The sequence below is a fragment of the Burkholderia pseudomultivorans genome (genome assembly GCF_902499075.1).
GTDB classification, from domain to species: Bacteria; Pseudomonadota; Gammaproteobacteria; order Burkholderiales; family Burkholderiaceae; genus Burkholderia; species Burkholderia pseudomultivorans.
Genome location: NZ_CABVPP010000015.1, coordinates 1 through 55,981 on the forward strand (window position 1 = coordinate 1; position 55,981 = coordinate 55,981).

Annotated in this window: 51 protein-coding genes and 1 pseudogene; 32 read left to right on the top strand and 20 right to left on the bottom strand. The window is 68.5% G+C overall.

What is annotated here, in order from left to right:
- On the bottom strand, positions 1–727 hold a 727-nt coding region (locus BST28156_RS12775), incomplete at its 3' end, for a response regulator transcription factor (protein ID WP_174902348.1).
- Between the two features lie 190 nt (positions 728–917).
- Here BST28156_RS12775 and recA point away from each other — a divergent pair.
- The 9 genes from recA to BST28156_RS12820 all read left to right on the top strand — a co-directional run bounded on the left by recA (position 918) and on the right by BST28156_RS12820 (position 10,060).
- Positions 918–1,991 (top strand): recombinase RecA, encoded by a 1,074-nt coding sequence (gene recA / locus BST28156_RS12780; RefSeq protein ID WP_006398386.1) that lies wholly within the window; start codon positions 918–920, stop codon positions 1,989–1,991.
- Positions 1,991–2,866, top strand: coding sequence for a recombination regulator RecX (gene recX / locus BST28156_RS12785; RefSeq protein ID WP_174902349.1), 876 nt, complete (start codon positions 1,991–1,993; stop codon positions 2,864–2,866). The genes recA and recX overlap by 1 nt, the downstream gene beginning before the upstream one ends.
- A 146-nt stretch (positions 2,867–3,012) precedes the next feature.
- Positions 3,013–3,621: a DUF2889 domain-containing protein gene (locus BST28156_RS12790; RefSeq protein ID WP_060247017.1), complete on the top strand. Its 609-nt coding sequence runs from the start codon at positions 3,013–3,015 to the stop codon at positions 3,619–3,621.
- 69 nt (positions 3,622–3,690) lie between these two features.
- Positions 3,691–4,857, top strand: coding sequence for an ADP-forming succinate--CoA ligase subunit beta (gene sucC / locus BST28156_RS12795; protein WP_060247015.1), 1,167 nt, complete (start codon positions 3,691–3,693; stop codon positions 4,855–4,857).
- 67 nt (positions 4,858–4,924) lie between these two features.
- Positions 4,925–5,806, top strand: a complete 882-nt coding sequence (gene sucD / locus BST28156_RS12800; protein WP_060247014.1) for a succinate--CoA ligase subunit alpha — start codon at positions 4,925–4,927, stop codon at positions 5,804–5,806.
- Between the two features lie 157 nt (positions 5,807–5,963).
- Complete coding sequence (locus BST28156_RS12805; RefSeq protein WP_060247012.1) at positions 5,964–6,668, top strand: TerC family protein; 705 nt, start codon at positions 5,964–5,966, stop codon at positions 6,666–6,668.
- A gap of 100 nt (positions 6,669–6,768) precedes the next feature.
- Positions 6,769–7,365, top strand: coding sequence for a pilin (locus tag BST28156_RS12810; protein WP_174902350.1), 597 nt, complete (start codon positions 6,769–6,771; stop codon positions 7,363–7,365).
- Between the two features lie 144 nt (positions 7,366–7,509).
- Positions 7,510–9,291: a PglL family O-oligosaccharyltransferase gene (locus BST28156_RS12815; RefSeq protein ID WP_174902351.1), complete on the top strand. Its 1,782-nt coding sequence runs from the start codon at positions 7,510–7,512 to the stop codon at positions 9,289–9,291.
- Positions 9,292–9,709: 418 nt separating this feature from the next.
- Complete coding sequence (locus BST28156_RS12820; protein ID WP_060247006.1) at positions 9,710–10,060, top strand: TonB family protein; 351 nt, start codon at positions 9,710–9,712, stop codon at positions 10,058–10,060.
- A 172-nt stretch (positions 10,061–10,232) separates the two neighbouring features.
- On the opposite strand, the pseudogene BST28156_RS34740 reads toward BST28156_RS12820, so the two are convergent.
- Positions 10,233–11,184: pseudogene (locus tag BST28156_RS34740) on the bottom strand (WD40/YVTN/BNR-like repeat-containing protein).
- 141 nt (positions 11,185–11,325) lie between these two features.
- Here BST28156_RS34740 and BST28156_RS12830 point away from each other — a divergent pair.
- Positions 11,326–11,781: a cupin domain-containing protein gene (locus tag BST28156_RS12830; RefSeq protein WP_174902352.1), complete on the top strand. Its 456-nt coding sequence runs from the start codon at positions 11,326–11,328 to the stop codon at positions 11,779–11,781.
- Positions 11,782–11,854: 73 nt separating this feature from the next.
- Here BST28156_RS12830 and moaC read toward each other — a convergent pair whose 3' ends face one another.
- Positions 11,855–12,334, bottom strand: a complete 480-nt coding sequence (gene moaC / locus BST28156_RS12835) for a cyclic pyranopterin monophosphate synthase MoaC (RefSeq protein ID WP_060247087.1) — start codon at positions 12,332–12,334, stop codon at positions 11,855–11,857.
- A 253-nt stretch (positions 12,335–12,587) separates the two neighbouring features.
- Here moaC and BST28156_RS12840 point away from each other — a divergent pair, with 253 nt between their 5' ends.
- A complete protein-coding gene (locus tag BST28156_RS12840) occupies positions 12,588–14,273 on the top strand; it encodes a M48 family metalloprotease (RefSeq protein ID WP_174902353.1) in 1,686 nt (561 codons plus the stop codon).
- A gap of 133 nt (positions 14,274–14,406) precedes the next feature.
- On the opposite strand, the gene BST28156_RS12845 is transcribed toward BST28156_RS12840, so the two are convergent.
- The 6 genes from BST28156_RS12845 to BST28156_RS12870 form a co-directional block, all read right to left on the bottom strand.
- The gene (locus BST28156_RS12845; RefSeq protein ID WP_174902354.1) at positions 14,407–14,994 is read right to left on the bottom strand and encodes a DUF2946 family protein; all 588 of its coding nucleotides are present in this window, start codon (positions 14,992–14,994) and stop codon (positions 14,407–14,409) included.
- On the bottom strand, positions 14,987–16,024 hold the full coding sequence (locus BST28156_RS12850; protein ID WP_060246995.1) for a hydrolase: 1,038 nt from the start codon (positions 16,022–16,024) through the stop codon (positions 14,987–14,989). Before BST28156_RS12850 ends, BST28156_RS12845 begins: the two co-directional genes overlap by 8 nt.
- 26 nt (positions 16,025–16,050) lie before the next feature.
- Positions 16,051–16,497, bottom strand: a complete 447-nt coding sequence (locus tag BST28156_RS12855) for a nuclear transport factor 2 family protein (RefSeq protein ID WP_009694967.1) — start codon at positions 16,495–16,497, stop codon at positions 16,051–16,053.
- Between the two features lie 115 nt (positions 16,498–16,612).
- Positions 16,613–17,650, bottom strand: coding sequence for a lipopolysaccharide heptosyltransferase II (waaF, locus tag BST28156_RS12860; protein ID WP_174902355.1), 1,038 nt, complete (start codon positions 17,648–17,650; stop codon positions 16,613–16,615).
- 141 nt (positions 17,651–17,791) lie between these two features.
- Positions 17,792–17,986, bottom strand: coding sequence for a zinc-finger domain-containing protein (locus tag BST28156_RS12865; protein ID WP_006749970.1), 195 nt, complete (start codon positions 17,984–17,986; stop codon positions 17,792–17,794).
- Between the two features lie 50 nt (positions 17,987–18,036).
- Positions 18,037–18,960 carry a branched-chain amino acid transaminase gene (locus BST28156_RS12870; protein WP_174902356.1) on the bottom strand — a complete coding sequence of 308 codons (924 nt, stop codon included), beginning with the start codon at positions 18,958–18,960 and terminating at the stop codon, positions 18,037–18,039.
- Positions 18,961–19,155: 195 nt separating this feature from the next.
- On the opposite strand from BST28156_RS12870, the gene BST28156_RS12875 reads away from it, so the two are divergent.
- The 3 genes from BST28156_RS12875 (at position 19,156) to BST28156_RS12885 (ending at position 21,708) form a co-directional block, all read left to right on the top strand.
- Positions 19,156–19,911: an AzlC family ABC transporter permease gene (locus BST28156_RS12875; protein WP_060246988.1), complete on the top strand. Its 756-nt coding sequence runs from the start codon at positions 19,156–19,158 to the stop codon at positions 19,909–19,911.
- Positions 19,908–20,231, top strand: a complete 324-nt coding sequence (locus tag BST28156_RS12880) for an AzlD domain-containing protein (protein WP_174902357.1) — start codon at positions 19,908–19,910, stop codon at positions 20,229–20,231. The genes BST28156_RS12875 and BST28156_RS12880 overlap by 4 nt, the downstream gene beginning before the upstream one ends.
- A gap of 280 nt (positions 20,232–20,511) precedes the next feature.
- On the top strand, positions 20,512–21,708 hold the full coding sequence (locus BST28156_RS12885) for a phosphoglycerate kinase (RefSeq protein WP_174902358.1): 1,197 nt from the start codon (positions 20,512–20,514) through the stop codon (positions 21,706–21,708).
- Positions 21,709–21,865: 157 nt separating this feature from the next.
- Here the strand turns inward: BST28156_RS12885 and BST28156_RS34990 are convergent, their stop codons facing one another.
- Complete coding sequence (locus tag BST28156_RS34990; RefSeq protein ID WP_257786278.1) at positions 21,866–21,994, bottom strand: hypothetical protein; 129 nt, start codon at positions 21,992–21,994, stop codon at positions 21,866–21,868.
- Here BST28156_RS34990 and pyk point away from each other — a divergent pair.
- From pyk to BST28156_RS12915, 6 genes are all read left to right on the top strand, one after another.
- Positions 21,993–23,429, top strand: coding sequence for a pyruvate kinase (gene pyk / locus BST28156_RS12890; RefSeq protein ID WP_009687785.1), 1,437 nt, complete (start codon positions 21,993–21,995; stop codon positions 23,427–23,429). The two genes, BST28156_RS34990 and pyk, sit on opposite strands and share 2 nt — an antisense overlap.
- A gap of 296 nt (positions 23,430–23,725) precedes the next feature.
- Positions 23,726–24,790 carry a class II fructose-bisphosphate aldolase gene (gene fba, locus BST28156_RS12895; protein WP_060246980.1) on the top strand — a complete coding sequence of 355 codons (1,065 nt, stop codon included), beginning with the start codon at positions 23,726–23,728 and terminating at the stop codon, positions 24,788–24,790.
- 224 nt (positions 24,791–25,014) lie between these two features.
- Positions 25,015–25,905, top strand: coding sequence for a phosphoribosylaminoimidazolesuccinocarboxamide synthase (locus BST28156_RS12900; protein ID WP_040128084.1), 891 nt, complete (start codon positions 25,015–25,017; stop codon positions 25,903–25,905).
- A 15-nt stretch (positions 25,906–25,920) separates the two neighbouring features.
- Complete coding sequence (gene purE / locus BST28156_RS12905; protein ID WP_009687789.1) at positions 25,921–26,442, top strand: 5-(carboxyamino)imidazole ribonucleotide mutase; 522 nt, start codon at positions 25,921–25,923, stop codon at positions 26,440–26,442.
- Between the two features lie 90 nt (positions 26,443–26,532).
- Positions 26,533–27,729, top strand: a complete 1,197-nt coding sequence (locus BST28156_RS12910; protein ID WP_174902359.1) for a 5-(carboxyamino)imidazole ribonucleotide synthase — start codon at positions 26,533–26,535, stop codon at positions 27,727–27,729.
- Positions 27,730–27,743: 14 nt separating this feature from the next.
- The gene (locus tag BST28156_RS12915; RefSeq protein WP_060246976.1) at positions 27,744–28,772 is read left to right on the top strand and encodes an L-threonylcarbamoyladenylate synthase; all 1,029 of its coding nucleotides are present in this window, start codon (positions 27,744–27,746) and stop codon (positions 28,770–28,772) included.
- Positions 28,773–28,880: 108 nt separating this feature from the next.
- Here BST28156_RS12915 and BST28156_RS12920 read toward each other — a convergent pair whose 3' ends face one another.
- From BST28156_RS12920 to dacB, 3 genes are all read right to left on the bottom strand, one after another.
- Positions 28,881–30,017 (bottom strand): SGNH/GDSL hydrolase family protein, encoded by a 1,137-nt coding sequence (locus BST28156_RS12920; protein WP_174902360.1) that lies wholly within the window; start codon positions 30,015–30,017, stop codon positions 28,881–28,883.
- Between the two features lie 93 nt (positions 30,018–30,110).
- The gene (locus BST28156_RS12925; protein ID WP_174902361.1) at positions 30,111–31,025 is read right to left on the bottom strand and encodes a sterol desaturase family protein; all 915 of its coding nucleotides are present in this window, start codon (positions 31,023–31,025) and stop codon (positions 30,111–30,113) included.
- A 333-nt stretch (positions 31,026–31,358) separates the two neighbouring features.
- The gene (dacB, locus tag BST28156_RS12930; protein ID WP_174902362.1) at positions 31,359–32,900 is read right to left on the bottom strand and encodes a D-alanyl-D-alanine carboxypeptidase/D-alanyl-D-alanine endopeptidase; all 1,542 of its coding nucleotides are present in this window, start codon (positions 32,898–32,900) and stop codon (positions 31,359–31,361) included.
- 197 nt (positions 32,901–33,097) lie between these two features.
- Between dacB and BST28156_RS12935 the strand changes: the two genes are divergently transcribed.
- The 6 genes from BST28156_RS12935 to BST28156_RS12960 all read left to right on the top strand — a co-directional run bounded on the left by BST28156_RS12935 (position 33,098) and on the right by BST28156_RS12960 (position 38,471).
- A complete protein-coding gene (locus BST28156_RS12935) occupies positions 33,098–33,760 on the top strand; it encodes a response regulator (protein WP_009691805.1) in 663 nt (220 codons plus the stop codon).
- Positions 33,761–33,763: 3 nt separating this feature from the next.
- Positions 33,764–35,110, top strand: coding sequence for an ATP-binding protein (locus tag BST28156_RS12940; RefSeq protein WP_174902363.1), 1,347 nt, complete (start codon positions 33,764–33,766; stop codon positions 35,108–35,110).
- 110 nt (positions 35,111–35,220) lie between these two features.
- On the top strand, positions 35,221–36,705 hold the full coding sequence (locus BST28156_RS12945) for a DegQ family serine endoprotease (protein WP_060246965.1): 1,485 nt from the start codon (positions 35,221–35,223) through the stop codon (positions 36,703–36,705).
- Between the two features lie 107 nt (positions 36,706–36,812).
- Positions 36,813–37,250, top strand: a complete 438-nt coding sequence (locus tag BST28156_RS12950) for a carboxypeptidase regulatory-like domain-containing protein (protein WP_009687940.1) — start codon at positions 36,813–36,815, stop codon at positions 37,248–37,250.
- Positions 37,251–37,384: 134 nt separating this feature from the next.
- Complete coding sequence (locus BST28156_RS12955) at positions 37,385–37,744, top strand: DUF427 domain-containing protein (RefSeq protein ID WP_009688207.1); 360 nt, start codon at positions 37,385–37,387, stop codon at positions 37,742–37,744.
- 19 nt (positions 37,745–37,763) lie between these two features.
- The gene (locus BST28156_RS12960; protein ID WP_059513431.1) at positions 37,764–38,471 is read left to right on the top strand and encodes an SRPBCC family protein; all 708 of its coding nucleotides are present in this window, start codon (positions 37,764–37,766) and stop codon (positions 38,469–38,471) included.
- A 48-nt stretch (positions 38,472–38,519) separates the two neighbouring features.
- Here the strand turns inward: BST28156_RS12960 and BST28156_RS12965 are convergent, their stop codons facing one another.
- Complete coding sequence (locus BST28156_RS12965; protein ID WP_174902364.1) at positions 38,520–39,521, bottom strand: helix-turn-helix domain-containing protein; 1,002 nt, start codon at positions 39,519–39,521, stop codon at positions 38,520–38,522.
- Positions 39,522–39,679: 158 nt separating this feature from the next.
- Positions 39,680–40,321, bottom strand: a complete 642-nt coding sequence (locus BST28156_RS12970; protein ID WP_059478898.1) for a TetR family transcriptional regulator — start codon at positions 40,319–40,321, stop codon at positions 39,680–39,682.
- 397 nt (positions 40,322–40,718) lie between these two features.
- On the opposite strand from BST28156_RS12970, the gene BST28156_RS12975 reads away from it, so the two are divergent.
- From BST28156_RS12975 to BST28156_RS12985, 3 genes are read left to right on the top strand one after another with little or no spacing between them, the layout of a single operon-like run.
- Entirely contained in the window at positions 40,719–41,990 is a 1,272-nt protein-coding gene (locus BST28156_RS12975) for an efflux RND transporter periplasmic adaptor subunit (protein WP_060244310.1), read from the top strand.
- A 15-nt stretch (positions 41,991–42,005) separates the two neighbouring features.
- Positions 42,006–45,206, top strand: coding sequence for an efflux RND transporter permease BpeB (bpeB, locus tag BST28156_RS12980; protein ID WP_174902365.1), 3,201 nt, complete (start codon positions 42,006–42,008; stop codon positions 45,204–45,206).
- Positions 45,206–46,729 carry an efflux transporter outer membrane subunit gene (locus BST28156_RS12985; protein WP_174902366.1) on the top strand — a complete coding sequence of 508 codons (1,524 nt, stop codon included), beginning with the start codon at positions 45,206–45,208 and terminating at the stop codon, positions 46,727–46,729. Before bpeB ends, BST28156_RS12985 begins: the two co-directional genes overlap by 1 nt.
- Positions 46,730–46,963: 234 nt before the next feature.
- On the opposite strand, the gene BST28156_RS12990 is transcribed toward BST28156_RS12985, so the two are convergent.
- Positions 46,964–48,340, bottom strand: coding sequence for a nucleobase:cation symporter-2 family protein (locus BST28156_RS12990; protein ID WP_060239875.1), 1,377 nt, complete (start codon positions 48,338–48,340; stop codon positions 46,964–46,966).
- Between the two features lie 425 nt (positions 48,341–48,765).
- On the opposite strand from BST28156_RS12990, the gene BST28156_RS12995 reads away from it, so the two are divergent.
- From BST28156_RS12995 to fghA, 3 genes are all read left to right on the top strand, one after another.
- The gene (locus BST28156_RS12995; RefSeq protein ID WP_174902367.1) at positions 48,766–50,214 is read left to right on the top strand and encodes a xylulokinase; all 1,449 of its coding nucleotides are present in this window, start codon (positions 48,766–48,768) and stop codon (positions 50,212–50,214) included.
- A gap of 367 nt (positions 50,215–50,581) precedes the next feature.
- A complete protein-coding gene (locus tag BST28156_RS13000) occupies positions 50,582–51,688 on the top strand; it encodes an S-(hydroxymethyl)glutathione dehydrogenase/class III alcohol dehydrogenase (protein WP_034208263.1) in 1,107 nt (368 codons plus the stop codon).
- Between the two features lie 16 nt (positions 51,689–51,704).
- The gene (fghA, locus tag BST28156_RS13005) at positions 51,705–52,553 is read left to right on the top strand and encodes an S-formylglutathione hydrolase (protein WP_174902368.1); all 849 of its coding nucleotides are present in this window, start codon (positions 51,705–51,707) and stop codon (positions 52,551–52,553) included.
- Positions 52,554–52,664: 111 nt separating this feature from the next.
- Here the strand turns inward: fghA and BST28156_RS13010 are convergent, their stop codons facing one another.
- From BST28156_RS13010 to BST28156_RS13025, 4 genes are read right to left on the bottom strand one after another with little or no spacing between them, the layout of a single operon-like run.
- Positions 52,665–53,447, bottom strand: coding sequence for a metal ABC transporter permease (locus tag BST28156_RS13010; protein ID WP_060245231.1), 783 nt, complete (start codon positions 53,445–53,447; stop codon positions 52,665–52,667).
- A complete protein-coding gene (locus tag BST28156_RS13015; RefSeq protein ID WP_174902369.1) occupies positions 53,440–54,327 on the bottom strand; it encodes an ABC transporter ATP-binding protein in 888 nt (295 codons plus the stop codon). The genes BST28156_RS13010 and BST28156_RS13015 overlap by 8 nt, the downstream gene beginning before the upstream one ends.
- Positions 54,324–55,265: a metal ABC transporter solute-binding protein gene (locus tag BST28156_RS13020; RefSeq protein ID WP_174902370.1), complete on the bottom strand. Its 942-nt coding sequence runs from the start codon at positions 55,263–55,265 to the stop codon at positions 54,324–54,326. Before BST28156_RS13020 ends, BST28156_RS13015 begins: the two co-directional genes overlap by 4 nt.
- 46 nt (positions 55,266–55,311) lie before the next feature.
- Positions 55,312–55,773 carry a Fur family transcriptional regulator gene (locus BST28156_RS13025; protein ID WP_060245213.1) on the bottom strand — a complete coding sequence of 154 codons (462 nt, stop codon included), beginning with the start codon at positions 55,771–55,773 and terminating at the stop codon, positions 55,312–55,314.
- Positions 55,774–55,981: the final 208 nt, after the last annotated feature.

The following is a 55,981-nucleotide window of genomic DNA, read 5'->3' on the forward strand; positions in this document are numbered from 1 at the left end:
GGGGCGTGGCCGGGTCGGCCGCGGCGGGCTGCGGCGCGAGCGGGTCGGCCGGCGCGGCGGGCGCGACCTTCTCGAGGCAGTAGCCGAGGCCGCGCACGGTCGCGATCCGCACGCCGCTCGGCTCGATCTTCTTGCGCAGCCGGTGCACGTAGACTTCGATCGCGTTGTTGCTGACTTCCTCGCCCCATTCGCACAGGTGGTCGACGAGCTGCTCCTTCGACACGAGCCGGCCGATCCGCTGCAGCAGCACCTCGAGCAGGCCGAGCTCGCGCGCGGACAGGTCGAGCACGCGGTCGTTCGCGTACGCGATGCGGCCGACCTGGTCGAACGCGAGCGAGCCGTGGCGCACGACGGTCGGGCCGCCGCCCGCGCCGCGCCGGGTCAGCGCGCGCACGCGCGCCTCCAGCTCGTTGAGCGCGAACGGCTTGGCCATGTAGTCGTCGGCGCCGAGGTCGAGCCCCTTCACGCGCTCGTCGACGCTGTCGGCGGCGGTCAGGATCAGCACGGGGAGATTGGAGTTGCGCGCGCGCAGGCGCCTGAGCACGTCGAGCCCGGACAGCTTCGGCAGGCCGAGGTCGAGGATCAGCAGGTCGAACGCCTGCATCGACAGGGCCGTATCGGCCTCGATGCCGCTCTTCACGTGGTCGACCGCATAGCCCGATTGGCGGAGTGACCGGGTGAGGCCGTCCGCGAGTATGCTGTCGTCTTCGGCGATGAGAATTCGCATGTGCGTGACCGGTGGCCGGCAGGGCGTTCGCGCCGGCGCGGTTGTCTCCGAAGTGATTCGTGTACGACGCAGCCCGCATTGCGGGCTTGCATAAAACACTGTTTTTTTATACAGTGTCTGCATTCGTGGGCAGCGCCTGATCGCGGGCGCGCCTCTGACAGACGCTGCTCATCATAGCAAAGGACGATTCATGGAAGAAAGCAAGAAAGGCTCCGGGATGACCGCCGAGAAGAGCAAGGCGCTGGCCGCCGCCCTCGCGCAGATCGAGAAGCAGTTCGGCAAAGGGTCGATCATGCGCATGGGCGACGGCGAAGCGGCCGAGGACATCCAGGTCGTGTCCACGGGCTCGCTCGGCCTCGATATCGCGCTCGGCGTCGGCGGCCTGCCGCGCGGCCGGGTGGTCGAGATCTACGGCCCGGAATCGTCCGGTAAAACCACGCTGACGCTGCAGGTCATCGCCGAGTTGCAGAAGCTGGGCGGCACGGCAGCCTTCATCGACGCCGAGCACGCGCTCGACGTTCAATATGCGGCGAAGCTCGGCGTGAACGTGCCGGATCTGCTGATCTCGCAGCCGGACACCGGCGAGCAGGCGCTCGAAATCACCGACGCGCTGGTGCGCTCGGGCTCGATCGACATGATCGTCATCGACTCGGTCGCGGCGCTCGTGCCGAAGGCCGAAATCGAAGGCGAGATGGGCGATTCGCTGCCGGGCCTGCAGGCCCGCCTGATGTCGCAGGCGCTGCGCAAGCTGACGGGCACGATCAAGCGCACGAACTGCCTCGTGATCTTCATCAACCAGATCCGGATGAAGATCGGCGTGATGTTCGGCAACCCGGAAACCACGACGGGCGGCAACGCGCTCAAGTTCTACTCGTCGGTGCGTCTCGACATCCGCCGGATCGGCTCGATCAAGAAGAACGACGAGGTGATCGGCAACGAAACGCGCGTGAAGGTCGTCAAGAACAAGGTGTCGCCGCCGTTCCGCGAAGCGATCTTCGACATCCTGTATGGCGAAGGCATTTCGCGCCAGGGCGAGATCATCGATCTCGGCGTGCAGGCGAAGATCGTCGACAAGGCGGGCGCCTGGTACAGCTACAACGGCGAGAAGATCGGTCAGGGCAAGGACAACGCGCGTGAATTCCTGCGCGAGAATCCGGAAATCGCACGCGAGATCGAGAACCGCATTCGCGAATCGCTCGGCGTTGCCGCCATGCCGGATGGCGCCGGCCACGACGAAGCCGAGGCGATGGACGAAGAAGAGTGATGGTAGGGCGCCGAGGTCGGGCTGGCGAACCGGAGCAGAGCGATACGCCCGAATCGGCGCATCGCTCCGGCCGGCAGGCCGAACCCTCGGGCGCCAACCGGCGGCTTGCAGGCAGCGATGCCGCAGGCCGCACCGCAGCGAGGGCATCCGACGATGCCCTCGTTTCGTTTGAGATCGCCGCGCCCGACGATCCGTTCGACGACGACGAATCGTTCGATGCGCATGATCGTTCCCGCCGGCGAGTGTCCGGCGTCAGCTTCCCGCGCGGTCGCGCGTCGGATGCCCCCGATGCATCGGCGCCGGTACGGGAAGACGTCTATACGCGCAGCAGCCAGCATCCGCGCCGCACACGCCGCGCGGCCGGCACATCCTCGTCTTCCGGCGACGCGGCCGATACGCCCGAACGCAAGCCCTCGTCGAAACCGCCGCGCTCGCTGAAGGGGCGCGCGCTCGGCTATCTGTCCCGCCGCGAATACAGCCGGGCCGAACTCGCGCGCAAGCTCGCGCCGTACGTCAGCGACGACGAATCGGTCGAACCCGTGCTCGATGCGCTGGAGAAGGAAGGCTGGCTGTCCGATGCGCGCTTCGCGGAGAGTCTCGTGCATCGCCGCGCGTCGCGTGTCGGCGTCGCGCGGATCGTCAGCGAGCTGAAGCGTCATGCGGTCGGCGACGCACTCGTCGAAGAGGTGAATGCGCAGCTTCGCGAGACCGAATGGGCGCGCGCGCAGGCCGTCTGGCGCAAGAAATTCGGTGCACTGCCGCAAACGCCGGCCGAACGGGCGAAGCAGGCACGCTTTCTTGCCGCGCGCGGCTTCTCGAGCGCGACCATCGTGAAGTTGCTGAAAGTCGGCGACGATTTTCCGATCGACGACTGACGCGGCCGGTCGCGCGCGTGGCGCGCGATTTTGCTGCAATGCAACCGTTTCCCGACAGAGGGGAATACCCGCCTTCGCGGCCGGCTATCACAAATACCCAATATGCTAAAATCCACGGGTTTTCCTCTTCGGCCTCAACCTCCAGCATGCCGCTATCCGAGCCCGTGCCCCGTCAGTTGCGACATCGACGCGCAATCCGAGCGGAAGCTTACGAGCGCGATGACGGCCTGTGGGACATCGAAGCCTGCCTGACCGACCACAAGCCGCGCGATGTCGCGCTTGCGTCGGGCATCCGGCCCCAGGGCCTGCCGATTCATGAACTCTGGCTGCGCGTGACCATCGATCGTGACCTCAATGTCGTCGACGCCGAAGCGTCTTCGGAATGGGTGCCATATCCCGGTCAGTGTCAATCTGCCTCTCCTGCCTATCGGGCCCTCATCGGGCTCAATCTCTTCCGCAATTTCCGTCGCGATGCGAACCGGCTGCTGTCGGGCGTCGCCGGCTGTTCCCACCTCACCGAACTGTGCGCCGTGCTGCCGACGGCAGCGATCCAGGCGTTCGCCGGCGAGGTATGGAACGTGCGCGAGGAGGGCGGCGAAGGGCCGGATCACGACGGCGCGCACGACGAACCGCCTTTCCAGCTCGGCCGCTGCCGTGCGCTGCGGTTCGACGGCGAGGTCGTGCGGCAGTTCTACCCGCGCTGGTATGGCGCGAGCCGGCCGGACGTGCCCGGTGAAGGCAGCACGAAGGAATGAACGGAAATCATTCGAAGAAGCGTCCTTAAGCGACTTTTCATCCAACTCTCAGACTGAAGGGAATCACGCATGAAGATTCACGAGTACCAGGGTAAGGAAATCCTGCGGAAATTCGGAGTCGCGGTACCGCGCGGCAAGCCGGCGTTCTCGGTTGACGAAGCCGTCAAGGTGGCAGAAGAGCTGGGCGGCCCGGTGTGGGTCGTCAAGGCTCAGATCCACGCGGGTGGCCGTGGCAAGGGCGGCGGCGTGAAGGTTGCGAAGTCGATCGAGCAGGTGCGCGAGTACGCGAACCAGATCCTCGGCATGCAGCTGGTCACGCACCAGACGGGCCCGGAAGGCCAGAAGGTGAACCGCCTGCTGATCGAAGAAGGCGCGGACATCAAGCAGGAACTGTATGTCAGCCTCGTCGTCGATCGCGTGTCGCAGAAGATCGTCCTGATGGGTTCGAGCGAAGGCGGCATGGACATCGAAGAAGTCGCCGAAAAGCACCCGGAACTGATCCACAAGGTCATCGTCGAGCCGTCGACGGGCCTGCTCGACGCGCAGGCCGACGACCTCGCCGCGAAGATCGGCGTGCCGGCTGCTTCGATTCCGCAAGCGCGCGCGATCCTGCAGGGCCTGTACAAGGCATTCTGGGAAACCGACGCATCGCTGGCTGAAATCAACCCGCTGAACGTCTCCGGCGACGGCAAGGTCACCGCGCTCGACGCGAAGTTCAACTTCGATTCGAACGCGCTGTTCCGCCACCCGGAAATCGTCGCGTACCGCGATCTGGACGAAGAAGATCCGGCTGAAATCGAAGCGTCGAAGTTCGACCTCGCGTACATCTCGCTCGACGGCAACATCGGCTGCCTCGTGAATGGCGCAGGCCTCGCGATGGCGACGATGGACACGATCAAGCTGTTCGGCGGCGAGCCGGCGAACTTCCTGGACGTCGGCGGTGGCGCGACGACCGAGAAGGTCACCGAAGCGTTCAAGCTGATGCTGAAGAACCCGGGCCTGAAGGCGATCCTCGTGAACATCTTCGGCGGCATCATGCGCTGCGACGTGATCGCGGAAGGCGTGATCGCGGGTTCGAAGGCCGTGAACCTGAACGTGCCGCTGGTCGTGCGCATGAAGGGCACGAACGAAGACCTCGGCAAGAAGATGCTGGCCGATTCGGGCCTGCCGATCATCTCGGCGGACAGCATGGAAGAGGCTGCGCAGAAGGTCGTCGCGGCTGCCGAAGGCAAGTAAGCGCGCTCAATGAACACGCATGGCGGCGCGGCTTGCACGCGACGCCAATGAACAGAGGTCAAAATACATGTCGATTCTGATCAACAAGGACACGAAGGTCATCACGCAGGGCATCACCGGCAAGACCGGCCAGTTCCACACGCGTGCCTGCCGTGAATACGCAAACGGCCGCGAAGCATTCGTCGCGGGCGTGAACCCGAAGAAGGCCGGCGAAGATTTCGAAGGCATTCCGATCTACGCGAGCGTCAAGGAAGCGAAGGCCGAAACCGGCGCGACCGTGTCGGTCATCTACGTTCCGCCGGCAGGCGCAGCCGCTGCGATCTGGGAAGCGGTCGAAGCCGACCTGGATCTCGCGATCTGCATCACGGAAGGCATTCCCGTGCGCGACATGATCGAAGTGAAGGACCGCATGCGCCGCGAAGGCCGCAAGACGCTGCTGCTCGGGCCGAACTGCCCGGGCACGATCACGCCGGACGAACTGAAGATCGGCATCATGCCGGGCCACATCCACCGCAAGGGCCGCATCGGCGTCGTGTCGCGTTCGGGCACGCTGACGTATGAAGCCGTTGCACAGCTGACCGCGCTCGGCCTCGGCCAGTCGTCGGCAGTCGGTATTGGCGGCGACCCGATCAACGGTCTGAAGCACATCGACGTGATGAAGATGTTCAACGACGATCCGGACACGGATGCGGTCGTGATGATCGGCGAAATCGGCGGTCCGGACGAGGCGAACGCCGCGCAGTGGATCAAGGACAACATGAAGAAGCCGGTCGTCGGCTTCATCGCGGGCGTCACGGCGCCCCCGGGCAAGCGCATGGGCCACGCCGGCGCGCTGATCTCGGGCGGTGCGGATACGGCCGCTGCGAAGCTGGAAATCATGGAAGCGTGCGGCATCACCGTCACGCGCAACCCGTCGGAAATGGGCCGCCTGCTGAAGAAGGCGCTGTAAGTTCCGTCTGGTTTCGTCCTGCAGAAAACGCCGGCCTTGCCGGCGTTTTTTGTTATGCTCGCGCAATCCATTTGTAAGTTCCGGGCATGCGTCGTGCATGTGCCGGCAATGAACCGGGTCGCCCGTCGGGCGGCCGCTGCCCCGCACCTCATCGGCCATGCTCGAATTCCTGACGTCGTTGCACTGGGGCGCCGTGCTCCAGATCGTCATCATCGACATCCTGCTCGGCGGCGACAACGCGGTCGTGATCGCGCTCGCGTGCCGCAACCTGCCGGCGAGCCAGCGGCTGCGCGGCGTCGTCTGGGGCACCGCGGGCGCGATCCTGCTGCGTGTCGTGCTGATCTCGTTCGCGGTCGTGCTGCTCGACGTGCCGTTCCTGAAGCTCGGCGGCGGCCTGCTGCTGCTGTGGATCGGCATCAAGCTGATGGCGCCCGCCGCCGATGCGCACGACGACATCAAGCCGGCCGATCGGCTATGGGACGCGGTGAAGACCATCGTGATCGCCGACGCGGTGATGAGCCTCGACAACGTGATCGCGATCGCCGGCGCGGCCGAGCAGGCCGACCCGTCGCACCGGATTGCGCTCGTGATCTTCGGGCTGGTCGTCAGCGTGCCGATCATCGTGTGGGGCAGCACGCTGGTGCTGAAACTGCTCGACCGCTTCCCCGTTGTCGTTGCGGCCGGCGCGGGGCTGCTCGGCTGGATCGCCGGCGGGCTGATCGTGCACGATCCGGTCGGCGACCGCTGGCCGGTGCTCGATACGCCTGCCGCGGTCTACGGCGCGAGCGTCGCGGGCGCGCTGTTCGTCGTGGCGGCCGGTTATGCGCTCCGGCGGCATCGCAGCGCGACGCGCGCGCACTGACGGAGCTGGCCGTCCGGCCGAATGTCGGTTGCGCGGCCTGCTGGCTACGATCAAAACGCCTGCTGATACCGGCAGGCGTTTTTCGTTTCCGGAGCCCGTCATGTTCGAAGCCTTTTCCGTTTCCCTGTTCCGCCGCGTGGCCGCCGATCTGCGGCGCGGGCGCCGACCCGCGCGCCGCTGGTGGCCGGCCGGTTTCACGCTGATCGAGTTGATGATCGTGCTGGCGATCGTCGGCGTGGTCGCGGCCTATGCGATTCCCGCCTACCAGGATTACCTCGCGCGTTCGCGGGTCGGCGAGGGGCTTGCGCTCGCGTCGTCCGCACGGCTTGCGGTCGCCGACAACGCGGCGAGCGGCGCGGGCCTCGACGGCGGCTACAGCCCGCCGGCCGCCACTCGCAACGTCGAATCCGTTCGCATCGACGCCGATACCGGGCAGATCACGGTGGCGTTCACGCCGCGCGTTGCCGCGGCCGGTTCGAATACGCTCGTGCTCGTGCCGTCCGCGCCGGACAAGCCCGACGCACCGACCGCGCGCGTGCCGCTGAAGAGGGGGGCGACGCAGGCCGGCGCGATCGCATGGGAATGCTTCGCGGCCGGCAAGGCGGCGTCCTCGCTGCCGGCGCCGGGCGCAGGACCGCTGCCGGCCGACGCCGCGACGCTGCCGGCGAAATATGCGCCGGCGGAATGCCGCGCATAACGCGCAACCCTTCGCCGGGCGGTGCGGCGGGTGACGAAATCGCGGGGCGGGCGGGTCGCACCCCGTCGACGGGCGTCGCGCCCGCCCCGCACAGAGCGGGCAAAGTTTTGTATAGTGCGCCGGTTGCTGACATCCGGTTCGCTCATGCCTTCTACTTTTTCCCGTTCGTTGCCGCTCATTGCACTGGCTGTCGCGCTGATCGTGCCGTATGCGATCACCAATCACACGTATCCGATCCCGACTTTCTACTCGGAATTTTCCGCGCTGGCGCTGTACCTGCTGCTGGGGCTTTCGGTCGTCCTGCTCGCGCGGACCGGCCCGCAGGCCCAGCCGTTCGCCGCGCCGAGCGCATTCGTCGCGCCGCTCGGCTTCGCGGCGGTGCTCGTCGCGCAGGTCGCGCTGATGCCGCTCAAGGTGCCGTCGATGAACTGGCTGGCGGTCGGCTATCTGGCGGCCGCGCTGGTCGCGATGCAGGCCGGCTTCACGCTCGCGCGCGACGGGCTGGCCGAGGCGGTCGCGCGGATGATGGCGGGGGCGCTACTGATCGGCGGCGTGTTCGCGGTCGCGTGCCAGCTCGTGCAGTTGTTCCATCTCGAATCGACGGTGTCGCCGTTCGTCGTGGTGTACAACGTCGCGGTCGATCGCCGTCCATACGGCAACATGGCGCAGGCGAATCACCTCGCAAGCTATATCGCGTTCGCGCTTGCCGGCGCGCTGTATCTCGTGCAGACGCGCCGGCTCGCGGTATGGGCGTGGCTCGTGCTGTCGGCCGTGCTGTCGGTCGGCCTCGCGCTGACGGTGTCGCGCGGCCCGTGGCTGCAGGTCGCGGTGATGGTCGTCGCCGGTTTCTGGATGGCCTGGCTCGAATCGCGCCGCGCGCCGGGCCATGCGCGCGCGTGGCTGATGCCGGTCGCGCTCGCCGTCGTGTTCGTCGCGGTGAACGTCGGCGTGCGCTGGGCCAACGTGCACTTCCATCTGGGCCTCGCGGAGTCGGCGGCCGACCGGATGCGCGATGCGGGGCAGATCGCACCGCGCCTCGCGCTGTGGAAGTACGGGCTCGCGATGTTCCGCGAGCACCCGCTGCTCGGCGTCGGCTGGGGCGAATTCCCGTCGCACCAGTTCGCGCTGGTGCGCGCACTCGGCGGCGTCGAGATCGCGAACAACTCGCACGACATCTTCATCGACCTGCTCGCGAAATCCGGTCTGGTCGGCCTCGGCGTGCTGGTCGTCACGCTCGTGATGTGGTTCGTGCGCGCGCTGCGCGCGCCGCAGTCGAGCACGCGCGTGTTCGGCTTCGCGCTGATCGGCATCCTGCTGATGCATGCGCTCGTCGAGTATCCGCAGCAATACATGTTCTTCCTGCTGCCGGCGATGTTCGTGATCGGTCTGCTCGAGGTAAAGCCGCTGCGCGTCGTGCCGGGCGGCGTCGCGTTCGGGCTGTTCGCGGTGCTGTCGTTCGGCGGCCTGCTCGCGACCGTGCCGGTGCTGCGCGACTACCAGCGCGCGGAGGTGCTGTACTACGGCAACGATCCGGCCGAGCAGTATCGCGATTCGCCGTCGCTGCTGTTCGGTGCATGGGGCGACTACGGTGCGGCGACGCTGCTGCCGATCTCGCCGGACGACCTGCCGGCCAAGCTGGCCGCGCACGAACGCGCGATCGCGCTGCTGCCGGGCGAGACGGTGCTGCGCCGCTATGCGGTGCTGCAGGCGCTCGACGGCCGCGAGGCCGACGCGCTCGACACCGTCGCGCGGCTGCAGGTGTTTGCGAAGGAACTGAAGGACTGGCCGGCGCAACTGGCCGCGCTGTACAAGCTGTGCGACCAGCAGCCCGCGCTGAAGGCGTTCAGGGCGGCGGTGGTCGCGAAGTACGGCGAGGTCGCGCCCGACGCGGATGACGAATCGGACGACGACGATTCCGACGATTGACGCGCCGAATGCGCCGGGTCGGGCGATGCCGGCGCTGGCCGCGCGTTGACGCGACGTTGACGGTGCGGACGCAGGCCCGCCGGCGATTACTGCGCGAATCGCATGGAGTTCGACGGAATGCGACACGATTCACCGTCAACCATTGTCAAATCGCCGCCATGCGCCGGGCGGCGCGTGCACAATGCGCGAATGCGATCGTGTATCGGCTCGCGTCGCGCGACCGGCGCGCATGTCGCCTCCTGAACACTTCGAGGCACCAGACAAGCAGGATCGCGGCCGCGCATCGATCGGCCGCGCGGCCGTAACGGGGCGCCGGTCCGATGGCCGCGGCGCAATGCGGCGCACGCGATGCGGTCGGGCAAGGGCCGGCCGTCGCGCGGCGCTCGTCCGGAACCGCATTGAATAACGATATTCGACCATGGCTATTCGCTCGACCCTCCTGATCCTGCCCGCCGTCGCGATGCTGTTTTCCGGCTGCGCGATGCTGTCGTCGTCGCAGGAAAGCAAGCTCACGTGCCACATCCCGCGCGCCGTCTATCCGGATACCGCGAAGCCGCTCACGCGCCCGGCGACCGTGCTGGTCCGCGCGCTGATGACGACGGCCGGCGAAGCGCAGAACGTGACGGTTACGACCAGCAGCCGCAATGCGGCCGCGGATCGAGCGGCCGTCGACGCGATGACGCACGCGACCTGCGTGCAGACGGGCGCCACCGCGAATCCGTTCCTGCTGACGCAGCCGTTCGTGTTCGAGCCGCGGCGCGGCGACTGAGCGCTGCGCGCGGCGCGTGAGGTCGGGCCTGCGCCGCAGGCGCTTTATGGGATCGTGCGATCGCCGTTCCACTCGCCGCGACCGAGCGCCGGCCTGACGGTCAACCGCACCGTCTCACGGCCGACCGCCGATCCGGCATCGGCGCGGCCGTCGCCACGTGCGCGGCCGATCTTCAGTGCTGCGGCATCAGGTTCGCGCCACGACAGGCCGGCTCGGCCGCATTGCGGAACCCGAGCATCGTGAATCCGTTGCGCTCCTGGCGGATCAGTGCGTAACGCTTCGCAACCGTCTCCCCGGTCTTGCCCGTCAGATCGAGTTCTGACCTGATAGCGGTCCTTGCTGTCCGAGCAGCCGCGCACCGGGCCGTACGCGAACCCGATGTCGGGCGCCTTCATTTCCGTGTTGAACGACTGGCGGGCCTTCAGTGCGGCCGCCGCGGCCGAGGGTTCGCTCCATTCGCGCGCGAGCGCGTCGTCCGTCCGCCAGACGCGCGGGCCCCCGCCGGCCGCATAGCCGCGCTGCGGGTCGACGAACAGCAGGCGGTCGATGTCCTGCCGTTCGGGCCACGGAAGTCGCGTCCAGGTTCGTCCGCCATCGACGGATTTCCACAGCCGCGTGGTTTGCGGCGCATCGCCGGTCTGTCCCTCGGCCGACTTGTAATCGATCCACGACGTGCCGACGAACTGCACGGCCCAGTCCGTCGAGGTCCACCGCGCCGCATCCTGGCCCGGCTGACGGAAACGACGTTGCATGCCGTCGTCGACGGTGCCGCGGAAGAAGCTGACGGCCATGCGATTCAGCAACTCGCCGGTATCGTTCATCCACGCTTCGGTCGGCTCGGCGCGCTGCAGGTGCTGCTGCTCGGGCAGCGACCTGAACGTCACCTCGGGCAGCGCGAGCGCGATGCTCATGATCTCGTTGCCCCTGACGCGGAAATTGCCGCCGCGATAGCGCGCATCGCCGGGCGCGAAGGTCGTGATCGTCTCCCGGTGCGTCGTCGTGCGGACGTATCCGCAGGTCGCGATCGCCAGCGCAACGAGGCCTGCGGCGAGCCATTTTCGGCGGTGATGGCATGTCGGTTCGGCGGCGGTCGCCCGGGGCGTGTTCGTTCGAGGAGGGCGGATCGCGCGATGGTAACCGTTGCGGCGTGAAACGGCGTTCGTGTCCGAGGGGGCACGAATCGGATCGCAATGCGCGGGGGATTGGCTACAATCGTCGGCGTCCCGTCCGCATCATCGACGTTTCCCCTTCGAGCCCCGCAAACGATGAATGAACCGCGCGAACTGTTGACGGCCGCCGACATTGCGGCAATGGAGCCGGAGCGATCCGTGCATCCGCTGAACGAGCGTGCCGTCCGCCTGAAGCGATCGCCGGGCGACCGCACCGGACTGACGCAGCTCGGCTTCCATCTGATGACGCTGATGCCGGGGTGCGAGTCCACCGAATATCACCGGCATCTCTACGCGGAAGAATGCGTGTACATCCTTTCCGGCACCGGTGTCGCGATCATCGACGGACAGACCTGCGCGATCGGCCCCGGAGACTTCATGGGGTTCCCGCGAGGCGGCGCGGCGCACACGATGCTGAATACCGGCGACGTTCCGCTCGTCTATATCGTCGCCGGCGACCGGCCGGAACACGATGTATGCGACTACCCGAAGCAGGGCAAGCGCCTGTACAAGTCGGGGGCGAACAAGGCGTTCGTGAACCTGGACCGGTAGCCGTCAGCCGTCGATCCGCGAGGCCGCTCGCACCGCAAAGGCGCGCGACGGCCGGTCCGATCGAGGCAGCACCTCAACCCTCCGCCTTCCAGTCCCCCGACTTCCCGCCGCGCTTTTCCCTGACGCTCACGTCGGTGATCACCATTCCGCGATCGACCGCCTTGCACATGTCGTAGACGGTCAGCAGCCCGACCTGCACCGCGGTCAGCGCTTCCATCTCGACTCCGGTGCGCCCGAACGTCTCGACCTGCGCGACGCAGTGCACGCCGGGCAGCGTGTCGTCGAGTTCGAAGTCGACGGCCACGCGCGTCAGCGCGAGCGGATGGCACAGCGGAATGAGGTCGGCCGTGCGCTTGGCGCCCTGGATCGCCGCGATACGTGCGACGCCGAGCACGTCGCCTTTCTTTGCCTTGCCGTCGCGGATCAGCGCGAATGTCGCCGGCAGCATCCGGATCGTGCCGCGCGCCACCGCGATGCGCTGCGTTTCCTGCTTGCCGCCGACATCGACCATGTGCGCGTGGCCGGCGGCATCGAAATGGGTAAGTCCTGACATGTTCATGCTCCAGTGGAACTGTGCGGGCGCGCGACGCCTTCGCCGGGAAGCCGCCGGCGTGCGCCGCGATCTCGGCCGGGGTTTCGACGGGCGCCTATCATAGCAGCGGCGTGCGCGCCGCCGGGCGCGCAGATCGCGCGCGTGCGTCGCAGGACAGTCGCGGCGGCGCCGGTACAATGGCCACGATATTCCAATCAGACCAAACGCCGCGATCCGAGCCCGGCGCACGGGACGGCGTCGCATTCATCCTGCCATGCGTGTCAAACAGTTGCTTGCCCTGTCGCTGTCGGCGGCGCTCGCGCTGCCGCCGGACGGCTTCGCACAGGCGCCGCCGCTCGAGTCGGCGGGTGCCGGTTCCACGTCGATTTCCACCGTGCCGTCCGGCATCGCGCCCGGCGTATTCGGCACCTACGGCGGCGCGGACAGCCGGTTCTCGGGCGCCGACGGCGCGTCGGCGCCCGCCGCGAGCCTGCGGGCGCCGCTGCGCGCGCTCGAGCTGCCGGACCTCGGCGACGGCTCCGGCGGCGCGATGACGCCGCAGGCCGAGCGCAAGCTTGGCGAGCGCGTGATGCGCGAGGTGCGGCGCGACCCCGACTATCTCGACGACTGGCTGGTGCGCGACTACCTGAACGGCGTCGCGAAGCAGCTCGCGGCCGCGGCTTCCGCACGCTTCATCGGCGGCTATGCGCCGGACTTCGAACTGTTCCCGGTGCGCGATCCGCAGATCAACGCATTCTCGATGCCGGGCGGCTTCATCGGCATCAACAGCGGGCTCGTCGTGACGACGCAGACGGAATCGGAACTCGCGTCGGTGATCGGCCACGAGATGGGCCACGTGCTGCAGCGGCACATCGCGCGGATGATCGGTGCGAACGAGAAGACCGGCTACACGGCGCTCGCGACGATGCTGCTCGGCGTGCTGGCGGGCGTGCTCGCGCGCAGCGGCGATCTCGGCAGCGCGATCGCGATGGGCGGGCAGGCGTATGCGGTCGACAACCAGTTGCGGTTCTCGCGCTCGGCCGAACGCGAGGCCGACCGCGTCGGCTTCCAGTTGCTCGCGGGCGCCGGCTACGACCCGTACGGGATGCCGGGCTTCTTCGAGCGGCTCGAACGCGCGTCGATGGGCGATGCGGGCGTGCCGGCCTATGCGCGCACCCACCCGCTGACGGTCGAGCGGATCGCCGACATGGAAGACCGCGCGCGCCGCGCACCGTACCGGCAGCCGCGCCAGTCGTCCGAATACGGATTCGTGCGCGCGCGGCTGCGCATCCTGCAGAACCGCGCGCCGAACGACATCGCGGCCGAAGCGCACCGGATGCAGCTGGAAATCGACGAGCGCACGGCGCCGAACGTCGCGGCGAACGAGTACGGCATCGCGCTCGCGAACACGCTGCTCGGCCAATACGACGCGGCCGGCCAGGCGCTGGCTGCGGCGCGCGCCGCGTTCGATGCGCGCGAGCGCCGCGAAGGCGAATCGGCGACCAGCTCGCCGAGCCTCGACGTGCTCGCCGCGAGCCTCGCGCGCCGCGCCGGGCGAACCGACGACGCGGTGCGGCTTGCGGCGCTCGCGCAGCGGCGCTGGCCGGCGTCGCATGCGGCGATCGTCGCGCATCTGCAGGCGCTGATCGCCGCGCGCCGCTTCGCCGAAGCGCAGACGCTCGCCCGTGCGCAGGCGAAGGCCGACCCCGAGCAGCCGGACTGGTGGGACTACCTCGCGAAGGCGAGCGACGGCAAGGGCGACGTGCTGGCGCGGCGCCGCGCGCTCGCGGAAAAGCTCGCGCTCGACGGTGCGTGGCCGTCGGCGATTCGCCAGTTGAAGGAGGCGCGCGACGCGAAGGACGTGTCGTTCTACGAGCAGTCGATGATCGGCGCCCGGCTGCTGGAATTCGAGGCGCGCTACAAGGAAGAGCGCGACGACGAGAAGAACGGCCGCGGCTAGCGGCGGGCGGCAAGCCCGTCAGGGAAGCACGATGCGCATGTCGACTGCCGCCGGCTGAAGGGAGCCCGCCGGACACGGTGCCCGACGCATTCGTCCGGCTGCGCCGCGCGATACGCGATCGATCCGCCCGCTGTCAGCAGGTGTCGTCGCCCGCTTCGTGCGCGCGCTTCGCCGGACTGGTGACGAACCCGAACCGCGCCGGCACGTCGACGCCGGCGATATGGCCGAGCGGCAGCGTGCGATCGTCGCGCCAGCGCAGCACGGGCGGCGTCGCGTCGAGGTCCGCGTGATCGGCGAACAAGCCGAGATCGTGATCGTGCAGCGCGGCGACGCGCGGCGGCGTGCCTGCGTCGGCGAACAGCACGCCGCCCGCATCGTCGAGCCACACTGCATCGGGCTCGAACGGCGCGCCCGTATGGTCGGCGAGCGACAGCCGTCCGTCGCGCTCGGCGAGCCGGACGATCCACGGCGTATACGCGAGCTCGACATACACGCGCTGCGGGCCGTTCTGGAAAAACCACTGGCCGAGCGCGTCGCATTCGTAGTTGCGGCCGATGAACGCGTTCAGCGCCGCGTGCCGGATCGGCGAGCCGAGTTCGCCGGCGGCCTGCGCGGCGTCGTCGCGCAGCCGCCATTCGCCGCGCCGGTCGAGCAGCAGCCAGCCGGTGCAGTGCGGGACGTTCGGCCACTTCGCGAGCGCCTGTCTGACGATTTCATCCATGGTCGACGAATTTCGAGCAATAGCCGAACACCCGCGCCGACAGCCAGTCGAGGCGGCCGGGGAACGGCCCGGTCATGAATCCCGCGTGGCCGCCGTGCGCGGGCTGGTCGAGCTCGACGGCCGGCGACACGTCGGCCGGGCCGGGCAGCGCCCACTCGGGCAGGAACGGATCGTTGCGGGCGTTGAGGATCAGCGTCGGCACGTCGATCGCGGGCAGCAGCGGACGCGTGGTCGCCTGCGTCCAGTAGTCGTCCGCGTCGGCGAAGCCGTGCAGCGGCGCGGTCACGACCTCGTCGAAGTCGCGCATCGTCACCGCGTGCAGCATCGCATCGCGATCGAACAGCCCCGGATACTGGACCAGCTTCGCGAGCGCCTTGCGCTTCAGCGTCTTCAGGAAGCTGCGCGTATAGATCATCGAGAAGCCCTGCGACAGCGCGCGGCCGCCCGCGTGGACGTCGATCGGCGTCGAGATCGCGGCGGCCGCGCGCACGATCGACGTGTCGCTGCGGTGCTCGCCGAGCCAGCGCAGCAGCACGTTGCCGCCGAGCGACACGCCGGCCGCGAGCAGCGGCCCGCGATGCTGTGCGGCGAGCCGGTGCAGGATCCAGTCGACTTCGGCGCTGTCCGCGAGGTGGTAGAAGCGCGGCAGGCGATTGATCTCGCCGCTGCAACTGCGGAAGTGCGGCACCACGCCATGCCAGCCTTTCGCGCGCGCGGCGGCCATCATCGCGAGTGCGTAGTGCGAGCCGGAGCTGCCCTCGAGGCCGTGGAACAGCACGAACAGCGGCGCATCGGGCGGCGGCGCCGCGCTGTCGAGGTGCGCGATCCAGTCGAGGTCGATGAAGTCGTGGTCGGGGGTTTCCCATCGCTCGCGGCGATACGCGACGACGGGACGCCGCGCGAACAGCGCGGGCACGATGGTCTGCGCATGGCTGCTCGGCAGCCAGCGCGGCGCGCGATAGCGCAGGATGTCGTCGTCTGGGGCGCGAGCCCCGTCCAGCGGCGATGTGGGCGGAGAAGCCGTACTCATGATCGCCCCGCGTTCTTCGTGTTCCGTCAGTGCAGCGGGCCCTGCCCGTGACGGATCTTGGCGGCGAACTGCCCGGCCGCCTGTTCGGGAATCGGGCTCGCGTGGATATGCGCGATGCGCCATTCGCCGCGTTCGTGGATCATCACGTACGTCGCGAAAACCATATCCGGATCGGCCGTCAGGTCGGCCTGCTGATGCGCTTCTGCGATCGTGTAGACGACCGTGCCGAGGCTGTCGTACACGCGGATGTCGAGCGGCTCGATCGTCACCGGCCGCGTCGCGAGCCGGCTCGCCAGCCCGCTGCGGATCTGGTCGAGGCCGTGCAGATGCTCGCCGTCCGCCCACACGCAGCTGGCGAAATCCTCGTCGATCCACAACGCCAGCAGCGCGTCGAGATTGGCATCGGCGACGGCCTGGTAGAAGGCGTTCAGCGTATCGGCGGCAGCTTCGAAAAGGCGGGCAAAACGTGGCATCGGGGTTGTCTCTCGCGCGCGTCGCGCGCCGTATTCAGCGCAGCGGCCCGGATCGGGCCGCCGCACACCGGTGAATCGGATTGCCCGGCGCGCCGTGCGACGCCGCCGGTCAAGGTCAGCGCTGCCCGACGAGCATGCCGCGCAAATCGCCGAATACCTGTTCCGGGCCGAGTTCGCGCAGGCACTTCAGGTGGCCGAGCGGGCACTCGCGTTCGAAGCAGGGACTGCATTCGAGATGCAGCCATTGTACCTTCGCCAGGTCCGACAGCGGAGGGGTGTGGCGCGGATCGGTCGATCCGTACAGCGCGACGAGCGGCCGGCGCAGCGCGGCCGCGACGTGCATCAGCCCCGAATCGTTGGTCACGACCGCGTTCGCGCGCGCGATCAGCGCGCACGCCTCGGACAGCGAGGTCTGTCCGCACAGGTTGCGCACGTTCGGCGCGTGGTCGGCGATCGCCTGCGCGGCGGCCGCGTCCTTCTGCGAGCCGAGCGCGACGATCTGCGTATACGGGAACGACTGGTGGACGATCGTCGCGAGCGACGCGAAATGCTCGGGCGGCCAGCGCTTGGCCGGGCCGTATTCCGCGCCGGGGCAGAACACCACCAGCGGCTTGCGCGTGTCGAGGTTGAAGCGCGCGGACACGCGCGCCGTCTCGTTCAGGTCGGCGTCGAGGCGCGGCGGCGGCAGCGTCTTCATCGACTCCGGCAGCTTCGCGCCCGGCGCATACGCGAGCGCTGCGTAGTGCGTCGTCATCGGCGGCCGTTCGCCCGACTTGGTCGGGTTCGCGTGCCGCACGTTGAGCAAGCCGTAGCGGTGCTCGCCCGTGTAGCCGATCCGCAGCGGGATGTTCGCGAGCCAAGGGATCACCGCCGACTTCAGCGAGTTCGGCAGCACGTAGGCCGCGTCGTAGCCGACGTCGCGCAGGTCGCTCGCGAGCTGCCAGCGACGCAGCAGCTGCAGCTTGCCGTGCGCGAGGTCGGTCGCGTAGACATCGTGGATCTCCGGCATCCGCTCGAGCACCGGCGCGACCCAGGTGGGCGCGACGGCATCGATCGCGATGCGGGGATGGAGTTTCTTCAGCAGCGCAAAGAGCGGCTGCGCCATCAATGCGTCACCGATCCAGTTCGGTGCGATAACCAGCGCTCGACGCATCAGGTCGATTTCCGATGTCGTAATGAAGCACGGCGCGCAGGCGCCGCGTTCGGGTTGCCAGAATGGGGAAAGGGCGGCACGCCGGGCTTCCGGCTGCGCCGCCTCTCAGGGGGGCGGGCCGGCGGACCCGGCCGCACGGGCTCAGTGGCCCTTGACCACCTCGCCGTCGCGCAGCTTGTAGCGCGTGCCGCAGTACGGGCAGCGCGCCTCGCCGTGCGACACGTCGATGAACACGCGCGGGTGCGCGCTCCAGCGCGCCATGGCCGGGTTCGGGCAGTAGGCGGGAAGGTCCTTTGCCGTTAGCTCGACCAACGGCATTTCCTTGATTTCACTCATGAGACTTTCTCTTATCACTCTTTTGTGGGGCGGTCGGTCGCGCGGTGCGCTCAGACCTTCGTCAGCCAGTGCGCGTACTTCGCATTCTTGCCCGACACGATATCGAAAAACGCCGACTGCAGCTTTTCGGTGATCGGGCCGCGCGCGCCGCTGCCGATCGTGCGATTGTCGAGCTCGCGGATCGGCGTGACTTCGGCGGCCGTGCCGGTGAAGAACGCTTCGTCTGCCGTGTAGACCTCGTCGCGCGTGATGCGCTTCTCGATCACCTCGATGCCGGCGTCGCGCGCGAGCGTGATGACGGTGTCGCGCGTGATGCCGTCGAGGCACGATGCGAGGTCGGGCGTGTAGACCTTGCCGTTGTTCACGAGGAAGAAGTTCTCGCCGGAGCCTTCGGACACGTAGCCGTCGACGTCGAGCAGCAGCGCTTCGTCGTAGCCGTCGGCCGTCGCTTCCTGGTTCGCGAGGATCGAGTTCACGTACCAGCCCGACGCCTTCGCGCGGACCATCGACACGTTCACGTGGTGGCGCGTGAACGACGAGGTCTTCACGCGGATGCCCTTCGCGAGGCCGTCCTCGCCGAGGTACGCGCCCCACGGCCACGCGGCGATCGCGACGTGGATCGTGTTGCCCTTGGCCGACACGCCGAGCTTTTCCGAGCCGACCCAGATGATCGGGCGCAGGTAGCACGACTCGAGCTTGTTCTCGCGCACGACCGCGCACTGCGCGGCTTCGAGCGTTTCCTGGTCGAACGGCACGTCCATCTGGAAGATCTTCGCGGAGTTCAGCAGGCGCTTCGTGTGCTCGTGCAGGCGGAAGATCGCGGTGCTGCCGTCGGCCGTCTGGTATGCGCGCACGCCCTCGAAGACGCCCATGCCGTAGTGCAGCGTATGGGTCAGGACGTGGATCGTGGCGTCGCGCCAGTCGATCAGCTTGCCGTCCATCCAGATCTTGCCGTCGCGGTCGGCCATTGACATAGGATTCTCCTGGGATGCGGTTGTGTGCAGCGTTGAGCCGGAAAGACGCATATTTTAGCGTCATTTGGCGGGAACCCGGTCGGTCGGCGCGGGGCCGGCGCTATAATCGTCCGGCACCGATTCCAATAACGACGGGCCGTGCCGGCAGGAGGCGCCGGGGCCCCGACGAACCGCCCGCCGCGGCCCCGCTTTCCGATGCTCGCTCGATTGTCCGCCACCGACCGTTTCGCGCTGATCCAGGGCGCGCGCGACTATTCCCCGACGCTGATGGCGATCCTGTCGTGGGGGCTCGTCACCGGCATCGCGATGAGCCAGTCGGTGATGACGCTCGGGCAGGCGAGCGCGATGTCGCTGCTCGTCTACGCGGGCTCGTCGCAGCTCGCGGTGCTGCCGCTGCTCGCCGCGAAGCTGCCGATCTGGACCGTGCTGCTGACGGCCGCGATGGTCAATACGCGCTTCGTGATCTTCAGCGCCGGGCTCGCACCCCATTTTTCCTACCTGCCGCTGTGGCGGCGCCTCGCGATCGGCTATTTCAACGGCGACGTGATCTATCTGCTGTTCCAGAAGCAGGGCTTCGCGAACGGCCACGTGCCGGGCAAGGAAGCGTACTTCTGGGGGATGGCGCTCGCGAGCTGGGTGTCGTGGCAGGTGTCGTCGCTGGCCGGGATCCTGCTCGCGAGCTTCTTCCCCGCGAGCTGGGGGCTCGAACTGGCCGGCACGCTCGCGCTGATCCCGATCATGGTGTCGGCGGTCGCGAACCGCTCGACGCTCGCGGCCGTCGTGGTCGCCGGCATCGTGTCGCTGGTCGCGTTCGACCTGCCGTACCGGCTTGCGCTGCCGCTTGCGGTGCTCACCGCGCTCGCGGCCGGCTGCACGGCCGATTTCTTCGTCGAGCGGGCCGACTGGCGGCGCATCCGCACCGAAGCCGTGCGTGAAAAGGAGATCGAATGAGCGCCGTGGAGATCTGGATCGTCATCATCGGGATGACGCTCGTCACGGCCGTCACGCGCGCGCTGTTCCTGATCGGCGGCGAGCGCACGGTGCTGCCCGAGCGCGCCCAGCGCGCGCTGCGCTATGCGCCCGCGGCGGCGCTGGTCGCCGTCGTGCTGCCGGACGTGCTCGAAACGCCGGCCGGGCTGTCGTTCGCGCTGTCCAACCATCCGTTCTATGCGGCGCTCGCCGGCTTCGGCTGGTTCATGTGGCGGCGCAGCATGCTCGGCACGATCGTCGTCGGCATGATCGTGTTCACCGTGTTGCGGCTGGCTATCTGACGGGCCGGCGGCCGAGCCGGCCGTGCGCAGGCCGCCCGCGCGTCCGTGATGCTGCGATGCAATAACGAGCGTTTTCGCCCGCCGGATCCCAAATAGGCGGAATTCGCCGCGGCACGAGCCAGTGTGCCGGGTGGATCGGCTAGAATGCCCGTTCGAGATTTTTTACCCGTGCGCGTCATGCGAACCGCCAGCCACGGCCGCATCCGGCGCCCTTTCGCGGCAGCCCGCGCACGTCCAGCGTGAACCCCCTTTCCCCATCCACTACTTCAATCTGTTCAACATGAGCCAAGTCAAGCGTCTTACCGACCTGATCGCCGCCGGCCAGCTCGCCGGCAAGCGGGTGTTCATCCGCGCCGACCTGAACGTCCCGCAGGACGATCACGGCAACATCACCGAGGACACGCGCGTGCGCGCGTCCGTGCCGGCCATCAAGGCGGCGCTCGATGCCGGCGCGGCCGTGATGGTCACGTCGCATCTCGGCCGTCCGACCGAAGGCGAGTTCAAGCCGGAAGACTCGCTCGCGCCAGTCGCCAAGCGCCTGTCGGAACTGCTCGGCCGCGATGTGCCGCTGATTGCGAACTGGGTCGAGAACGGCGTGAACGTCGCGCCGGGCCAGGTCGTGCTGCTCGAGAACTGCCGCGTGAACAAGGGCGAGAAGAAGAACTCGGACGAGCTCGCGCAGAAGATGGCGAAGCTCTGCGACGTGTACGTGAATGACGCGTTCGGCACCGCGCACCGCGCGGAAGCGACCACCCACGGGATCGCGAAGTACGCGCCGGTCGCGTGCGCGGGCCCGCTGCTCGCGGCCGAGCTCGACGCGCTCGGCAAGGCGCTCGGCAACCCGGCGCGTCCGCTGGTGGCGATCGTCGCAGGCTCGAAGGTGTCGACCAAGCTGACGATCCTGAAGTCGCTGGCCGAGAAGGTCGACCAACTGATCGTCGGCGGCGGCATCGCGAACACGTTCATGCTCGCGGCCGGCCTGTCGATCGGCAAGTCGCTCGCGGAAGCCGATCTCGTCGCCGAGGCGAAGGCGATCATCGACGAAGCGCGCAAGCGCGGCGCGTCGGTGCCGATCCCGACCGACGTGGTCACCGCGAAGGAATTCTCGCCGACGGCCGCGGCCACGGTGAAGCAGGTCGCCGACATCGAAGCCGACGACATGATTCTCGACATCGGCCCCGACACCGCGAAGGCGCTCGCGAGCCAGCTCGAGAAGGCCGGCACGATCGTGTGGAACGGTCCGGTCGGCGTGTTCGAGTTCGACCAGTTCGGCAACGGCACGAAGACGCTCGCCGAGGCGATCGCCAAGTCGTCCGCGTTCTCGATCGCGGGCGGCGGCGACACGCTGGCGGCCATTGCGAAGTACGGCATCCACGACCAGGTCAGCTACATCTCGACGGGCGGCGGCGCCTTCCTCGAGTTCCTCGAGGGGAAGAAGCTGCCGGCGGTGGAAGTGCTGGAAACGCGGGCGGCCTGAGCGTGGCGGCGCGCGCAGGGGTGACGAAGGCCGCGCGCTCCGCGAAAGCGGAGCCGGCGGCCGGCGCGGGCAAGCGCAAACGCGCACCCGCGCGGGCGAACACCGCCCCGCGCGCACCGGCGGCTGCCGGCGACGCGGCCGTGCCACACCACGAGATTCAGAACAAAGCGATGCCGGGCGCAAGCACCGGCACGCCCCCCGGAGCGGCCGCCGCTGGGCCTGCCGCGTCCGGCTCTCGCAGCGTTTCACCCAGCGCACCCACCTTGATCCAGATGAGGAGTTTCATGCAGCGCGCCACCAAGATAGTCGCCACGATCGGCCCGGCTTCCAGTTCGCCGGAGATTCTGCTGCAGATGATGCAGGCGGGCCTCGACGTCGTGCGTCTCAATTTTTCTCACGGCACGGCCGATGATCACCGCCAGCGCGCCGAGATGGTGCGCGAGGCCGCCCGCAAGGTCGGCCGCGAGATCGCGATCATGGCCGACCTCCAGGGGCCGAAGATTCGCGTCGGCAAGTTCGAGAACGGCAAGACCACGCTGACGCCGGGCCAGCCGTTCATCCTCGACGCGGGCTGCGAGCTGGGCAACGACGATCGCGTCGGCCTCGACTACAAGGAACTGCCGCGCGACCTGAAGCCGGGCGACCTGCTGCTGCTGAACGACGGCCTGATCGTGCTGACCGTCGAGCGCGTGCTCGGCGACGAGATCCACACGATCGTCAAGGTCGGCGGCGAGCTGTCGAACAACAAGGGCATCAACCGCCAGGGCGGCGGGCTGTCGGCGCCCGCGCTGACCGCGAAGGACATGGAGGACATCCGCACTGCGATGTCGCTCGGCGCGGATCTGGTCGCGGTGTCGTTCCCGAAGAACGCGACCGACATGGAAATGGCGCGCCAGCTCGCGAACATCGCGGGCGCGCCGTACGGCATCAAGCCGAAGATGATCGCGAAGATCGAGCGCGCGGAAGCGATTCCGGCGCTGCAAAGCATCCTGGACGCGTCCGACGGCATCATGGTCGCGCGCGGCGACCTCGCGGTGGAAGTCGGCAACGCGGCCGTGCCGGCGCTGCAGAAGCGGATGATCCGGATGGCGCGCGAATCGAACAAGCTCGTGATCACCGCGACGCAGATGATGGAATCGATGATCCACGCGCCGGTGCCGACCCGCGCGGAAGTGTCGGACGTCGCGAACGCGGTGCTCGACGGCACCGACGCGGTGATGCTGTCGGCCGAGACGGCCGCCGGCAAGTACCCGGTCGTCACGATCGAGACGATGGCGGCCGTGTGCGTCGAGGCGGAAAAATCGGAGCAGGTCGAGCTGGACAAGGATTTCCTCGACCGTACGTTCACGCGGATCGACCAGTCGATCGCGATGGGCGCGCTGTTTACCGCGTACCACCTCGGCGCGAAGGCGATCGTCGCGCTGACCGAATCGGGCGCGACCGCGCTGTGGATGTCGCGCCACTACACGCACGTGCCGATCTTCGCGCTGACGCCGCGCGTCGGCAGCGAGCGCACGATGGCGCTGTACCGCAACGTGACGCCGCTGCACGTCGACTTCAACAGCGACCGCGACTCGGCGCTGCAGGCGGCGCTCGAGATCGTCGTCAAGCAGGGCTACGTGCAGCACGGCGACATGGTCGTGCTGACGGTCGGCGAGCCGATGGGGCAGGCGGGCGGCACCAACACGCTGAAGATCGTGCGCGTCGGCGAGCACTATTGAGCGCCGGCCGGGCATTTGCCCGGCCCGGAGCGTCGGCCCGACTCGATCGGGCACCGTTTTTCGACGAAAGCCGCGCGGGGTGCGACGCCCCGCGCGGCTTTTTTTCTTCTTTTTGCCCGGATTGTGCCGTGCGAACGTAACAAATTGCGAGCGAGCGCCGCCGGGCGGTCGGATTCCGGGGCGCTTCGCGATAAAATGCGGCTATTCGACGCTCAGCCGCGCCGCCCGCCCGAATTTGCCGGGCCGAGCCGCGCCGGCGTCAGGGCGCACCGGTTTTCATTCCAAGGAGTTCCACAATGCCTCTCGTATCAATGCGTCAATTGCTGGACCACGCGGCAGAGCACGGTTACGGCTTGCCGGCCTTCAACGTGAACAACCTGGAGCAGGTCCAGGCGATCATGGCGGCGGCGGACCAGGTCGGCGCGCCCGTGATCATGCAGGCATCGGCCGGCGCGCGGAAGTATGCGGGCGAGCCGTTCCTGCGCCACCTGATCGAAGCGGCGGTCGAGTCGTATCCGCACATCCCGGTCGTGATGCACCAGGATCACGGCCAGTCGCCGGCGGTCTGCATGGCCGCGATCCGCAGCGGCTTCACGAGCGTGATGATGGACGGTTCGCTGGAAGCCGACGGCAAGACGGTCGCCTCGTACGAATACAACGTCGACGTGTCGCGCAAGGTCGTCGAGATGGCGCACTCGATCGGCGTGACGGTCGAGGCCGAACTCGGCGTGCTCGGCTCGCTCGAGACGATGAAGGGCGACAAGGAAGACGGCCACGGCGCGGAAGGCACGATGACGCGCGAGCAGCTGCTGACCGATCCGGAGCAGGCCGCCGACTTCGTGAAGCTCACGCAGTGCGACGCGCTCGCGATCGCGATCGGTACGTCGCACGGCGCGTACAAGTTCACCAAGAAGCCGACCGGCGACATCCTGTCGATCCAGCGCATCAAGGAAATCCACGCGCGCATTCCGAACACGCACCTCGTGATGCACGGTTCGTCGTCGGTGCCGCAGGAACTGCTGGCCGAGATCCGCGAATTCGGCGGCGACATGAAGGAAACCTACGGCGTGCCGGTCGAGGAAATCCAGGAAGGCATCAAGCACGGCGTGCGCAAGATCAACATCGACACCGACCTGCGTCTGGCGATCACCGGCGCGATCCGCCGCTACATGTTCGAGAACCCGGGCAAGTTCGATCCGCGCGACTACCTGAAGCCCGCGCGCGAAGCGGCGAAGAAGGTTTGCGTCGACCGCTACCTCGCGTTCGGCTGCGAAGGCCAGGCCGCCAAGATCAAGCCGGTTGCGCTCGACAAGATCGCCGAGCAGTACAAGTCCGGCGCGCTCGCGCAGGTCGTGCGCTGAGACTGTAGTACGATTGCCGCGCCGCAAGGCAAAGGCAGGGCCGCCCGGCCGGGTATGATCCGGCCGCGGGCGGCCGCCCCGTCCGGCCAGCACGAGGGCCGGCCGGCAACCCGCCGGGCGTCGCCGCCCGGCCGGTTCGCCGACGTATCGCAAGGCCGCCGTTCCCGCCTGCCGCGGGGAACGGCGTTTCCCTTTTTGTTTGGCTTCTTATCTGCGAAAAGACGATGTCTACCCTCTACGAATCCACGCTCCGCTCGCTGCCGCTCCTCGGTCGCGGCAAGGTCCGCGACAATTACGCGGTCGGCAACGACAAGCTCCTGATCGTCACGACCGACCGCCTGTCGGCATTCGACGTGATCATGGGCGAGCCGATTCCGAACAAGGGCCGCGTGCTGAACCAGATGGCGAACTTCTGGTTCGACAAGCTCGCGCACATCGTGCCGAACCACCTGACGGGCGACGCGCCGGAAGCGGTCGTCGCGGCCGACGAGGTCGAGCAGGTCAAGGGCCGCGGCGTGGTCGTCAAGCGCCTCGAGCCGATCATGATCGAAGCGGTCGTGCGCGGCTACCTGGCCGGCAGCGGCTGGAAGGAATACCAGGCGAGCGGCTCGGTGTGCGGCGTGAAGCTGCCCGAAGGCCTGCAGAACGCGCAGAAGCTGCCCGAGCCGATCTTCACGCCGGCCGCGAAGGCCGAGATGGGCGAGCACGACGAGAACATCACGTTCGAGGAAACCGAGCGCCGCATCGGCACCGAGCTGGCCGCGACGATCCGCGACATCTCGATCAAGCTGTACAAGGAAGCGGCCGACTACGCGGCGACGCGCGGCATCATCATCGCCGACACCAAGTTCGAGTTCGGCCTCGACAACCACGGCAAGCTGTACCTGATGGACGAAGTGCTGACCGCCGATTCGTCGCGCTTCTGGCCGGCCGACCAGTATCAGGTCGGCACGAACCCGCCGTCGTTCGACAAGCAGTTCGTGCGCGACTGGCTCGAGGCGCAGCCGTGGGGCAAGACCGCGCCGGCGCCGGCGCTGCCGGCCGACGTCGTCGAGAAGACGGCCGCGAAGTACCAGGAAGCGCTCGAGCGCATCACCGGCCAGCCGCTCGCGTAAGCAAGGGACACGGAAATGAGTGAAGTCCAGACCGCCCACACGCACGGTGCGCCGCTGGTCGGCGTGCTGATGGGTTCGAGTTCCGACTGGGACGTGATGAAGCATGCGGTCGCCATCCTGCAGGAATTCGGCGTGCCGTACGAAGCGAAGGTCGTATCCGCGCACCGGATGCCCGACGAGATGTTCGACTATGCGGAGAAGGCGCGCGAGCGCGGGCTGCGCGCGATCATCGCGGGCGCCGGCGGTGCCGCGCACCTGCCCGGCATGCTCGCCGCGAAGACCACGGTGCCCGTGCTCGGCGTGCCGGTCGCCAGCAAGTACCTGAAGGGCGTGGATTCGCTGCACTCGATCGTGCAGATGCCGAAGGGCGTGCCGGTCGCGACGTTCGCGATCGGCGAGGCCGGCGCTGCGAATGCCGCATTGTTCGCGGTGTCGATCCTGTCCGGCACCTCGGCCGACTACGCGAACCGCCTCGCCGCATTCCGCGTGCGCCAGAACGAAGCCGCGCACGCGATGGTGCTGCCGCCGCTCGAATGACGGGACGGCGCCCGGCCGCGCGTTGCGGCCGGCGCCGGCGTTCCCCACTGCGGCGGGGTTTCCCGCTCCCCGCCGCGCTCGACCACTGACATGACCGCAACTCCTGATTCCGTTTCCCCGATCCTGCCCGGCGCGTGGCTGGGCATGGTCGGCGGCGGCCAGCTCGGCCGCATGTTCTGCTTTGCCGCCCAGTCGATGGGCTATCGCGTCGCCGTGCTCGATCCCGATCCGGCCAGCCCCGCCGGCGCGGTCGCCGATCGCCACCTGCGCGCCGCGTACGACGACGAAGCCGCGCTGGCCGAACTGGCCGAACTGTGCGACGCCGTGTCGACCGAGTTCGAGAACGTGCCGGCCGCGAGCCTCGATTTCCTCGCGCGCACGACCTTCGTCGCGCCGGCCGGCCGCTGCGTCGCGGTCGCGCAGGACCGGATCGCGGAGAAGCGCTTCATCGAGGCGTCGGGCGTGCCGGTCGCGCCGCACGTCGTGATCGAATCGGCGGCGGCGCTTGCCGCGCTCGACGATGCCGCGCTCGACGCGGTGCTGCCGGGGATCCTGAAGACGGCGCGCCTCGGCTACGACGGCAAGGGCCAGGTGCGCGTGGCGAGCGCGCAGCAAGTGCGCGACGCGCACGCGTCGCTCGGCGGCGTGCCGTGCGTGCTCGAAAAGCGCCTGCCGCTGAAATACGAAGTGTCGGCGCTGATCGCGCGCGGCGCGGACGGCCGCTCGGCCGCGTTCCCGCTCGCGCAGAACGTGCACCACAACGGCATTCTCGCGCTGACGGTCGTGCCGGCGCCGGCCGCCGACGCCGCGCGCGTCGAGGAAGCGCAGCGGGCGGCCGTGCGGATCGCCGATACGCTCGGCTATGTCGGCGTGCTGTGCGTCGAATTCTTCGTGCTCGAAGACGGCTCGTTCGTCGCGAACGAGATGGCGCCGCGTCCGCACAACTCCGGCCACTACACGGTCGATGCGTGCGCGACGAGCCAGTTCGAGCAGCAGGTGCGCGCGATGACGCGCATGCCGCTCGGCAACCCGCGCCAGCATTCGCCGGCCGCGATGCTGAACATCCTCGGCGACGTGTGGTTCCCGGGCGGTGAGTCGGCCGAGGCCGTCACGCCGCCGTGGGACACGGTTGCCGCGATGCCGGCCGCGCACCTGCACCTGTACGGCAAGGAAGAAGCGCGCGTCGGCCGCAAGATGGGTCACGTGAACTTCACGGCCGAGACGCGCGACGAGGCCGTCGCCGCGGCCACCGCGTGCGCGCAGCTGCTGCGCGTGCCGCTCGACTGATACCGGGACTGCCGATGTCCAACGATCTCCCGAACGCCGTGACGCCCGCGCAGATCGACGCGGCCGCCGCGCTGCTCGACGCGGGGCAGCTCGTCGCGTTCCCGACCGAAACCGTCTACGGGCTCGGCGGCGATGCGGCGAATCCCGAGGCCGTCGCACGCATCTATGCGGCGAAGGGGCGCCCCGCGAACCATCCGGTGATCGTGCATCTGCCGCCCGGCGGCGATCCGGGCTACTGGGTCGACGCACTGCCGGCCGACGCGCAGAAGCTGATCGACGCATTCTGGCCGGGCCCGCTGACGCTGATCCTGAAGCGCCATCCGCGCATTCCGGATGCGGTGAGCGGCGGGCAGGACTCGGTCGGGCTGCGCTGTCCGTCGCATCCGGTCGCGCAGGCGCTGCTGGCCGCATTCAGTGCACGGCGCGGCGGCCACGGCGGCGTCGCCGCACCGTCCGCGAACCGCTTCGGCCATGTGAGCCCGACCACTGCGCAGCATGTGCGCGACGAATTCGGCGACACGGTGCACGTGCTCGACGGCGGCGCGTCGGAAGTCGGTATCGAGTCGACGATCGTCGACTTGTCGCGCGGCTTTCCGGCGCTGCTGCGGCCCGGTCACGTGACGCCGCAGCAGATCGCCGACGTGCTCGGCCGTGCGCCGCGGCTGCCGGACGGCAGCGACGCGACTGCGCCGCGCGCGTCGGGCACGCTGAAGGCGCACTACGCGCCGCGCACGCCGCTCGCGCTGCTGCCGTTCGACGCGCTCGAAACGCTGCTCGCAGTTGCTCAGGCCGATGGCGAGCGCGTCGCGCTGGTCGCGCGCGCATCGCGCGCGGGCCGCTGGGCGCAGGCCGACGGCGTGCATTTCGTCGCGGCGCCGGAAGATCCGCAGGCCTATGCGCGCGACCTGTACGGGATGCTGCGCACGCTCGACCGCGCGCAGGTCGCGCGCATCCTCGTCGAGAAGCTGCCCGAGACCGTCGAATGGATCGCGGTCAACGACCGGCTCGGTCGTGCGGCGGCGGCGTTCGAAGCGACCGAATGAACGCATGATGCCGACGCGGCGGTCCGGTTGCCGCGTCGGCTCGCCCCGAAACGAAAAACGCCCGACCTGACCGGTCGGGCGTTTTCATTGGCGCGTATGGCCGGCGGCTTACTTGCCGACGCCCGATGCCGCGATCTTCGACTCGACGAACTGCGCGAACAGCGCGTGCAGGTGCGTGGTCGGGTGGACCGTGTCGGCGAACATGTAGGTCTGGTCCGCGTTCGCGGTCGTGTAGGTCTGCGGCGAGCAGAACAGCGACGAGCCGAACGCGCTCGCATTCGCCACGCCGTACTGGGTCGCGGCCGCGACCATCGCCTTCAGGTTGCACGCGGTATCGGTGTTCGACACGCTGAAGCCGTTCGCCTGGTAGTTGGCCGCGATGCCGTCCTGCCACGTGAAGGTGTCGAGCAGCACGTACTTGGTCGTGTCGACCTTCAGCGCGGCCAGCGTGCCGGCAAGCGTCTGGTTGAACAGCCCCGACAGTTGCGTAAACGCGGCCTGCGTGCCGCCCTCCAGCGCGAGCGGCGTGCCGCCGATGTCCGGCACGTTCGACACGAACACGTGCGCCGCGCCCGCCGCGACGATCTGCTGGACGAGCCCCGCGAGCTGCTGCGCGGCCAGGCCGATCGCCTGCGCAGCCGCGAGCTGGGCCGCCGGCGTGTTGCCCTGCGCCTGCGCGACTTGCGCCTGGTAGAAGATGTCGTTCGCGCCGCCGTTGATCAGCACGATCTGGCCGGCGTTGAAGCCGCCGTGCTGCGACAGGTATTGCTTGACCTGGTCGGCGATCGGCGTGGTGGTCGCCTGCGCGTAGTCGGCGTTCGGCACGCTCGCGTCCGCGTGGCCGATGCCCGGCTGCAGCGTCACGCGCGAGCCGCCCTGTGCGTAGCCGAGGCCGCCGGTCGCCTGCAGCGGGATGCCGAAGCCGCCCTGGTTGGCCGGCTGCAGCGTATCGCCGTAGTACTGCGCGACGTCCTGCGTCCATACCTGGCCGGGGTTCGTCGTGAAGCGGCCGCCGCCGAAGCCGAGCTTGATCTGCGAGTAGGTGCCGACGTCGGACAGGCTGTCGCCGAACGATACGATCTGCATCTTCACGCCGGAAGGCGGCGTGTTCGACGCGCTGCTGTTGTTGTCGTCGCCGCCGCCGCAGGCGGCGAGCAGCGCGAGCGCCGCGCCGGCGATGGCGACTTGCGCGGTGCGCAGTAGGCGCTGCCGGGTGCGGGGCGAGTGGTGTTGTTGTGTCTGCATCGATCGATCTCCTCGTAGATATGGCCTGATGTGTCGCATCTGCCGCGTGCCTGCTCGGGGCCGGGCTGCGCGGCGGCCGTTGGCTGAAACGGTTTATTGGTCGCGCACGGCCGCGAGCGGCGCGGTGCGCGGGTCGTGGTTACCGGCCCCGGCGATCTGCGCATGATAAGCGCTGGCCCATTCGGGCGGGCCGAAAATCGCGCGCAGCTTGTTGCGCCATCCGTCGACGCGCCATGCGTCGGCCGCCATCGACCGCCACTCGTGGAAAGTCGCGACGAGCGGGTTGTTCGAGTCGAGCCGCTCGACGATCCCGTACTGCGGCGGATCCTCGGCGGACTCGTCGACGTAGCTGCCGAACAGGCGATCCCAGATCACGAGCACGCCCGCGTAGTTGCGGTCGATGTAGCGCGGGTTGCGCGCATGATGCGCACGGTGGATCGACGGCGTGTTGAGCACGTATTCGAGCCAGCCGAGCCGGCCGATCGCCTGCGTATGCACGAAGAACTGGAACGCGAGGTTGATCAGCACGATGCCGACGATCTGCTGCGGCGGAAAGCCGAGGAACGCGAGCGGCAGCCAGAACGCCCACATCCCCGCGACGGGGTACATCAGGCTCTGGCGGAACGCGGTCGAGAAGTTCATCCGCTCGGACGAGTGGTGCACGACGTGCGCGGCCCACAGCCAGCGCACGCGATGGCTCGCGCGATGGAACACGTAGTAGAGGAAGTCCTGGCCGACGAACAGTACGGCGAACGACAGCCAGCCGTCCTGCCACGTGAACAGCCGGTAGTGTTCGTAGCAGTACCCATAGACGGGGATCACGAACAGCCACGCGAGCTTGTCGGCGCCCTGGTGCATCAGCGCGAGCGCCGCATTGCACAGCGTGTCGCGCCATGCATAGACGTGGTCCTGCGGACGCGTGCGGGCGAGGTGCCAGGCTTCCCAGCCGATGCAGAGCAGGAAGACGGGCGCCAGCGCGAGCAGAAGCAATTCGACGTCGAATCGCATGGGCGTGTCTCCTCCTTTCCCCTGCAAGCCGTGAGGCCGGGCGTACGGCCCGTTGTAGATATCGGTCAGGCCAACAGCCTACGCAATCGACGCGCGCTAGGCGAGAGGGCAGCGTAGAGGGTTCCCTCTGAGGACAGGGTTTCTACGGAAGCCGCGCGGCACGGGGCCGGGCGGTGCGGCCCTGTTTTGTGGGAGGCGGCTTGCGCGCCGCGTGCTGTGAGCCCGGGCGACGGCCGTTTCAAACCGCGCAGGCGCATTCGCGCGTGTCGGCGACACGGCGGCGGGCGGCTTGCGCCGCGCGATGCCGCGCCGGCGCTGCCGCATCGCCGCGCGTCAGTGCGCGCCCGCGTAGATCCATTCGAGCAGCGTATCGTGCGCGGCGCGCGCGGCTTCCGCATGATCGTCGTTGATGAAGCTGACGACGATGTAGCTCTGCCCGTCGGCGCCCGCGACATAGCCCGCGATCGCGCGCACGTCGCGCAGCGTGCCGGTCTTGATGTGCGCGTTGCCGAGCACGCCCGCGTTGGTCAGCCGGTTCTTCATCGTGCCGTCGATGCCGGCGATCGGCAGCGAATCGATGAACGCCTGCGCGACCGGGCTCGCGTTCGCGGCCTGCAGCAGCGCGGCGAGCGATTCCGCGCTCACGTGCTCTTCGCGCGACAGGCCCGAGCCGTTCTCGAGCACGAGATCGGGCATCGCGATGCCGCTCTTCTGCAGGAACGCACGGATCGCGCGGCTCGACTGCTCGGGCGTCGCGGGCGGCTTGCCGGCGACCGCGCCGATCGTCAGGAACAGGTTGCGCGCCATCACGTTGTTGCTGAACTTGTTGATGTCGTACACGATGCTGCCGAGCACGGGACTGTGATGTACGGCGAGCGGCCGCGCGCTGGTCGGCACCTTGCCTTCGCTGACGGGCCCGGCGATCGTGCCGCCGTCCTGCTGCCACAGCGCGAGGAAGCCGCGCGCGAAGAAGGTCGTGTGATCGAGGATCGCGAGGTTGGTCGTGTGCGCGCCGCAGCGCACCGGATAGTCGCCCGCGAACGACGCGGTCATCATCCCGTCGCCGGCCGTCAGCGTCGGCCGCGCGGCCGCGGCGGCCGCACCGCACGAGCCGTTGCCTTCGTACAGCTGATTGTCGATCGACAGGTTCGCGAGCGGCGGCAGCACGTCGATGGCCACCTTGCCGTCGTCGCCCGGCGTCACCGTGAACGATACGGCCTTGAACGCGTACAGCAGCGGATCGGGGCCGACGTTGTACGGCGCGCTCGCGTCGTCGTCGAACGACGGCAGGTCGCGCGTCGATGCCGCGAAATAGCTCTTGTCGAGCACGAGGCCGCCCGCCACGCGCTTGACGCCCGCCTTGCGCAGCTTGTCGACGAGGTCGATCAGTTCCTCGGGCACGAGCTTCGGATCGCCGGTGCCCTTGATGTACAGGTTGCCCTGCAGCGTGCCGTCGGGGTCGATCGGGCCGTCCGCATACGCGGTCGTGCGCCAGCGGAAGTCGGGGCCGAGGATCGACAGGCCCGAGAAGGTCGTGACGAGCTTCATCGTCGACGCGGGCAGCATCGGCCGGTTCGCGTTCCACGCGATCAGCGGCGTCGGGTCGCCGACGCGCTCGACCACGACGCTCATCGCCGATGCCGGCACCTTCGCGCGCTGCAGCGCGACCAGCACCGACGCCGGCAGGCCGGCCGCGCGCGCGGCCGACGACACGACCGGCGCGCGGCGCGCCTCCTTGTGGGCTTTCTTGCGGGCCTGCGCGGCGGGCGCGAATGCGAGGGCCGTGCAGGTGGCGAGGACGGCGGCCGCGCGCAGGCAGACGCGGGCGCGGGGAGCCAGTCGGGCGGGGAGGACGGAGCGGGCGGAAATCGGCATGGACGAATACGGGAAAAGCGGGGGCTCGGGCGACGCGCGTCGGCGCCGGAGCGCACATTGTAGAGACAAGTGCGGACAAGTCCCTTGCAATCCGCCTTTCCGTTGCATTGCATGCACGCATCTTCGCGTGCCGCGCACGCGATTCGCGGCGCTACAATGGTCGGCATGTTTCACTCGTCCCATGGACTTCGATTCCGATGCGGATTCTGCTAGTCGAAGACGACCGGATGATCGCCGAGGGCGTGCGCAAGGCGCTGCGCTCGGACGGCTTCGCGGTCGACTGGGTGCAGGACGGCGACGCGGCGCTCACGGCGCTCGGCGGCGAAACCTACGACCTGTTGCTGCTCGATCTCGGCCTGCCCAAGCGCGACGGCATCGACGTGCTGCGCACGCTGCGCGCGCGCGGGCTGTCGCTGCCGGTGCTGATCGTCACCGCGCGCGACGCGATCGCCGATCGCGTGAAGGGGCTCGACGCGGGCGCCGACGACTATCTCGTCAAGCCGTTCGACCTCGACGAACTGGGCGCGCGGATGCGCGCGCTGATCCGCCGCCAGGCGGGCCGCAGCGAGTCGCTGATCCGCCACGGCGCGCTGACGCTCGACCCCGCGTCGCACCAGGTGACGCTCGACGGCGCGCCGGTCGCGCTGTCCGCGCGCGAGTTCGCGCTGCTCGAGGCGCTGCTCGCGCGGCCCGGCGCGGTGCTGTCGAAGAGCCAGCTCGAGGAGAAGATGTATGGCTGGGGCGAGGAAATCGGCAGCAACACGGTCGAGGTCTACATCCACGCGTTGCGCAAGAAGCTCGGCTCCGACCTGATCCGCAACGTGCGCGGGCTCGGCTACATGGTGGTCAAGGAAAGCTGACGCGTGAGGTCGATTCGTCATCAATTGCTGATCTGGCTGCTTGCGATCGTCGTCGCGGGCGTGGGCCTCGCGGGCTGGCTGATCTACCGGCAGGCGCTCGCCGAGGCGAACGAGCTGTTCGACTACCAGCTGCAGGAAATCGCCGCGGCGCTGCCGTCCGAGCCGTTCTCGCAGGTGTTCGGCTCGCGCACCAACGGCGACGAGGGCATCGTGATCCAGATCTGGAACCGCAACGGCGTGCTGATGTACTTCTCGCATCCGCGCGCGCCGATCGCGCCGCGCGCCGAGCTCGGCTTCTCGACCGAACGCACCGATCGCGGCGAGTGGCGCGTGTACGGCGCGATCGTCGGCGACAACGTCGTGCAGCTCGCGCAGCCGCTGTCGGTGCGCAACCGGCTCGCGGCGAACGTCGCGCTGCGCACGCTATGGCCGCTGATCGTGCTGCTGCCGTTCCTCGGCGCGGCCGTGTGGGTGATCGTCGGGCGCGGGCTCGAGCCGCTCGGCCGCGTGACGCGCGCGGTCGAGACGCGCCGGCCCGAGGCGCTCGATCCGCTGCCCGACGCGCGCCTGCCGCTCGAGGTGCAGCCGCTGGTGCGTGCGCTGAACGGGCTGCTGGCCCGGCTGGCGGCCGCGCTCGACACGCAGAAGGCGTTCGTTGCCGATGCCGCGCACGAACTGCGCACGCCGCTCGCGGCCGTGCAGATTCAGGCGCAGCTCGTGGCGCGCGCGAAGGACGACGCGTCGCGTCGCGAGGCGGTCGCCGATTTGCAGGACGGCGTCACGCGCGCGACGCGCCTCGCCGAGCAGCTGCTCGCGCTCGCGCGCGCCGAACCGGACGCCGGCGCGATGCGCGAGACGGTCGACCTGCAGGCGCTGCTGGCCGAATGCGTGGCCGCGCATGCGCCGCTCGCGCAGCGGCGCGACATCGACCTCGGCTTCGAGGAAACGCGCGCGGCGAGCGTCGTCGCCGATATCGGCGCGCTGCGCGTGATGTTCGGCAACCTGCTCGACAACGCGGTGAAGTACACGCCGGACGGCGGCCGCATCGACGTGTCGCTGACGCGCGACGCGGCCGGCCGCGCATGCGTGCAGATCGGCGACAGCGGGCCGGGCATTCCGGCCGACGAGCGCGAGCGCGTGTTCGACCGTTTCTATCGCGACAGCTCCGCGCGGGCGCGCACCGACGTGTCGGGCAGCGGGCTCGGGCTCGCGATCGTCAAGCGCGTCGCCGCGCAGCAGGGCGCGACGGTGTCGCTCGGCGATGCGGCCGCCGGCGGCCTGCTGGTGAGCGTCGTGTTCCGCGACGCCGAGATGCCGGCCGAGGCGCCGCGGCAGTCCGAATCCGTCTGACGAAGCGCCGGGCGGGCCGGCGCGGCCGCTTAAGCGCCGCTTAAGGCTGATTAAGCCTCCTTTAAGTCAGTGTCGTTACGCTTCGAGCTAACAAAAGAGGAGGTCCACCGATGAACACCCGATTCCTTGCGCGCGGCGCCGTCGCGGTCGCCGTGGCGGCCGCCCTGTCCGCCGGCTATGTGGCCGGCACCCGCCGTGCCGATCCGCAGATCATCACGCCGGCGCAGGCCGCCGCGCTGATGCCGGCCGAAGCGGCCGCGAAAACCGGCATTCCCGATTTCTCCGGGCTGGTCGAAACCTACGGCCCGGCGGTCGTGAACATCAGCGCGAAGCACGTGGTGAAGCAGGTGGCGCGGCGCGTGCCGCAGCCGCAGCTGCCGATGGATCCGAGCGACCCGTTCTACCAGTTCTTCAAGCACTTCTACGGCCAGGTGCCGGGCATGGGCGGCGACGCGCAGCCGGACGACCAGCCGAGCGCGAGCCTCGGCTCGGGCTTCATCGTCAGCTCCGACGGGTACATCCTCACCAATGCGCACGTGATCGACGGCGCGAACGTCGTCACGGTCAAGCTGACCGACAAGCGCGAATACAAGGCGAAGGTGGTCGGCTCGGACAAGCAGTCCGACGTCGCGGTACTGAAGATCGATGCGAGCGGCCTGCCGACCGTGAAGATCGGCGACCCGGGCCAGAGCAAGGTCGGCCAGTGGGTCGTCGCGATCGGTTCGCCGTACGGCTTCGACAACACGGTCACCTCGGGCATCATCAGCGCGAAGTCGCGCGCGCTGCCTGACGAGAACTACACGCCGTTCATCCAGACCGACGTGCCGGTCAACCCCGGCAACTCGGGCGGCCCGCTGTTCAACCTGCAGGGCGAGGTGATCGGCATCAACTCGATGATCTACTCGCAGACGGGCGGCTTCCAGGGCCTGTCGTTCGCGATCCCGATCAACGAGGCGATCAAGGTCAAGGACGAGCTCGTGAAGACCGGCCACGTGAGCCGCGGCCGCCTCGGCGTCGCGGTGCAAGGGCTGAACCAGACGCTCGCGAGCTCGTTCGGGCTGTCGAAGCCGGACGGCGCGCTGGTCAGCTCGGTCGATCCGAACGGTCCGGCCGCGAAGGCCGGCCTGCAGCCGGGGGACGTGATCCTGGCGGTCAACGGCGCGCCGGTCGCCGACTCGACGACGCTGCCGTCGCAGATCGCGAACCTGAAGCCGGGCTCGAAGGCCGAGCTGCAGGTCTGGCGCGACAAGTCGAAGAAGTCGATCAGCGTGACGCTCGGCGCGATGAGCGACGCGAAGCTCGCGTCGAACGACGGCGGGCCGGTCGAACAGGGCCGTCTCGGCGTCGCGGTGCGGCCGCTGACGCCGCAGGAGCGCAGCGCAACCAACCTGTCGCACGGGCTGATGGTGCAGCAGGCCGGCGGCCCGGCCGCGAGCGCCGGCATCCAGCCGGGCGACGTGATCCTCGCGGTCAACGGCCGCCCGGTCACGAGCCCCGAGCAGCTGCGCGACGCGGTCAAGGGCGCAGGCAACAGTCTTGCTCTGTTGATCCAGCGTGATAATGCCCAGATCTTCGTGCCGGTCGACCTGAGCTGACCGGCCGACGCCGCGGCCCGCCCCGGGCGGTCCGCGGCGGGCGCTGCCGTCGTTCGGACATGCGCTGCAGCGCGTCCCGTATGTGTTCCGACCCCAAGGAGAGAGCCATGCAATATCTACGCAACGTGTCCCGATTTGCCGTCGCCGCGGCGTTGGCCGCCGGTCTCGCAGCCGGCGCGACCGGCGCGTACGCGCAGTCGGACGGCTTGCCCGCCGCGCGCCAGCAGGGCGATGTCAGCTTCGTGTCGGGCGGCGTCGGGCTGGACGAATCGACGGCGTTCCAGCGCAACGAGGCGAGCTGGCCGCTGGCGCTGCGCTTCACCGGCAAGGGCGGCGAGTTCCTGTCCGACGTCCACGTGCGGATCGTCGACGGCAAGGGCGCCGAACTGCTGAAAACCGATGCGCGCGGGCCGTACATGCTCGTGAAGCTGCCGCCGGGACGGTATACGGTGCATGCGTCGTATCAGGGCAACGACGAATCGCGCGCCGTCACGGTCGGCGCAAAGGGCGGCGCGAAAGCCGCATTCCAGTGGAGCGCGCAGTAGCCTGCCGTGCGCGGCCCCGGCCGGGCCGCGCAATCGGACGAAGTTTCGCCCATAATGAAAGCCACGGCGTTCGCGCCGTGGCTTTTTCGTTTCCTGCGCCCGGCTCGCGTGCCGGGCCGCCCGAAGGAGAAACGATGTCCGACGCAACCGACGCCCGCCTCGAGATCGTGCCGAACCGCCATCGCGTGCGCGTGATCCATCGCGGCATCACGTACGCCGATTCGCAGGGCGCCCTGACCGTGCGCGAAGCGGGGCTGCCGGACGTCCACTATCTGCCGCGCGGCGACGTCAACATGCGCAGGCTCGTGAAGTCGAGCATGACGACGGCCTGCCCGCTGAAGGGCACCGCTGTCCATTTCGACTTGCAGACGGAAGACGGCGTGATCGAGAACGCCGCATGGAGTTACGAGGAACCGGAGGCGGCCGCGCTGGCGCTCGCGCGCTACGTCGCTTTCGATGCCGCGCGGGTCGACAGTCTCGTCGAGACGTCCTGACGCGGATCGGGGAGGCATCATGGAGCTGAACGACACGTTGAGCGTCTCGCTGGCGCCGGCCGTCGTGCGGGACGCGTTCGACGACCTCGCGCTGCTGCGGGCGAGCTTCGACCATTGCGAGTCGTTCGCGAAGCTCGCGGACGGCGAATTCGCGTTGACGATCACGGTGCCGCTCGGCCCGCTGCGCGCGCGCTACGACGTGCGCGTGCATGTCGCGGGCGAGCAGGGCGATGCGGAGGGGCAGCCGCGCCGCGTGCTGAATTTCAAGGCGCGCGCCGACGGCCTCGGCGTGCTGCGCGGCCAGGTCGAACTGGTGCTGCGGCCGGACGGCGACGCGGACGCGACGCGCATCGACTACGTGGTGTGGGCCACCGCCAGCGGTCCGCTCGCCGAGCTGCCGGCCCGGCAGATCGAGAACGCGCTGCGCGAGTGGACCGACGATTTCTTCCGCGAATTCTGCGCGGTCGTGCAGGCGAAGCATGGTCTCGCGCCGAATCGCGCGCGCTCGGCCGCGCCACGGCGCCAGCATGTGTTTCTGCGGCCCGCGGCGCTGACGGCCGCGACCAGGCGTTCGCCGTCGCCGCACCTCGGCGGCGCGCTGGGCGGCCGTGCGGCCAGTGCGCTGCATCATCGCGAACCGGGTACGGTGCCGGTCTGGGCGTGGGCGGCGATGATCGTGTTCGTCGCGCTGCTGCTCTACGCGGCGCGCTGGTTCAACGGCGGCTGAGCAAACGGCCGCCGGCTGCATGTCTCCGGGCTGCCGGTGCAGCGGCCTTTACCGTGGCGCGTCGGGTCCGGCGCCGCGAAACTCCCTTCGATAGGCGGATGGCGACGTGCCGAGCGCGCCGGCGAAATGCTGGCGCAGCGACACGCTCGATCCGTAGCCGGCCGCCTGCGCGATCGCGTCGATCGACTGTCCGGTGGTTTCCAGCAGATGCTGCGCACGCGCGAGCCGTTCGGCCTGCAGCCATGCGGTGACGGTCGTGCCGGTCGCCTGCCGGAAGTGGCGCGTGAACGTGCGCCGGCTCATCAGCACGCGCGCGGCGAGCGAATCGACGCTGTGCGCGGCGTCGAGATGCGCGCGCACCCAGTCGAGCAGCCCCGCCAGCCGCGTGTCGCGCGGGTGCGCGGCGACCGGCTGCGGCACGTACTGCGCCTGTCCGCCCTGGCGGTGCGGCGGGATCACGAGGCGGCGCGCGATCCGGTTCGCGGCCTCCGAGCCGAAGCGGCGCCGCACGACGTGCAGGCAGCAGTCGAGCCCCGCGGCCGTGCCGGCCGACGTCGTCAGCTTGCCGTCGTCGACGTACAGCACGTCGGGATCGAGCTTCACGCGCGGAAAACGCTGTGCGAAATCGTCGGCCCACGCCCAGTGCGTCGTGGCCGGTCGGCCGTCGAGCAGCCCGGCCGCGGCCAGCACGTACGCGCCGAGGCACAGGCCGACCAGTTGCGCGCCGCGTGCGGCGGCCGCGCGAACCGCGTCGAGCAGCACCTCGGGCGGCGTTTCCGCCTCGTCGCGCCAGCTCGGCACGATCACGATGTCCGCATCGAGCAGCCCGTCGAGCGTGTACGGCGCGACGATCGTGAAGCCGCCCGTCGTCGCGAGCGGGCCGCGCTCGGCCGAGCACACGCGGAACTCGAAGACGGGCGTGTCGGCCGCGTCGCGCTCCTTGCCGAACACGACCGACGGAACCGACAGGTGGAACGGGCTGATGCCGTCGTACGCGATCACGGCGACGATGGTCGGGGCGGGCGGCGAAACCGGTGAAACGGCGGCCATGACGGGCTCCGGGAAGGGGATGGCCCGATTCTAGCGAAGAATGGAAGTCGGGCCATGACCCGGGAGGGCGGACCGGTCCGGCGCGGGCCGGATCGTCGGCCGCGCGGCCAATCGCCGGGCGCGCCGCGCGCGGCGGAGAGCGGCCGGCGGCCGGACGCTCAGTCGCCTTCCTTCAGCATGGCCGGGCTGAGGCGCAGCATGTCGAAGCAGCTGTCGACCAGCTTTTCCGCGTGCCGCTCCGCGTCGATTTCGTCGGGCAGCATCAGCATGTCGCGCACGAAGCCGCTGATCAGCGCGTGCAGCATCAGCGTCGCACGCCAGGTGTCGAGCCGGTCGGGCAGCAGCCTGAGCCGTACGGCCGCGGCGAGATCGGCGTCGATCGCGTGCAGCGCTTCGCTCATGCCCGCGCGGTTGCGCAGCAACAGCGGCTCCATGTCGGCGACGTACTCGCATTTCATGAACAGGATGCTGAACACGCGCCGCAGCTGCGAGTCGCGCTGCACGCCGAGCAGGCACCAGATCAGGATCTTGCGGACCTTGTCGAGCGGATTGCCGCCCGGCGCGTCGATCGGCATCGTCTTCAGCTCGTCGAGCGGCAGCAGCACGCGGTCGAACATCGCATCGAACAGGTCGCTCTTGTTCGCGAAATGCCAGTAGATCGCGCCGCGCGTGACGCCGGCGTGCTGTGCGATGTCCGCGAGCGACGTGTGCGACACGCCCTTCTCGAAGAACACGTGTTCGGCTGCGTCGAGAATGCGGTTGCGCGTCTCGAGTGCCTCCTCCTTGGTGCGTCTGACCATGTGCAGGCCTGAATGTGAATCGATGAGTGATAAACAGGGGCCGGGACCCCTCGTCGCGCGCGCATAGACCGGCTATGCTTGCGACTGGTAATAATTCGTAAGACTTCGCGGTTGGCACGGCGCGGACGGTCTTTTTACATACATTCGTGAATGTATATACAATACCACCCTACGATCGAATGACCCAAGTGGCAATCAGTTAATATCCCACTCTGCTGATTCCCGCCAAAGTAGCAGTTCGCAAGTTCGCGGCACTTGTCGGCACGGAGGTTTCGTGCCGCTTGCTGTATCCAGCAGTCCAGTAATTCAGGTGTTCGATCTGCGCCGCGAGGCGCATCCGTGTAGCGCTCCGGTCGGGCGCCGCACTCATTCCATTGGTTATACAAGAGGTCGCTCCATGCGCGTCGAACGGGTTCCATACCGCTTAATCACTGTCGCGACGGCCGCCGTTTTCCTGGCCGCGTGCGGGAAAAAAGAATCGGCACCGCCGCCGCAAACGCCGGAAGTCGGCGTCGTCACCGTCCAGCCGCAAGCCGTCCCGGTCTTCACCGAATTGCCGGGCCGTACCAGCGCCTTCCTCGTCGCGCAGGTGCGCGCGCGGGTCGACGGCATCGTGCTGCGCCGCGAATTCACCGAGGGCAGCGACGTCAAGGCCGGCCAGCGCCTCTACAAGATCGATCCGGCGCCGTACATCGCCGCGCTGAACAGCGCGAAGGCGACGCTCGCGAAGGCGCAGGCGAACCTGGCCACGCAGAACGCGCTGGTCGCGCGCTACAAGGTGCTGGTGGCCGCGAACGCGGTCAGCAAGCAGGACTACGACAACGCGGTGGCCGCGCAAGGGCAGGCTGCGGCGGACGTCGCGGCCGGCAAGGCGGCGGTCGACACCGCGCAGATCAACCTCGGCTACACGGACGTCGTGTCGCCGATCACCGGCCGCGTCGGCATTTCGCAGGTCACGCCGGGCGCGTACGTGCAGGCGAGCCAGGCGACGCTGATGTCGACGGTGCAGCAGCTCGATCCGGTCTACGTCGACCTGACGCAGTCGAGCCTCGACGGGCTGAAGCTGCGCCAGGACGTGCAGAGCGGCAAGCTGAAGACGAGCGGGCCGGGCGCGGCGAAGGTGTCGCTGGTCCTGGAGGACGGCAAGACCTACTCGGAGCCGGGCAAGCTGCAGTTCTCGGACGTGACGGTCGACCAGACGACGGGCTCGGTGACGATCCGCGCGGTGTTCCCGAACCCGGGCAAGGTGCTGCTGCCGGGCATGTTCGTGCGCGCGCGGATCGAGGAAGGCGTGAACGACGGCGCGTTCCTGGTGCCGCAGATCGGCGTCACGCACGACCAGAAGGGCCAGCCGGTCGCGCTGGTCGTGAACGCGAGCAACAAGGTCGAGACGCGCACGCTGAAGACGTCGGGCATGCAGGGGCAGAACTGGATCGTCGAAGGCGGCCTGCAGGCGGGCGACCGCGTGATCGTGCAGGGCGTCGACAAGGTGCGTCCGGGCGCGACCGTGAAGTCGGTGCAGGCGCAGCTCGCGCCGGCCGCGGGCGCCGCGTCCGATGCCGCTGCCACCGCCGCGCCGGCCGCTGCCGGCTCCGGCGCCGCCGCTTCGGGCGCAGCTGCATCGGGCGCCGCTCCGGCGAGCGCTGCCGCTGCGTCGAGCGCGCAATAACAGGGGGCCTGTTTCATGGCAAAGTTTTTTATCGATCGCCCGATCTTCGCGTGGGTGATCGCCATCATCCTGATGCTGGCCGGGGTTGCGGCGATCTTCACGCTGCCGATCGCGCAGTATCCGACGATCGCGCCGCCATCGATCCAGATCACCGCGAACTACCCGGGCGCTTCCGCGAAGACGGTGGAAGACACGGTGACGCAGGTGATCGAGCAGCAGATGAGCGGTCTCGACAATTTCCTGTACATGTCGTCGACGAGTGACGACTCGGGCAACGCGACGATCACGCTGACGTTCGCACCGGGCACCAATGCCGACATCGCGCAGGTGCAGGTGCAGAACAAGCTGTCGCTCGCCACGCCGATCCTGCCGCAGGTCGTGCAGCAGCTCGGCCTGTCGGTGACGAAGTCGAGCAGCAGCTTCCTGCTGGTGCTCGCCTTCAACTCCGAAGACGGCAGCATGAACAAGTACGACCTCGCGAACTACGTGGCGTCGCACGTGAAGGATCCGATCAGTCGCCTGAACGGCGTCGGTACCGTCACACTGTTCGGTTCGCAGTATGCGATGCGGATCTGGCTCGACCCGACCCGCCTGACGAACTACGGCCTCACGCCGGTGGACGTCACGACCGCGATCACGCAGCAGAACGTGCAGATCGCGGGCGGCCAGATCGGCGGCACGCCGGCCAAGCCGGGCACCGTGCTGCAGGCGACGATCACCGAATCGACGCTGCTGCAGACGCCCGAGCAGTTCGGCAACATCCTGCTGAAGGTGAACCAGGACGGCTCGCAGGTGCGCCTGAAGGACGTCGCGCAGATCGGCCTCGGCGGCGAAAACTACAACTTCGACACGAAGTACAACGGTCAGCCGACCGCGGCGCTCGGTATCCAGCTCGCGACCAACGCGAACGCGCTGGCGACCGCGAAGGCCGTGCGCGCGAAGATCGACGAGCTGACGCCGTACTTCCCGCACGGTCTCGTCGTGAAGTACCCGTACGACACGACGCCGTTCGTGAAGCTGTCGATCGAGGAAGTGGTCAAGACGCTGCTCGAAGGTATCGTGCTGGTGTTCCTCGTGATGTATCTGTTCCTGCAGAACCTGCGGGCGACGATCATCCCGACGATCGCGGTGCCGGTCGTGCTGCTCGGCACGTTCGCGATCATGTCGCTGGTGGGCTTCTCGATCAACACGCTGTCGATGTTCGGCCTCGTGCTCGCGATCGGTCTGCTGGTGGACGATGCGATCGTGGTGGTGGAGAACGTCGAGCGCGTGATGGCGGAAGAGGGCCTGTCACCGAAGGAGGCGACCCGGAAGGCGATGGGCCAGATCACCGGCGCACTCGTCGGCGTGGCGCTGGTGCTGTCGGCGGTGTTCGTGCCGGTCGCGTTCTCCGGCGGTTCGGTCGGCGCGATCTATCGTCAGTTCTCGCTGACGATCGTGTCGGCGATGGTGCTGTCGGTGCTCGTCGCGTTGATTCTGACGCCGGCGCTGTGCGCGACGATCCTCAAGCCGATCCCGCAGGGGCATCACGAAGAGAAGACGGGCTTCTTCGGCTGGTTCAACCGCACGTTCAACCGGAGCCGCGACAAGTACCACGTCGGCGTGCACCACGTGATCAAGCGCTCGGGCCGCTGGCTGATCATCTATCTGGTCGTGATCGTCGCGGTCGGGCTGCTGTTCGTGCGCCTGCCGAAGTCGTTCCTGCCCGACGAGGACCAGGGCCTGATGTTCGTGATCGTGCAGACGCCGTCGGGCTCGACGCAGGAAACGACCGCGAAGACGCTCGCGAACATTTCCGACTACCTGCTGAAGGACGAGAAGGACATCGTCGAATCCGCGTTCACGGTCAACGGCTTCAGCTTCGCGGGCCGCGGCCAGAACTCGGGTCTCGTGTTCGTGCGCCTGAAGGATTACTCGCAGCGTCAGCACGCAAACCAGAAGGTCCAGGCGCTGATCGGCCGGATGTTCGGACGCTATGCGGGCTACAAGGACGCGATCGTGATCCCGTTCAACCCGCCGTCGATTCCGGAACTCGGCACGGCCGCCGGCTTCGACTTCGAGCTGACGGACAACGCTGGCCTCGGCCACGATGCGCTGATGGCCGCGCGCAACCAGCTGCTCGGGATGGCCTCGAAGGATCCGACGCTGCAGGGCGTGCGCCCGAACGGCCTGAACGACACGCCGCAGTACAAGGTCGACATCGACCGCGAGAAGGCGAATGCGCTCGGCGTGACGGCATCGGCGATCGACCAGACGTTCTCGATCGCGTGGGCGTCGCAGTACGTGAACAACTTCCTCGACATCGACGGCCGGATCAAGAAGGTGTACGTGCAGGCCGACGCGCCGTTCCGGATGACGCCGGAGGACATGAACGTCTGGTACGTGCGCAACGGGTCGGGCGGGATGGTGCCGTTCAGCGCGTTCGCGACCGGTCACTGGACGTACGGTTCGCCGAAGCTCGAGCGTTACAACGGTATTTCGGCGATGGAAATCCAGGGCCAGGCCGCACCGGGCAAGTCGACCGGTCAGGCGATGGCCGCGATGGAAGCGCTCGCGAAGAAGCTGCCGGTCGGTATCGGCTATTCGTGGACGGGCCTGTCGTTCCAGGAAATCCAGTCCGGTTCGCAGGCGCCGATCCTGTACGCGATCTCGATCCTCGTCGTGTTCCTGTGTCTGGCGGCGCTGTATGAAAGCTGGTCGATCCCGTTCTCGGTGATCATGGTGGTGCCGCTCGGCGTGATCGGCGCACTGCTCGCGGCGACGATGCGCGGCCTCGAGAACGACGTGTTCTTCCAGGTCGGCCTGCTGACCACCGTCGGCTTGTCGGCGAAGAACGCGATTCTGATCGTCGAGTTCGCGCGCGAACTGCAGATGACGGAGAAGATGGGGCCGATCGAGGCCGCGCTGGAAGCGGCGCGCCTGCGGCTGCGTCCGATCCTGATGACGTCGCTCGCGTTCATTCTCGGCGTGATGCCGCTTGCGATCAGCAACGGTGCGGGCTCGGCGAGCCAGCACGCGATCGGCACGGGCGTGATCGGCGGGATGATCACCGCGACGTTCCTCGCGATCTTCATGATCCCGATGTTCTTCGTGAAGATCCGCGCCGTCTTCAGCGGCGAGAAGGAAGACGCCGACGAGGCGCTGCGCCTGGCTCAGGAGCACTCGCACCACGAAGAGAAGCCGGGCAACGGCGACGAAGGCAACAAGGGGCAGTGATGATGCAAAAACACGCTTTGACTGCGATCGCAGTCGCGCTCTTCGCCACGGGCTGCACGATGGCGCCGCACTACAAGCGGCCCGACGCGCCCGTGTCGCAGGCGTTCCCGTCCGGCGGCGTCTACGCGACGCAGCCGGGCGCCGCCGGCGCGCGCAGCGCGAACGGGCAGGAGGCGACGGCGATCGGCTGGCGCGAATTCTTCGTCGATCCGCGCCTGCAGCGGCTGATCGAGATCGCGCTGAAGAACAACCGCGACCTGCGCGTGTCGGTGCTGAACATCGAGGCGGCGCGCGCGCAGTATCAGATCACGCGCGCGGGCCTGTTCCCGACGCTCGACGGTACGGGCTCGGGCTCCATCCAGCGTTATCCGCAAGGTGTTTCACCGACCGGCGTGCCGTACATCGCGCGCTCCTACAACGTCGGGCTGTCCGCGTCGTGGGAACTCGACCTGTTCGGCCGCGTGCAGAGCCTGAAGGATCAGGCGCTCGCGCAATACCTGTCGACTTCCTATGCGCGCCAGGCCGCCGAAATCTCGCTCGTGTCGCAGGTGGCCGACCAGTACCTGACGCTGTTGTCGACCGACGACCTGCTGAAGGTCACCGAGGACACGCTGAAGACCGCGCAGGCGTCGTACGACCTGACCAAGCTGCAGTTCGACAACGGCACGGGCTCCGAGCTCGACCTGCGTCAGGCGCAGACGGTTGTCGAGCAGGCGCTCGCGAACCAGCAGGCGCAGGCACGTGCGCGCGCGCAGGCCGTCAACGCGCTGGTGCTGCTGATCGGCGAGCCGCTGCCGGACGACCTGCCGCCGGGCATGCCGCTCGACGCGCAGAACCTGCTGACCGACGTGCCGGCGGGCCTGCCGTCCGACCTGCTGACGCGTCGTCCGGACGTGATGCAGGCCGAGCAGACGCTGCTGGCCGCGAACGCGAACATCGGCGCGGCGCGCGCGGCGTTCTTCCCGCGCATCTCGCTGACGGGCGCGTTCGGTACGGCGAGCCCGACGCTCGGCGGGCTGTTCAAGGCCGGCACGGCGGCGTGGTCGTTCGCGCCGCAGATCACGATGCCGATCTTCGAGGGCGGGCAGAACATCGCGAACCTGAACCTCGCGAACGTGCAGAAGCGCATCGAGATCGCCAACTACGAGAAGGCGATCCAGTCGGCATTCCGCGAAGTGTCGGACGGGCTGGCCGCACGCGGCACGTACGACCAGCAGATCGCCGCGCTCGAGCGCAACGAGCACGCGCAGCAGCGACGCTTCGACCTGTCGGACCTGCGCTACAAGAACGGCGTCGACAGCTACCTGTCGGTGCTGACAGCGCAGACGGACCTGTACACCGCGCAGCAGTCGCTGATCAATGCGCGTCTCGCGCGCTGGACGAATCTCGTCGACCTGTACCGCGCGCTCGGCGGCGGCTGGATCCAGCGGGCCGGCGAAACGCCGCGCGCGCCGGACGACACGGCGGACTACGACAAGGCGGCCGCACCGGCGCCTGCGTCGGCAACGTCGACGAACGGGTAAGCACGACGAAGGGCGGGAGCGGGCAACCTCTCCCGTCTGTCCTGTCGGCCGAACCGGCTTCATGCAAAAAAACGCCACGGACGCAAGTTCGTGGCGTTTTCTTTTGTGCCGGCCGACCGGTTGCTTGCATCGGCGTCGCGCGATGCGCTCGTCCCATGCAAAACGCCACGGCAGTCCGTGGCGTTTTGCGTTGCTGCGTGCCGCTACGCGCCGCGAACCGGCGCGCGCTGCCGATCAGTGATGCACGTCGGCCGGCTGCCCGTCGAAGTCGTGGCCGGCGCGGCGGATGTCGCACTTCGCGTCCTTTTCGCCCTTCACGCCGTTGAACACGATGTTCAGGATCACGGCCGATGCCGACGCGAGCAGGATGCCGCTGTGCAGGATCGGCGCCAGAGCCGGCGGCAGCTTCGAGAAGAAGTGCGGCGACACGACCGGCACGAGGCCCATGCCGATGCTGACGGCGACGATGAACAGGTTGTGGTGGTTCTTCACGAAGTCGACCTTCGACAGCACCTTGATGCCGTTCGCGGCGACCATCCCGAACATCACGATGCCTGCGCCGCCGAGCACGAACGGCGGCACCGACGCGACGACCTGCGCCATCTTCGGGAACAGGCCGAGCAGCACGAGGATCACGCCGCCGGTGGCGCACACGAAGCGGCTCTTCACGCCCGTCACGCCGATCAGGCCGACGTTCTGCGAGAACGACGTGTGCGGGAACGAGTTGAAGATGCCGCCGATCAGCGTGCCGAGGCCGTCGACGCGCAGGCCGCGCACCAGGCGGTCTTGGTCGACCGGACGATCGACCATGTCGCCGACCGCGAGGAACATCCCGGTCGATTCGATGAACGTGACGAACATCACCGTGACCATCGTTGCGATCGACAGCGGATCGAAGTGCGGCAGGCCGAAGTGGAACGGCATCACGAACCCGACCCACGGCGCGAGCGACACGCCGTCGGTATTCACGCGGCCGAGCGCGAACGCGATCACGAAGCCCGCGACGATGCCGAGCAGCACCGAGATGTTCGCGAGGAAGCCGCGGCCGTACTTGTTGATCAGCAGGATCAGCGTCAGCACGAGCAGCGACAGGCCGAGATAGACCGGGCTGCCGTAGTCGGGATTGCCGACGCCGCCGGCCGCCCAGTTGATGCCGACTTCCATCAGCGACAGCCCGATCACCGAGATCACGGTGCCGACCACGACCGGCGGGAAGAACCGCAGCAGCTTGCCGATCATCGGCGCGAGCACGATGCCGATGATCCCGGCCGCGATCGTCGAGCCGAAGATGTCGAGAATGCCGAGGCCGGGATTGGTGCCGATCGCGATCATCGGACCGACGGCCGCGAACGTGCAGCCCATGATGACGGGTAGGCGGATCCCGAAGATCCACAGGCCGAGCGTCTGGATCAGCGTGGCGATGCCGCACGAAAACAGATCGGCGCTGATCAGGAACGCGATCTGGTCTTTCGGCAGCTTGAGCGCGCCGCCAACGATGAGCGGCACGGCGACAGCGCCGGCGTACATGACGAGGACGTGTTGCAGGCCGAGCGTTACGAGCTTGCCGGTCGGCAACACCTCATCGCACGGATGGACCGTGTTCGATTGCATCTGTCTCACTCCATGATCTTGTTTTCGGGGTGATACGAAGTTATGCGGAATGAACCGGCGCAACAAGAGCACTGGGTTCTATTCCGTTCTTTGCAGGTTCGATATGCCATTTCGGCATGGAGCAGGGTGTCGGTCACGGGAAACTGCCGCTGGAGTGAGGTTTCCCGGTTTTATAGCCCTTCAAAATTGTGCAGGCCCCCCTGTCAAATATAGGTGGCTTTATGGTGTGTATGGCCGTTGCGGCATAGTGGGGAAACGAGGCCGCTGAAAAGTGCGTCGGGTTAACCCGCGAACAGCCGTTTTCGGGCGCACGGTGCAGCCTGGCGCAACCGGACCTCGCCGCACCGTGCGTCGCCGTGGAAATCGGGGCGCGCAGCACGATCCCGCTATCATCGAAATCCGTTCATTCGACTCGTCATCCCGTCATGCGTCTGCTAGGCATCGATCTCGGCACCGGTTCCGTCAAACTCGTCACGCTCGATGCGGACGGCGTCGAGCGCGCGGTCGCGAGCGAACCGTATGCGCTGTCGTCGCAGCAGCCCGGCTGGGCCGAGATCGCGCCCGACGCGTGGTGGCAGGCGCTGGTGCGCGCAGCCGCGCGGCTGCCGGCCGACGAGCGCGCACAAGTCGCCGCGATCGGTTTCTCGGGCCAGATGCACGGCGTCGTGCTGATCGATGCGGCCGGCCGGCCCGTGCGGCCCGCGCTGCTATGGCCCGACACGCGCGCGGTGCGCGAAGCGCAGGCGGCCGACTGGTCCGGCGCCGGTTCGTCCGACGCGCCGAATCCGGTCGCGCCCGGCATGGCCGGCCCGCTGTTGCGCTGGCTGGCCGCGCACGAGCCCGATGCGCTGCGCGCCGCGCGCTGGGCCGTGCAGCCGAAGGACTGGCTGCGCGTCGCGCTCGGCGGCGACGTCGCGGCCGATCCGAGCGACGCGTGCGCGACCGCGCTCGCCACGCCGGACGGCGAGTGGGATGCGTCGCTGATCGGCGCGCTCGGGCTGCCGGCCGACCGGTTTGCTCCGCTGCGCGCATCGACCGCGCGCTGCGGCGCGCTGGCTGCGCAGGCGGCCGCGGCGCTCGGTTTGCCGGCCGGCGCGCCGCTTGCGACAGGCGCGGCCGACACCGCGTGCGCGGCGCTCGGCAGCGGGCTCGTGGCGGCCGGCGATGCGCTGCTGACGACGGGCAGCGGCGGCCAGATCGTCGTGCTCGCCGATACGCTGCCGCCGGCGCGGCGCGGGCTGCATCGCTATCGTGCGGCGGCCGGCGGCGGCTACTACACGATGGCCGCGATGCAGAACGTCGGGCTGGCGCTCGAAGCGGTGCGCGGCTGGCTTGGTTATGCGGACTGGGCGGCCGCGTATGAAGACGCGTTCGCGCGGCCGGCGTCCGAACGGCTGTGTTTCCTGCCGTACCTGACCGGCGAGCGTTCGCCATGGATGAATCCCGATGCGCGCGGCGGCTGGCTCGGTCTTTCGCTCGGCGATACGCGCGGCGCGATGATGCGGGCGGCGTTCGAGGGCGTGGCCTTTGCGCTGCGCGCGGGGCTCGATGCGATTCGCGATGCGGGCGGCGGCGGCGTCACGTCGCTGCGTGTGGCGGGCGGCGGCTCGGTCGATCCGCGCTGGCGGCAACTGCTCGCCGACGCGCTCGGCGCCTCGCTCGACGCGGTCGATTGTCCGAACGCCGCGACGCGCGGCGCCGCGCTGCTCGCGGGCGTCGCGATCGGGCACTGGCGCGAGTCCGCGTTGCGCGCGCTAGCGCCGGCGGCGTCGCCGGTTGCGGCGCCGCGTGACGATCGTGCGCTCGCGACGCGGCGCGCGCGCTTCGTCGATCTGTATGCGCGAACGGATGCGTGGTTCACGACGGGCGATTAAACTCGGGCACTTGTCGTTTTGCGTCATCGATGACGCATCGTGGCAAGCCGGCGACTGTTTCCCGCACGCGGCGCGCGCGGCGATCGGCGATCATGGCGAGCACGATGGCGGTGCTGTGTGCGATGCACGTGATGCGCGGTGCGGGCGTCGGCGTTGCTCGGGATGTGAACGAGCATTGAGGTGCCGACGTCGACCGGCAGTTTGGCATGAGACCAGTGCGAACACTGAAACGCCAACTCGAATCGACAGCTTTGCATGGGACTCGAGTAAGCGCTGAAGCGCCAACTCGAATCGACAGCTTTGCATGGGATCAGCGTAAGCGCTAAAGCGCTAACGCTGATCGACAAACTCAACGAGGAGTCACACGATGAAGACGAAAGCAGCGATTGCATGGAAGGCGGGCGCGCCGCTGACGATCGAGGAAGTCGATCTGGAAGGGCCGCGCGCCGGCGAAGTGCTGATCGAGGTGAAGGCGACCGGCATCTGCCACACCGACTACTACACGCTGTCCGGCGCGGACCCCGAAGGCATCTTCCCGGCGATCCTCGGCCACGAAGGCGCGGGCGTCGTCGTCGACGTCGGCCCCGGCGTCGGAACCGTCAGGAAGGGCGACCACGTGATTCCGCTCTACACGCCCGAATGCCGCGAGTGCAAGTTCTGCCTGTCGCGCAAGACCAACCTGTGCCAGAAGATCCGCGCGACGCAGGGCAAGGGCCTGATGCCCGACGCGACCTCGCGCTTCTCGCTCGACGGCAAGCCGCTGTTCCACTACATGGGCACCTCGACGTTCTCGAACTACATCGTCGTGCCCGAGATCGCCGTCGCGAAGGTGCGCGAGGACGCGCCGTTCGACAAGATCTGCTACATCGGCTGCGGCGTGACGACCGGCGTCGGCGCGGTGGTGTACTCGGCGAAGGTCGAGGCCGGCGCGAACGTCGTCGTGTTCGGCCTCGGCGGGATCGGGCTGAACGTGATCCAGGGCGCGAAGATGGTCGGCGCGGACAAGATCATCGGCGTCGACATCAACCCGAAGCGCGTCGAGCTCGCGAAGAAGTTCGGGATGACGCACTTCATCAACCCGAACGAGGTCGAGAACGTCGTCGACCATATCGTGCAGCTGACCGACGGCGGTGCCGACTACTCGTTCGAGTGCGTCGGCAACGTGAAGCTGATGCGCCAGGCGCTCGAGTGCACGCACAAGGGCTGGGGCCAGTCGTTCATCATCGGCGTGGCCGCAGCGGGCGAGGAAATCGGCACGCGCCCGTTCCAGCTGGTGACGGGCCGCGAGTGGAAGGGCTCGGCGTTCGGCGGCGCGCGCGGGCGCACCGACGTGCCGAAGATCGTCGACTGGTACATGGAAGGCAAGATCAACATCGACGACCTGATCACGCACACGCTGCCGCTCGAGCGCATCAACGAAGGCTTCGACCTGATGAAGGCCGGCGAGTCGATCCGCTCGGTCGTGCTGTACTGATCGAGAGGGCGCGATCATGCTCGAACTCGTTTCAGCGCATGCGTGCCACGGCGGCGAGCAGCGCTTCTATCGCCACGCTTCGACAGCGATCGGCCTGCCGATGAAGTTCGCCGTGTATCTGCCGCCGCAGGCCGCGCACGGCCGCGTGCCGGCGCTGTTCTATCTCGCGGGGCTCACGTGCACGGAGGAGACGTTCGCGATCAAGGGCGGCGCGCAGCAGTATGCGGCGCAGCACGGCGTGGCGCTCGTGATGCCCGATACGAGCCCGCGCGGCGCGGGCGCGGCGGGCGAGACTGACGCGTGGGATTTCGGCGTCGGCGCGGGCTTCTACGTCGACGCGACCGAGGCACCGTGGTCCGCGCATTACCGGATGGAGTCGTACGTGACCGGCGAGCTGCGCGAGATCGTGACGGCCGAACTGCCGATCGACGGCGCGCGGCTCGGGATCTTCGGGCACTCGATGGGCGGCCACGGCGCGTTGACGCTGGCGCTGCGCCATCCGGACCTGTACCGGTCGGTATCGGCGTTCGCGCCGATCGCGGCGCCGACGCGCTGCCCGTGGGGCGAGAAGGCGTTCTCGGGTTATCTGGGCGCCGATCGCGAAGCGTGGAAGGCGCACGACGCGAGCGAACTCGTCGCGCGTGCGGATGCGCCGAAGTTCGCGGACGGCATCCTCGTCGACCAGGGCCTCGCCGATCAATTCCTCGCGAACCAGCTGAACCCGGACGTGTTCGAAGCCGCGTGCGCGAAGGCCGGCCAGCCGCTGACGCTGCGTCGTCATGCGGGCTACGACCACGGGTATTACTTCATCTCGACGTTCGTCGCCGATCACGTCGCGCATCATGCGCGCGTGCTGACGCGATGAGCCGAAGCGTGTAACGCGCGGCGGCATCGATAAAAAACGCCGGCGATGCCTTCGGGCACGCCGGCGTTGTTCGTTTGCGTCGCGGGCCCGACGCAATGCGGGCCGCGCAGGTCAGCGTCGTCTCAACAGGCTTGCGCCGTACACGAGCCCCGACAGCGCGGTGATCCAGAAGCTGGTCGGCCAGTCGGTGTGATACGCGAGCACGATGCCGAGCCACGCTTCGAACAGCGCGAACAGCGCGGCGAGCAGCACGCCGGTCGATAGTCGCGTCGACACGTTCTGCGCGGCGGCAGCCGGGCCGACCAGCAGCGTGAACACGAGCAGCACGCCGACGATCTGCGTCGCCGCGGCGACCGCGAGCGCGCACACCGCGAGGAACAGCACCGACACCGTGCGCAGCGACACGCCCTTCGCCTCGGCCAGCTCGGGCTGCAGCGACGCGAACAGCAGCGGCCGCGCGATCAGCGCGAGCGCGACGAGGCTCACCACGCCGATGCCGGCGAGCACGGCGAGCGTGTCGTGGCTGACCGCGAGCACGTTGCCGAACAGCAGCGCGGTCACCTGCGTCGCGAACGACGTATAGAAATGCAGGAACAGCAGCCCGAAGCCGAGCGCGCCCGACAGGATCACGCCGATCGCGACGTCGCGGCCCGCGAGCCGTTCGCCGAGCGCGCCCATCGCGATGCCGGTCGCGAGCGTGAAGCCGACCATGCCCCAGATCGGCGAGATGCCGAACAGCACCGCGCCCGTCGCGCCGGTGAAGCCGACGTGCGACAGCGCGTGGCCGGCGAAGGTCTGCCCGCGCAGCACGAGGAAGTAGCCGACGATGCCCGCGAGCACCGCGACGATCCCCGACGCCGCGAAGGCGTTGATCATGAAATCGTATTCAAACATCGTGCGAATGCCCGGGATGCGCGTGTCCGTGATGAGGGTGATGATCGTGGCCGCCGCCGTGCGCATGGCCGTCGTCGTCCTCGTGTTCGTGGTCGTGCTTCTCGATCTCGACGTCGCCCGACATCACGAAGATCTTGCCGTTCACGCGCATCACGTCGATCGGCGATCCGTAGAGGCGCGACAGCACGGGCTTCGTGATCACCTCGTCGACGGTGCCGAGCGCCGCGACGCCGTTGCCGAGATACAGCACGCGGTCGAGCGCGTTGAGCAGCGGGTTCAGTTCGTGCGCGGAGAACAGCACGGTGATGCCGAGCTCGCGCTGGACCTTGCGCACGAGTTCGACGACGCCGCGCTGGTGGTTCGGATCGAGGCTGATCAGCGGCTCGTCGAGCAGCAGCAGCTTCGGATTGCCGAGCAGGCATTGCGCGAGCAGCAGGCGCTGGCGTTCGCCGCCCGACAGCTCGGACAGCGGCCGGCGCGACAGCGCCCGGCCGCCGACCAGGTCGAGCACGCGGTCGACGTCGCGCCGCGTCGCGGCGCTCGTGTGCGGCAGCCCCCAGCGATGACCGTCGGCGGCCATCGCGACGAAGTCGTAGCCGCGCATCCGGCGGTTCGCGAGGCCGCTGCGGATCTGCGGCATGTAGCCGATCGACGCGTTGCCGCGCGCGACCGGCAGGCCGCCGACCGACAGCGTGCCGCCGGTGACGGGCACGAGCCCGAGCACCGCGCGCATCAGCGTCGTCTTGCCCGCGCCGTTCGGGCCCAGCACGCCGACGAATTCGCCCGGTTCGATCGAAAAGCTGACATCGCGCAGGATCGTGCGTCCGCCCAGTTCGAGCGTGACGCGATCGACGGCGAGTGCGTGGGGATTCGGTGTCATTTCTTGCCGGTGGAAAGCGCATTGCCGAGCGCGTCGAGCTGCGCGGCCATCCATTGCTGGAAGGTCTTGCCGGCCGGCTGCGTCTCGGTGACGCTGACCGTCGGCACGCCGCTGTCGTGCGCGATCTTCAGCATCCGCGTGGTCATCGCTTCCTCGGCCTGGCTGTTGTAGATCAGCACGCGCACCTGCTTGTCGCGCAGATCCTTCTCGAATGCGGCGACGTCCTGCGCGCTCGCCTCGGTGTCGTTCATCGTCGCGAGCTGGAAGCGCTGGTTGCGCATCTCGAGGCCGATCGCGTCGGCCATGTAGCCGAACACGGGCTCGGTGGCCGTCACGGGCGCGCCCTTGTACTGCGCGCGCAGCGCGGCGACCTTGTCGTCGACGGGCTTCAGCGACGCGACGAACTTCTGCAGGTTCGCATCGTATTCGGCCTTGTTGGCCGGATCGGCGCGGCCGAGCTCGGTCGCGATCGCGCGCGCGGCGGCCGGCATCGTCGCCGGGTCGTACCACAGGTGCGGGTTGTCGCCGGCCTTCTTGCCGACCAGGTCGGCGACGACGATCGTCGCGCGCTTCGCCTGTTTCGATGCGCCGAGCAGCTTGCCCATCCACGGATCGTAGGCGGCGCCGTTGTAGATCACGAGCTGCGCGTGCTGCAGCGCGCGCGCGGTCTTCGGGCTCGCCTCGAACAGATGCGGATCCTGGTCGGGATTGCTGAGGATGCTGGTGACCGCGACGTGGCGGCCGCCGATCTGCGCGACGACGTCGCCGTAGAAATTCTCCGCGGCGACGACATTGACGGGCGCGGCCTGCGCGAGCGCGGGCGCCGCGAGCGACAGCGCGGCGACGCCGGCGGCGAGCCAGCGCACGGCGCGCGACGCGGTGGAACGACGAACGGGCGACAGGGCGCGCAGCGGTGCGCGCTTCAGGGCAATGGACATGGAACTCCTCGTTGGAAGGGGCGGCGCACGCGCCGCGCGATCGACGTCAGCGCTGCGCGGGCTTGCGCTTGCAGTGGCCGCACAGGCCGCTCAGCTCGACGACCTGGTGGTGAACTTCGAAACCGTGCGCGGGCTCGCTCGACGACAGCTGCTTCGCGAGGTCGCCGCCGGGAATCTCGACGGTGTCGCCGCACGCGTCGCAGATCAGGAACTGGCCTTCGTGCGGCACGCCGATTTCGCAGCACGCGAAGAACGCGTTCTTCGACTCGATCCGGTGGATGAAGCCGTGCTCGACGAGGAAGTCGAGCGCGCGATAGACGGTCGTGGGCGGTACGCGGCCGCGCTTCGGCTCGAGTTCGGCGAGCAGGTCGTAGGCGCCGATCGGGCGCTGCGCGGCGAGCACGTGCTCGTAGACCTGGCGGCGCAGCGGCGTCCACGCGAGCCCGTGCTCGGCGGCAAATGCGTCGGCCCGGGACAGCCGGGCGGCGAGGGAGGAGGAGGTAGCCATGGCGTCAAGCAGGCGATGAAACGGAGTACGGCGATGATATAACGTATCGCCATCCCGTGCAGCCCGATTTCCGCCCCGATTCTGCCTCGGCGCGCCATCCAGCCCTGTTTAAGCCCCGTCCGCCGCACCGCATCGACGCGCAAAGCGCGTTGTCCGGCCTGCGTCGCCGGCCCGCGACCGGACGCCGCCGTGCGGCGGCGCATCATCG

Excerpts from the sequence above, each read along its gene's own strand:
- recA (WP_006398386.1), top strand. The coding sequence starts at position 918 with ATGGAAGAAAGCAAGAAAGGCTCCGGGATGACCGCCGAGAAGAGCAAG.
- recX (WP_174902349.1), top strand. The coding sequence starts at position 1,991 with ATGGTAGGGCGCCGAGGTCGGGCTGGCGAACCGGAGCAGAGCGATACG.
- BST28156_RS12790 (WP_060247017.1), top strand. The coding sequence starts at position 3,013 with ATGCCGCTATCCGAGCCCGTGCCCCGTCAGTTGCGACATCGACGCGCA.
- sucC (WP_060247015.1), top strand. The coding sequence starts at position 3,691 with ATGAAGATTCACGAGTACCAGGGTAAGGAAATCCTGCGGAAATTCGGA.
- sucD (WP_060247014.1), top strand. The coding sequence starts at position 4,925 with ATGTCGATTCTGATCAACAAGGACACGAAGGTCATCACGCAGGGCATC.
- BST28156_RS12805 (WP_060247012.1), top strand. The coding sequence starts at position 5,964 with ATGCTCGAATTCCTGACGTCGTTGCACTGGGGCGCCGTGCTCCAGATC.
- BST28156_RS12810 (WP_174902350.1), top strand. The coding sequence starts at position 6,769 with ATGTTCGAAGCCTTTTCCGTTTCCCTGTTCCGCCGCGTGGCCGCCGAT.
- BST28156_RS12815 (WP_174902351.1), top strand. The coding sequence starts at position 7,510 with ATGCCTTCTACTTTTTCCCGTTCGTTGCCGCTCATTGCACTGGCTGTC.
- BST28156_RS12820 (WP_060247006.1), top strand. The coding sequence starts at position 9,710 with ATGGCTATTCGCTCGACCCTCCTGATCCTGCCCGCCGTCGCGATGCTG.
- BST28156_RS12830 (WP_174902352.1), top strand. The coding sequence starts at position 11,326 with ATGAATGAACCGCGCGAACTGTTGACGGCCGCCGACATTGCGGCAATG.
- moaC (WP_060247087.1), bottom strand. The coding sequence starts at position 12,334 with ATGTCAGGACTTACCCATTTCGATGCCGCCGGCCACGCGCACATGGTC.
- BST28156_RS12840 (WP_174902353.1), top strand. The coding sequence starts at position 12,588 with ATGCGTGTCAAACAGTTGCTTGCCCTGTCGCTGTCGGCGGCGCTCGCG.
- BST28156_RS12845 (WP_174902354.1), bottom strand. The coding sequence starts at position 14,994 with ATGGATGAAATCGTCAGACAGGCGCTCGCGAAGTGGCCGAACGTCCCG.
- BST28156_RS12850 (WP_060246995.1), bottom strand. The coding sequence starts at position 16,024 with ATGAGTACGGCTTCTCCGCCCACATCGCCGCTGGACGGGGCTCGCGCC.
- BST28156_RS12855 (WP_009694967.1), bottom strand. The coding sequence starts at position 16,497 with ATGCCACGTTTTGCCCGCCTTTTCGAAGCTGCCGCCGATACGCTGAAC.
- waaF (WP_174902355.1), bottom strand. The coding sequence starts at position 17,650 with ATGCGTCGAGCGCTGGTTATCGCACCGAACTGGATCGGTGACGCATTG.
- BST28156_RS12865 (WP_006749970.1), bottom strand. The coding sequence starts at position 17,986 with ATGAGTGAAATCAAGGAAATGCCGTTGGTCGAGCTAACGGCAAAGGAC.
- BST28156_RS12870 (WP_174902356.1), bottom strand. The coding sequence starts at position 18,960 with ATGTCAATGGCCGACCGCGACGGCAAGATCTGGATGGACGGCAAGCTG.
- BST28156_RS12875 (WP_060246988.1), top strand. The coding sequence starts at position 19,156 with ATGCTCGCTCGATTGTCCGCCACCGACCGTTTCGCGCTGATCCAGGGC.
- BST28156_RS12880 (WP_174902357.1), top strand. The coding sequence starts at position 19,908 with ATGAGCGCCGTGGAGATCTGGATCGTCATCATCGGGATGACGCTCGTC.
- BST28156_RS12885 (WP_174902358.1), top strand. The coding sequence starts at position 20,512 with ATGAGCCAAGTCAAGCGTCTTACCGACCTGATCGCCGCCGGCCAGCTC.
- pyk (WP_009687785.1), top strand. The coding sequence starts at position 21,993 with ATGCAGCGCGCCACCAAGATAGTCGCCACGATCGGCCCGGCTTCCAGT.
- BST28156_RS34990 (WP_257786278.1), bottom strand. The coding sequence starts at position 21,994 with ATGAAACTCCTCATCTGGATCAAGGTGGGTGCGCTGGGTGAAACGCTG.
- fba (WP_060246980.1), top strand. The coding sequence starts at position 23,726 with ATGCCTCTCGTATCAATGCGTCAATTGCTGGACCACGCGGCAGAGCAC.
- BST28156_RS12900 (WP_040128084.1), top strand. The coding sequence starts at position 25,015 with ATGTCTACCCTCTACGAATCCACGCTCCGCTCGCTGCCGCTCCTCGGT.
- purE (WP_009687789.1), top strand. The coding sequence starts at position 25,921 with ATGAGTGAAGTCCAGACCGCCCACACGCACGGTGCGCCGCTGGTCGGC.
- BST28156_RS12910 (WP_174902359.1), top strand. The coding sequence starts at position 26,533 with ATGACCGCAACTCCTGATTCCGTTTCCCCGATCCTGCCCGGCGCGTGG.
- BST28156_RS12915 (WP_060246976.1), top strand. The coding sequence starts at position 27,744 with ATGTCCAACGATCTCCCGAACGCCGTGACGCCCGCGCAGATCGACGCG.
- BST28156_RS12920 (WP_174902360.1), bottom strand. The coding sequence starts at position 30,017 with ATGCAGACACAACAACACCACTCGCCCCGCACCCGGCAGCGCCTACTG.
- BST28156_RS12925 (WP_174902361.1), bottom strand. The coding sequence starts at position 31,025 with ATGCGATTCGACGTCGAATTGCTTCTGCTCGCGCTGGCGCCCGTCTTC.
- dacB (WP_174902362.1), bottom strand. The coding sequence starts at position 32,900 with ATGCCGATTTCCGCCCGCTCCGTCCTCCCCGCCCGACTGGCTCCCCGC.
- BST28156_RS12935 (WP_009691805.1), top strand. The coding sequence starts at position 33,098 with ATGCGGATTCTGCTAGTCGAAGACGACCGGATGATCGCCGAGGGCGTG.
- BST28156_RS12945 (WP_060246965.1), top strand. The coding sequence starts at position 35,221 with ATGAACACCCGATTCCTTGCGCGCGGCGCCGTCGCGGTCGCCGTGGCG.
- BST28156_RS12950 (WP_009687940.1), top strand. The coding sequence starts at position 36,813 with ATGCAATATCTACGCAACGTGTCCCGATTTGCCGTCGCCGCGGCGTTG.
- BST28156_RS12955 (WP_009688207.1), top strand. The coding sequence starts at position 37,385 with ATGTCCGACGCAACCGACGCCCGCCTCGAGATCGTGCCGAACCGCCAT.
- BST28156_RS12960 (WP_059513431.1), top strand. The coding sequence starts at position 37,764 with ATGGAGCTGAACGACACGTTGAGCGTCTCGCTGGCGCCGGCCGTCGTG.
- BST28156_RS12965 (WP_174902364.1), bottom strand. The coding sequence starts at position 39,521 with ATGGCCGCCGTTTCACCGGTTTCGCCGCCCGCCCCGACCATCGTCGCC.
- BST28156_RS12970 (WP_059478898.1), bottom strand. The coding sequence starts at position 40,321 with ATGGTCAGACGCACCAAGGAGGAGGCACTCGAGACGCGCAACCGCATT.
- BST28156_RS12975 (WP_060244310.1), top strand. The coding sequence starts at position 40,719 with ATGCGCGTCGAACGGGTTCCATACCGCTTAATCACTGTCGCGACGGCC.
- bpeB (WP_174902365.1), top strand. The coding sequence starts at position 42,006 with ATGGCAAAGTTTTTTATCGATCGCCCGATCTTCGCGTGGGTGATCGCC.
- BST28156_RS12985 (WP_174902366.1), top strand. The coding sequence starts at position 45,206 with ATGATGCAAAAACACGCTTTGACTGCGATCGCAGTCGCGCTCTTCGCC.
- BST28156_RS12990 (WP_060239875.1), bottom strand. The coding sequence starts at position 48,340 with ATGCAATCGAACACGGTCCATCCGTGCGATGAGGTGTTGCCGACCGGC.
- BST28156_RS12995 (WP_174902367.1), top strand. The coding sequence starts at position 48,766 with ATGCGTCTGCTAGGCATCGATCTCGGCACCGGTTCCGTCAAACTCGTC.
- BST28156_RS13000 (WP_034208263.1), top strand. The coding sequence starts at position 50,582 with ATGAAGACGAAAGCAGCGATTGCATGGAAGGCGGGCGCGCCGCTGACG.
- fghA (WP_174902368.1), top strand. The coding sequence starts at position 51,705 with ATGCTCGAACTCGTTTCAGCGCATGCGTGCCACGGCGGCGAGCAGCGC.
- BST28156_RS13010 (WP_060245231.1), bottom strand. The coding sequence starts at position 53,447 with ATGTTTGAATACGATTTCATGATCAACGCCTTCGCGGCGTCGGGGATC.
- BST28156_RS13015 (WP_174902369.1), bottom strand. The coding sequence starts at position 54,327 with ATGACACCGAATCCCCACGCACTCGCCGTCGATCGCGTCACGCTCGAA.
- BST28156_RS13020 (WP_174902370.1), bottom strand. The coding sequence starts at position 55,265 with ATGTCCATTGCCCTGAAGCGCGCACCGCTGCGCGCCCTGTCGCCCGTT.
- BST28156_RS13025 (WP_060245213.1), bottom strand. The coding sequence starts at position 55,773 with ATGGCTACCTCCTCCTCCCTCGCCGCCCGGCTGTCCCGGGCCGACGCA.